Source organism: Candidatus Poribacteria bacterium, assembly GCA_021162805.1.
Taxonomy (GTDB): Bacteria; Poribacteria; WGA-4E; order B28-G17; family B28-G17; genus JAGGXZ01.
The window spans coordinates 1-57,671 of record JAGGXZ010000036.1 but is presented as its reverse complement, the minus strand read 5'-3'; the positions used below and the strand labels follow the sequence as shown (position 1 = coordinate 57,671).

The 57,671-nt window shown below is 53.5% G+C and carries 56 protein-coding genes (1 of these 56 running past the window's edge); 28 read left to right on the top strand and 28 right to left on the bottom strand.

The features are described 5' to 3' along the window. The 3 genes from J7M22_02720 to J7M22_02710 form a co-directional block, all read left to right on the top strand. Positions 1 to 1,015, top strand: the final stretch of a protein-coding gene (locus tag J7M22_02720) for a tandem-95 repeat protein (protein MCD6505518.1). It extends 6,464 nt beyond the left edge of the window; only the last 1,015 of its 7,479 coding nucleotides appear in the window; its start codon lies off the left edge, out of view; its stop codon occupies positions 1,013 to 1,015. Positions 1,016 to 1,130: 115 nt separating this feature from the next. Beyond that, positions 1,131 to 1,865: a hypothetical protein gene (locus J7M22_02715; protein ID MCD6505517.1), complete on the top strand. Its 735-nt coding sequence runs from the start codon at positions 1,131 to 1,133 to the stop codon at positions 1,863 to 1,865. Between the two features lie 20 nt (positions 1,866 to 1,885). Next, positions 1,886 to 2,632, top strand: a complete 747-nt coding sequence (locus tag J7M22_02710) for a sugar phosphate isomerase/epimerase (protein MCD6505516.1) — start codon at positions 1,886 to 1,888, stop codon at positions 2,630 to 2,632. Positions 2,633 to 2,646: 14 nt separating this feature from the next. On the opposite strand, the gene J7M22_02705 is transcribed toward J7M22_02710, so the two are convergent. The 3 genes from J7M22_02705 to J7M22_02695 all read right to left on the bottom strand — a co-directional run bounded on the left by J7M22_02705 (position 2,647) and on the right by J7M22_02695 (position 5,608). After that, a complete protein-coding gene (locus J7M22_02705; protein ID MCD6505515.1) occupies positions 2,647 to 3,171 on the bottom strand; it encodes a methylated-DNA--[protein]-cysteine S-methyltransferase in 525 nt (174 codons plus the stop codon). A 243-nt stretch (positions 3,172 to 3,414) separates the two neighbouring features. Continuing rightward, positions 3,415 to 4,011, bottom strand: a complete 597-nt coding sequence (locus J7M22_02700) for a hypothetical protein (protein MCD6505514.1) — start codon at positions 4,009 to 4,011, stop codon at positions 3,415 to 3,417. Between the two features lie 157 nt (positions 4,012 to 4,168). Beyond that, on the bottom strand, positions 4,169 to 5,608 hold the full coding sequence (locus tag J7M22_02695; GenBank protein MCD6505513.1) for a sulfatase-like hydrolase/transferase: 1,440 nt from the start codon (positions 5,606 to 5,608) through the stop codon (positions 4,169 to 4,171). A gap of 190 nt (positions 5,609 to 5,798) precedes the next feature. Between J7M22_02695 and J7M22_02690 the strand changes: the two genes are divergently transcribed. The 7 genes from J7M22_02690 (at position 5,799) to J7M22_02660 (ending at position 11,918) form a co-directional block, all read left to right on the top strand. Beyond that, on the top strand, positions 5,799 to 6,833 hold the full coding sequence (locus J7M22_02690) for an NAD(P)-dependent alcohol dehydrogenase (GenBank protein ID MCD6505512.1): 1,035 nt from the start codon (positions 5,799 to 5,801) through the stop codon (positions 6,831 to 6,833). Between the two features lie 8 nt (positions 6,834 to 6,841). Then, on the top strand, positions 6,842 to 7,450 hold the full coding sequence (locus tag J7M22_02685) for a DedA family protein (protein MCD6505511.1): 609 nt from the start codon (positions 6,842 to 6,844) through the stop codon (positions 7,448 to 7,450). Then, entirely contained in the window at positions 7,447 to 8,499 is a 1,053-nt protein-coding gene (locus J7M22_02680; GenBank protein MCD6505510.1) for a GHKL domain-containing protein, read from the top strand. Before J7M22_02685 ends, J7M22_02680 begins: the two co-directional genes overlap by 4 nt. Before the next feature lie 38 nt (positions 8,500 to 8,537). Further along, positions 8,538 to 9,917, top strand: a complete 1,380-nt coding sequence (locus J7M22_02675) for a sigma-54-dependent Fis family transcriptional regulator (GenBank protein MCD6505509.1) — start codon at positions 8,538 to 8,540, stop codon at positions 9,915 to 9,917. A 143-nt stretch (positions 9,918 to 10,060) separates the two neighbouring features. Then, positions 10,061 to 10,324, top strand: coding sequence for a gamma-glutamyltransferase (locus J7M22_02670; GenBank protein ID MCD6505508.1), 264 nt, complete (start codon positions 10,061 to 10,063; stop codon positions 10,322 to 10,324). Positions 10,325 to 10,326: 2 nt separating this feature from the next. After that, positions 10,327 to 11,367, top strand: coding sequence for a Gfo/Idh/MocA family oxidoreductase (locus J7M22_02665; GenBank protein ID MCD6505507.1), 1,041 nt, complete (start codon positions 10,327 to 10,329; stop codon positions 11,365 to 11,367). Between the two features lie 2 nt (positions 11,368 to 11,369). Further along, the gene (locus J7M22_02660; protein MCD6505506.1) at positions 11,370 to 11,918 is read left to right on the top strand and encodes a manganese efflux pump; all 549 of its coding nucleotides are present in this window, start codon (positions 11,370 to 11,372) and stop codon (positions 11,916 to 11,918) included. Positions 11,919 to 11,958: 40 nt separating this feature from the next. Here J7M22_02660 and J7M22_02655 read toward each other — a convergent pair whose 3' ends face one another. The 4 genes from J7M22_02655 to J7M22_02640 form a co-directional block, all read right to left on the bottom strand. Continuing rightward, positions 11,959 to 12,810, bottom strand: coding sequence for a hypothetical protein (locus J7M22_02655; GenBank protein ID MCD6505505.1), 852 nt, complete (start codon positions 12,808 to 12,810; stop codon positions 11,959 to 11,961). Beyond that, entirely contained in the window at positions 12,807 to 13,598 is a 792-nt protein-coding gene (locus tag J7M22_02650) for a thiazole biosynthesis protein (GenBank protein ID MCD6505504.1), read from the bottom strand. The genes J7M22_02655 and J7M22_02650 overlap by 4 nt, the downstream gene beginning before the upstream one ends. Before the next feature lie 76 nt (positions 13,599 to 13,674). Continuing rightward, positions 13,675 to 14,898, bottom strand: a complete 1,224-nt coding sequence (locus J7M22_02645) for a tyrosine--tRNA ligase (protein ID MCD6505503.1) — start codon at positions 14,896 to 14,898, stop codon at positions 13,675 to 13,677. Then, entirely contained in the window at positions 14,882 to 15,622 is a 741-nt protein-coding gene (locus J7M22_02640; protein MCD6505502.1) for a 2-phosphosulfolactate phosphatase, read from the bottom strand. The genes J7M22_02645 and J7M22_02640 overlap by 17 nt, the downstream gene beginning before the upstream one ends. Before the next feature lie 194 nt (positions 15,623 to 15,816). Between J7M22_02640 and J7M22_02635 the strand changes: the two genes are divergently transcribed. Then, positions 15,817 to 16,641, top strand: a complete 825-nt coding sequence (locus tag J7M22_02635) for a creatininase family protein (GenBank protein MCD6505501.1) — start codon at positions 15,817 to 15,819, stop codon at positions 16,639 to 16,641. A gap of 33 nt (positions 16,642 to 16,674) precedes the next feature. On the opposite strand, the gene J7M22_02630 is transcribed toward J7M22_02635, so the two are convergent. From J7M22_02630 to J7M22_02610, 5 genes are all read right to left on the bottom strand, one after another. After that, the gene (locus tag J7M22_02630; protein ID MCD6505500.1) at positions 16,675 to 17,187 is read right to left on the bottom strand and encodes a CocE/NonD family hydrolase; all 513 of its coding nucleotides are present in this window, start codon (positions 17,185 to 17,187) and stop codon (positions 16,675 to 16,677) included. A 100-nt stretch (positions 17,188 to 17,287) separates the two neighbouring features. Next, the gene (locus tag J7M22_02625; protein ID MCD6505499.1) at positions 17,288 to 19,696 is read right to left on the bottom strand and encodes a hypothetical protein; all 2,409 of its coding nucleotides are present in this window, start codon (positions 19,694 to 19,696) and stop codon (positions 17,288 to 17,290) included. Between the two features lie 359 nt (positions 19,697 to 20,055). Next, positions 20,056 to 20,613, bottom strand: coding sequence for an Hsp20/alpha crystallin family protein (locus J7M22_02620; GenBank protein MCD6505498.1), 558 nt, complete (start codon positions 20,611 to 20,613; stop codon positions 20,056 to 20,058). A 544-nt stretch (positions 20,614 to 21,157) separates the two neighbouring features. After that, positions 21,158 to 22,117, bottom strand: coding sequence for a hypothetical protein (locus J7M22_02615; GenBank protein MCD6505497.1), 960 nt, complete (start codon positions 22,115 to 22,117; stop codon positions 21,158 to 21,160). Next, complete coding sequence (locus J7M22_02610; GenBank protein ID MCD6505496.1) at positions 22,023 to 23,219, bottom strand: HD domain-containing protein; 1,197 nt, start codon at positions 23,217 to 23,219, stop codon at positions 22,023 to 22,025. The genes J7M22_02615 and J7M22_02610 overlap by 95 nt, the downstream gene beginning before the upstream one ends. 199 nt (positions 23,220 to 23,418) lie before the next feature. Here J7M22_02610 and J7M22_02605 point away from each other — a divergent pair, with 199 nt between their 5' ends. Then, the gene (locus tag J7M22_02605; GenBank protein ID MCD6505495.1) at positions 23,419 to 24,735 is read left to right on the top strand and encodes a TldD/PmbA family protein; all 1,317 of its coding nucleotides are present in this window, start codon (positions 23,419 to 23,421) and stop codon (positions 24,733 to 24,735) included. 232 nt (positions 24,736 to 24,967) lie between these two features. Here J7M22_02605 and J7M22_02600 read toward each other — a convergent pair whose 3' ends face one another. The 3 genes from J7M22_02600 to fusA all read right to left on the bottom strand — a co-directional run bounded on the left by J7M22_02600 (position 24,968) and on the right by fusA (position 28,959). Further along, positions 24,968 to 25,984, bottom strand: coding sequence for a hypothetical protein (locus J7M22_02600; protein ID MCD6505494.1), 1,017 nt, complete (start codon positions 25,982 to 25,984; stop codon positions 24,968 to 24,970). A 20-nt stretch (positions 25,985 to 26,004) separates the two neighbouring features. Continuing rightward, positions 26,005 to 26,628 carry a hypothetical protein gene (locus J7M22_02595; GenBank protein ID MCD6505493.1) on the bottom strand — a complete coding sequence of 208 codons (624 nt, stop codon included), beginning with the start codon at positions 26,626 to 26,628 and terminating at the stop codon, positions 26,005 to 26,007. A 255-nt stretch (positions 26,629 to 26,883) separates the two neighbouring features. Then, complete coding sequence (gene fusA, locus J7M22_02590) at positions 26,884 to 28,959, bottom strand: elongation factor G (GenBank protein ID MCD6505492.1); 2,076 nt, start codon at positions 28,957 to 28,959, stop codon at positions 26,884 to 26,886. A 317-nt stretch (positions 28,960 to 29,276) separates the two neighbouring features. On the opposite strand from fusA, the gene J7M22_02585 reads away from it, so the two are divergent. The 8 genes from J7M22_02585 (at position 29,277) to J7M22_02550 (ending at position 36,678) form a co-directional block, all read left to right on the top strand. Beyond that, positions 29,277 to 30,605: a hypothetical protein gene (locus J7M22_02585; GenBank protein MCD6505491.1), complete on the top strand. Its 1,329-nt coding sequence runs from the start codon at positions 29,277 to 29,279 to the stop codon at positions 30,603 to 30,605. Further along, entirely contained in the window at positions 30,505 to 31,857 is a 1,353-nt protein-coding gene (locus J7M22_02580) for a DUF4159 domain-containing protein (protein ID MCD6505490.1), read from the top strand. The genes J7M22_02585 and J7M22_02580 overlap by 101 nt, the downstream gene beginning before the upstream one ends. 121 nt (positions 31,858 to 31,978) lie before the next feature. Continuing rightward, a complete protein-coding gene (locus tag J7M22_02575) occupies positions 31,979 to 32,095 on the top strand; it encodes a hypothetical protein (protein MCD6505489.1) in 117 nt (38 codons plus the stop codon). Positions 32,096 to 32,105: 10 nt separating this feature from the next. Continuing rightward, complete coding sequence (locus J7M22_02570; protein ID MCD6505488.1) at positions 32,106 to 32,333, top strand: type II toxin-antitoxin system HicB family antitoxin; 228 nt, start codon at positions 32,106 to 32,108, stop codon at positions 32,331 to 32,333. A 10-nt stretch (positions 32,334 to 32,343) separates the two neighbouring features. Then, positions 32,344 to 33,228, top strand: coding sequence for a DUF4159 domain-containing protein (locus J7M22_02565; GenBank protein ID MCD6505487.1), 885 nt, complete (start codon positions 32,344 to 32,346; stop codon positions 33,226 to 33,228). Positions 33,229 to 33,247: 19 nt separating this feature from the next. Then, entirely contained in the window at positions 33,248 to 34,393 is a 1,146-nt protein-coding gene (locus J7M22_02560; GenBank protein MCD6505486.1) for a glycosyltransferase family 4 protein, read from the top strand. Further along, positions 34,333 to 35,079, top strand: coding sequence for a class I SAM-dependent methyltransferase (locus J7M22_02555; protein MCD6505485.1), 747 nt, complete (start codon positions 34,333 to 34,335; stop codon positions 35,077 to 35,079). Before J7M22_02560 ends, J7M22_02555 begins: the two co-directional genes overlap by 61 nt. Positions 35,080 to 35,082: 3 nt before the next feature. Then, a complete protein-coding gene (locus tag J7M22_02550) occupies positions 35,083 to 36,678 on the top strand; it encodes a BamA/TamA family outer membrane protein (GenBank protein MCD6505484.1) in 1,596 nt (531 codons plus the stop codon). 51 nt (positions 36,679 to 36,729) lie between these two features. Here J7M22_02550 and J7M22_02545 read toward each other — a convergent pair whose 3' ends face one another. From J7M22_02545 to J7M22_02535, 3 genes are read right to left on the bottom strand one after another with little or no spacing between them, the layout of a single operon-like run. After that, a complete protein-coding gene (locus J7M22_02545; protein MCD6505483.1) occupies positions 36,730 to 37,794 on the bottom strand; it encodes a hypothetical protein in 1,065 nt (354 codons plus the stop codon). A gap of 4 nt (positions 37,795 to 37,798) precedes the next feature. Beyond that, the gene (locus J7M22_02540; GenBank protein MCD6505482.1) at positions 37,799 to 38,362 is read right to left on the bottom strand and encodes a zf-HC2 domain-containing protein; all 564 of its coding nucleotides are present in this window, start codon (positions 38,360 to 38,362) and stop codon (positions 37,799 to 37,801) included. Further along, positions 38,362 to 38,916: a sigma-70 family RNA polymerase sigma factor gene (locus J7M22_02535; protein ID MCD6505481.1), complete on the bottom strand. Its 555-nt coding sequence runs from the start codon at positions 38,914 to 38,916 to the stop codon at positions 38,362 to 38,364. The genes J7M22_02540 and J7M22_02535 overlap by 1 nt, the downstream gene beginning before the upstream one ends. 313 nt (positions 38,917 to 39,229) lie before the next feature. Between J7M22_02535 and J7M22_02530 the strand changes: the two genes are divergently transcribed. Next, a complete protein-coding gene (locus J7M22_02530) occupies positions 39,230 to 40,552 on the top strand; it encodes a DUF4139 domain-containing protein (GenBank protein MCD6505480.1) in 1,323 nt (440 codons plus the stop codon). After that, positions 40,549 to 41,682: a hypothetical protein gene (locus J7M22_02525; protein ID MCD6505479.1), complete on the top strand. Its 1,134-nt coding sequence runs from the start codon at positions 40,549 to 40,551 to the stop codon at positions 41,680 to 41,682. Before J7M22_02530 ends, J7M22_02525 begins: the two co-directional genes overlap by 4 nt. Here the strand turns inward: J7M22_02525 and J7M22_02520 are convergent. From J7M22_02520 to gap, 10 genes are all read right to left on the bottom strand, one after another. Further along, positions 41,663 to 42,058: an aspartyl protease family protein gene (locus J7M22_02520; GenBank protein ID MCD6505478.1), complete on the bottom strand. Its 396-nt coding sequence runs from the start codon at positions 42,056 to 42,058 to the stop codon at positions 41,663 to 41,665. The genes J7M22_02525 and J7M22_02520 overlap by 20 nt on opposite strands. Before the next feature lie 13 nt (positions 42,059 to 42,071). After that, positions 42,072 to 44,582: a mannose-1-phosphate guanyltransferase gene (locus J7M22_02515; GenBank protein ID MCD6505477.1), complete on the bottom strand. Its 2,511-nt coding sequence runs from the start codon at positions 44,580 to 44,582 to the stop codon at positions 42,072 to 42,074. Positions 44,583 to 44,610: 28 nt separating this feature from the next. Further along, positions 44,611 to 45,729, bottom strand: a complete 1,119-nt coding sequence (locus J7M22_02510; protein MCD6505476.1) for a hypothetical protein — start codon at positions 45,727 to 45,729, stop codon at positions 44,611 to 44,613. Between the two features lie 9 nt (positions 45,730 to 45,738). Beyond that, entirely contained in the window at positions 45,739 to 47,517 is a 1,779-nt protein-coding gene (locus tag J7M22_02505; protein ID MCD6505475.1) for a glutamate mutase L, read from the bottom strand. Position 47,518: 1 nt separating this feature from the next. Beyond that, a complete protein-coding gene (locus tag J7M22_02500) occupies positions 47,519 to 47,908 on the bottom strand; it encodes a hypothetical protein (protein MCD6505474.1) in 390 nt (129 codons plus the stop codon). Beyond that, positions 47,905 to 48,327, bottom strand: coding sequence for a hypothetical protein (locus J7M22_02495; GenBank protein ID MCD6505473.1), 423 nt, complete (start codon positions 48,325 to 48,327; stop codon positions 47,905 to 47,907). Before J7M22_02495 ends, J7M22_02500 begins: the two co-directional genes overlap by 4 nt. A 9-nt stretch (positions 48,328 to 48,336) precedes the next feature. Beyond that, positions 48,337 to 48,741 carry a preprotein translocase subunit SecG gene (gene secG / locus J7M22_02490; protein ID MCD6505472.1) on the bottom strand — a complete coding sequence of 135 codons (405 nt, stop codon included), beginning with the start codon at positions 48,739 to 48,741 and terminating at the stop codon, positions 48,337 to 48,339. A 17-nt stretch (positions 48,742 to 48,758) separates the two neighbouring features. After that, a complete protein-coding gene (locus J7M22_02485) occupies positions 48,759 to 49,517 on the bottom strand; it encodes a triose-phosphate isomerase (GenBank protein MCD6505471.1) in 759 nt (252 codons plus the stop codon). Positions 49,518 to 49,685: 168 nt separating this feature from the next. Continuing rightward, on the bottom strand, positions 49,686 to 50,870 hold the full coding sequence (locus J7M22_02480) for a phosphoglycerate kinase (GenBank protein MCD6505470.1): 1,185 nt from the start codon (positions 50,868 to 50,870) through the stop codon (positions 49,686 to 49,688). A 57-nt stretch (positions 50,871 to 50,927) separates the two neighbouring features. Then, positions 50,928 to 51,932: a type I glyceraldehyde-3-phosphate dehydrogenase gene (gap, locus tag J7M22_02475; protein MCD6505469.1), complete on the bottom strand. Its 1,005-nt coding sequence runs from the start codon at positions 51,930 to 51,932 to the stop codon at positions 50,928 to 50,930. A 330-nt stretch (positions 51,933 to 52,262) separates the two neighbouring features. Between gap and J7M22_02470 the strand changes: the two genes are divergently transcribed. From J7M22_02470 to J7M22_02445, 6 genes are all read left to right on the top strand, one after another. After that, a complete protein-coding gene (locus tag J7M22_02470; protein MCD6505468.1) occupies positions 52,263 to 53,999 on the top strand; it encodes a formate--tetrahydrofolate ligase in 1,737 nt (578 codons plus the stop codon). Positions 54,000 to 54,075: 76 nt separating this feature from the next. After that, entirely contained in the window at positions 54,076 to 54,711 is a 636-nt protein-coding gene (locus J7M22_02465; protein MCD6505467.1) for a cyclodeaminase/cyclohydrolase family protein, read from the top strand. Further along, complete coding sequence (locus J7M22_02460) at positions 54,690 to 55,919, top strand: AGE family epimerase/isomerase (GenBank protein MCD6505466.1); 1,230 nt, start codon at positions 54,690 to 54,692, stop codon at positions 55,917 to 55,919. The genes J7M22_02465 and J7M22_02460 overlap by 22 nt, the downstream gene beginning before the upstream one ends. Before the next feature lies 1 nt (position 55,920). Continuing rightward, positions 55,921 to 56,370 (top strand): cyclic pyranopterin monophosphate synthase MoaC, encoded by a 450-nt coding sequence (moaC, locus tag J7M22_02455; GenBank protein MCD6505465.1) that lies wholly within the window; start codon positions 55,921 to 55,923, stop codon positions 56,368 to 56,370. Beyond that, a complete protein-coding gene (locus tag J7M22_02450; GenBank protein ID MCD6505464.1) occupies positions 56,354 to 56,989 on the top strand; it encodes a cyclase family protein in 636 nt (211 codons plus the stop codon). The genes moaC and J7M22_02450 overlap by 17 nt, the downstream gene beginning before the upstream one ends. Positions 56,990 to 57,030: 41 nt before the next feature. Further along, positions 57,031 to 57,597 carry a peptidylprolyl isomerase gene (locus tag J7M22_02445; GenBank protein MCD6505463.1) on the top strand — a complete coding sequence of 189 codons (567 nt, stop codon included), beginning with the start codon at positions 57,031 to 57,033 and terminating at the stop codon, positions 57,595 to 57,597. Positions 57,598 to 57,671 lie beyond the last annotated feature (74 nt).

Here is a 57,671-nt window from a genome sequence, read left to right as displayed (position 1 = left end):
GCCCGATGGAGCGACTTTGCTTATCTCGGAGGGCGAGCGGATACAGCTTCAGATAGGCGCAACCGAACCTGACGGCGAGGATGTATCGCTTTCAGCAGTGGGATTGCCTCAGGGGGCGACTTTCACCGACGGGATTTTCGACTGGACGCCTTCTTATAACCAGTCCGGAGAGTATACTGTCACATTTGTAGCCACCGACTCTGAGGGAAATTCCTCTCAGAGAAAAATCAATATCTCCGTGGCTGATGTTAACTGCCCCCCTCAGTTCGGCGATATGCCGGAGAAGATGGAGGTGAAGGTAGGAGAGGAAATCAACCTGACGGTGGATGTGAGCGATCCGGATGGAGATGAGGTAAGGGTAAAGGTACATCCGCTTCCCAAAGGAGCTTCATTCGGCAAGGATCATATCTTCAAATGGACTCCAACTGAGGATCAGGTTGGCCTCTACACGATCACCTTTACGGCAATCGATTCGAAAGAGGCCAAAGCCCATGCCTTCTTGAATCTAACCGTCAAGGAAACCGTTGTGAATGCAGATCTGAACGGAGATGGAGAGGTGAACGTATTCGATGTGGTGGTATTGGCGAAGCATTTCGGCGAGAAAGGGGAAAACCTGGATTACGATCTGAACGGAGATGGTGAAATAAACGTATTGGATCTGGTAATTCTGGCCAAACAGATCGGGACGGAAGGAGAACATCAGCCGATGGGAGCGCCAAAGGATATGACAAGGACTAAAAGGTGGGAACTCTATCAGAATTCCCCCAATCCGTTTAACCCCGAGACATGGATACCGTTTCATCTCGCCGAAGATTGCCGGGCGGAAATCAGAATATATGACGTTACAGGCAAGTTGATCAGAAGGCTAAACTTAGGTCCTCTCACCTCCGGTAGACATCAGATACGATGGGATGGCAGGAATGAACTGGGTGAGAGGGTGGCCAGCGGGATCTACTTCTATCAGTTGGTCACGCCGCAATACAGCGCTATCAGACGCATGATAATACAACGCTGAAAGCGCTTTAGATTTTATTCCCCCCTTTTATCCTCAGAGCAATGCTTGACATCGGTTTGGACATCGGATAAATTATATGGCGGACCTCGAAATCGATTAAACGGAGGTGATCGGAATGAGATACCCGATCGTGGCCGCCTCGATCCTGATACTGGCGGCTTCGTTTGCCTGGGGGGCGAAACTCTATCCGGATGATTTCAATGGGGCCAGCATTAACCCCCATTGGCAGTGGGCCAAGGAGCCCAAGACGTGGGACGTCAATAAAACCAAGGCGGGTTGGCTTACCTGGATCGGCGAGTTCAATTCCAACCTCTGGTGCTCAGACCAGACTACGAGGCTCTATCAGACGGTCGAGGAGAAGGAGGATTTCGACGTGGAAACCAGACTTTACTGTGAGTGGGGCAACAATGATTCGGATATAGCTGGACTGGTGGTCAAATTCCCGTCGGAAGACAATTGGATAATGCTGAAGTTGTGGATGCATGGGAACAAAACGGCTCAGCTCCAGTTTCAGAAGAAATGCACCGAAAACGGAGATGGGCTTACCGGCAAGGTGGCGGGATACGCCCCTTCTGGCGGAAAGGCCGACCTCTTTTTGAGGCTCAAAAGGGAAGGGGATAAAGTCACCGGATATTTCAAGGAAAAGGAGGGCGATGACTGGACGAAGATAGGCACCACCACCTGTTTCGATTCGCTTCCGATGGAGATAGGACTGTTTGGAGGCGTTGATAGGGGTAACGGCAAATTGCTGATCCAGTTCGATTACTTCAGGGACAATACCAGTCCCTTCAAAACCCCTGTCGATCCGCGGGGGAAATTGGCCAGCATATGGGCCAGGATAAAGGGGTAAGTCGTTCAAGGAGGTTTGAGATGGCAAGGATACCGATAGCTCTACAGCTTTACTCCGTCAGGGAGGAGTGTGCCAAAGATCTAGTCGGCACGATCAAAGCCGTCGCCGAGATGGGATATGAGGGAGTTGAGTTTGCCGGCTACTATGGCAGGGATGCAAAGGAGCTGAGGAAGATCCTGGACGATTTCGGCTTGAAGGTGGCCGGAACACACATAGGGATCAACACCCTGCTTGGCGATGAGCTCCAGAAGACCGTGGAGTTCAACTCTATCCTGGGCAATAAGTTCCTCATCGTCCCGGGCCTTCCCGAGGAGTACAGGAATTCTAAGGCGGCCTGGCTCAGAACGGCGGAGATAATGAATGAGATATCCGAGAAGGTAAAACCCCATGGGATGCGGGTCGGATATCACAACCATGCCGTGGAGTTTCAGCCGATAGAGGGGGAGATACCCTGGGATATATTCTTCGGTGCGGCCAATAAGGATGTGGTCATGCAGCTCGATATAGGCAACGCCATGCACGGCGGAGCAGATCCTATTCAGTTCCTCAGGAAATACGCCGATCGAGCCGCCACCATCCATCTCAAGGAGTATCCCTTCACCGCCCCTGCGATCGGGGAAGGCGATGTCAAATGGGATAAGATCTTCCAGATCTGCGAGAGCACGGGTAAAACGGAGTGGTATATCGTCGAGTATGAGACGCCCGGTCAACCGCCGCTCGAAAGCGTCAGACGCTGTCTGGAGAACCTGAAAAAGATGGGCAAATAACGCCGTTTCGGGGATCAGACGGTCGGCTTCGGCCGTCTGATCCCCTCATGCTCAAGCAGTTTCATCTTAAGCTTCACCCCACCAGGGGCTGAGAATCCCTTCAACGATCCGTCTGAACCGATCACCCTGTGGCACGGCACGAAAAGGGGTAAAGGGTTTCTCGCCAGCGCCATCCCCACAGCCCTGAACGCCCTGGGAGAGCCCGCCATCCGGGCCACCCAGGCGTATGACCTCGTCTCGCCATAGGGGATCAGCCTCGTCGTTTCCCATACCCTTTGCATAAAAGGCGTTCCAAAGCTCATATCAAGCGGGAAGTTGAAATCGATTCTCTCCCCGCGAAAATAGCGACACACGGAATCCACCACATCATCGAATCCACTTTGAACTCTCTCATCCCCCCGGTGGATGAACCTTATCAGGTTCGACTCGGCCTCCTCGGGGGAGAAAACCGGCAACAGAAAGGCGTATAATCCTCTGCAGGTTCCAACCACGCCGCACCATCCCCAATCCGTCTCAAACGTCCGATAGAACCTCTTCATCTCATCCTCCCGATCGACCGTCCGCGGGTTGACTCCAGCACTGTACGCTCAATAGAAGGTATTCTATACCTCAGCCCCGCCATGCTTGCTACGGCGGGGACGGACCTGGACTATACCCACCGTTTCCTTTTCATCATGCGATGCCTGATCGGTCCAGGAGCTTATTTCTTTCTTGAGATCACCGAACTCGCGATTTAACCCTGCGAACTCCTCCTGAAATCTTACCAAGGTTTCAACATTTGGTTAGACAAAGCCGAATTTGCTGATCAGGGCGTCCACCTCACCTATCAATGATTGAGCGTTACCTCTCAGGAGATCACGATGTTTGATGAGTTTCTGACGGTAATCGTCTATTCTAGTGGCGAACTGGACATTGCCGCTGATTTCCTTCAGATCGCGTGAGAGCTCATCGCGGGTTAACCTCTCCAAATTACGCCTTATCTCTCCTAAATCTCTCATCAAGTCCTCAGATTTGATCTTCACGAAGGTATTAATCGAACTGAGACAATTATCCAATCGTCTATCGGCGGAATCTAGGGATTCCTCATCTCCTTTTTCGATATAAGCTTCAGCCTCCTGAAGCATGACCTGTAGATCGTTTAAGCCGTTTTCGTTCGGAAATAAGTTACATAAACTCGTTAGACCTTCACGGATACCGTAAAGCTTAAGCCTTAGGGTTTCAACATCTAACTTCTGCACCTTCTCGAGGATCATCCCGCTATCCCTTTTGATATACCCCCTTAAATCTAAAAGTTCGATCGCCTCGTCCACTTCACCCTTGGTATACCCCTTCCTACCCTCGATCCTGTAGATCTGATTAACCGTACTAGAATAGATCATCTCTCTAGGGGATATTCCGCTGAGCGTTATTTATTATAAACCTTTTCGAGGCGAAAGTAAAGGGGGATAAGTAGTAGGGGCGAGGCATTCTCCTCGAATGTCTCACCCCTACTACTACCAGGTGCCGGCGGGCTATATTTTCAGTAAGTATCGCTCATTACCATTCTGCCTGTCGTTCAGGTAGGGGGTCCATCGTCCAGGCCATCCGATCGCATAGCCGTTTTAGCATATCTATCTTCACCGGCTGATAGTCCGGATCATCCCAACGGTTATGCGTTTCGTTTGGGTCTTTCCCCAGGTCATAAAGCTCACCCTCATTCGAGCCGTGCACGACCACCAGCTTATAACGCCGCGTACGCACCATCGTGGCGTAGGCCGGCGGGTCCTCACGACTGATCATAGCGTTGTAGTATTCGCAGTATACATCCTCCCTGTGATGGCTTAGATCCGATTTTCCGGTCACCAGGGGCCATAACGATTTCGCCTGCATGCCAGGGGGTATTTCCAACCCTACTGCCTCCAATAACGTCGGCGCTAGGTCCATCAGCTCCACCAGCGCTTCGCTGCGGCGTCCCTCATCGATGACGCCTGGCCATGAGACGATCAGCGGCACGCGAACGGCGGGCTCATAGAAATACGGCCCCTTGAGGTAGATACCGTGATCGCCCAGCATCTCCCCGTGATCGGACGTAAAGATGACGATGGTGTTCTCCAACTGCCCCGTACGTTCCAGGGCCTCCAGCATGCGTCCGACCTGGACATCGATCAGATCTACCATCGCCCAATATGCGGCGCGGATCAGCTTATGGTCTTCCTCGGTCATCTCCTCGTAGGGTCGGGGCCAGCCCTGGGAGTAGGCCCGCCAATGCTCACGATGTTGAAAACGGGGTTTGTTCTCCGTCTCGCCCGGAACGTAGTTCGGCAGCGGTACCTCCTTGAGCCGCTCCAGATATCGCTCCAGATATTCCATCGGCGGATCGAAGGCGTTGTGAGGGTCGAAGAAGTTAATGGAAAACAGCCATGGTCGTTTCACCGAGGCATGTGCTTCGATGAAGTTGATCGCCTTCTGGGCACACCATGTCGTCTGATGATGTTCGGCCGGCATCCCGACGCGAACATACCTCGACCCTTGAAACGGCGGGGTCTCGTAACGCACGCCCCTCTCGCGAATCCAATGGATATATTCGTTGGTCGGCCAGTCGGGAGGAGGATGATGTGACCAGTGGAACTCGGCATAGCCGTCGTTAATGCGGCGTTCCATCGCCGGACAGGCTCGAGGATTACATGGAGAGAGATGTAGTTTGCCCGATAGGCCACAGTTGTAGCCTGCCTCGGCTAAAAGGCGCGTGATGAGCACCTCGTCTTCCGGGATGGCCTGACCGTTCTGGCGGGCCCGTGTCGTGCGCGGATAACGTCCCGTCAGGAAACTGGCCCGGCTCGGCGTACACACGGGGCTTTGGCTGAAACAGAACTCAAAAAGGACACCTCTCTTCGCCAGACGGTCCAGGTTCGGCGTATGCACGAACGGGTTGCCGTAACACCCTAGCGTATCGAACCGTTGTTGATCACTGCAAATCCACAATATGTTCGGTTTCACACTATCACCTCTCTAAGGAACAAAGGTGCCATAGGCTGCCTCAATGCTCATGATACGACAATTGATCGGGGATGTCAACAGAGCTTCTCAGGGATTTAGCGGGACTTCCAATTGACATATTTCCAAAGCCGTTTTATACTATGTGTATGCCCCGTGTTACCTCGTTGATCTTCGATAAGGAGGTTTTTCGATGAAGGCCGCCGTTCTTCACGGCATAAGGGACCTGAGGATAGAGGAGCTTCCCGATCCGAAGATAGAGAGGGAGGACGACGTCCTGGTCAGGATTAAAGCAGTCGGGGTATGCGGCTCGGATGTGCATTTCTACACCCACGGCAGGATAGGCGATTTCGTCGTCGAAAGGCCGCTGATCCTGGGACATGAGAGCGCGGGCGTGGTAGAGGAGGTCGGTAAAGGCGTTAAAAACCTCAAACCCGGCGATAAAGTCGCGCTTGAGCCCGGCATTCCTTGTAGAAAGTGTGAGTTCTGCAAATCCGGAAGATACAACCTCTGTCCCGACGTTCGCTTTTTCGCCGCCCCGCCGGTCGATGGGGTTTTCGCGGAGTATGTCGTCCATCCAGCCGATTTCTGCTATAAGTTGCCCGATAACGTCTCATTGGAGGAGGGAGCGATGCTCGAACCCCTATCGGTGGGGCTCCACGGGGCGATCCTGGGAGGCGTGAGGCCGGGCGATGAGATCGCCATTCTGGGCTCGGGACCTATAGGCCTGATGGCGCTTCAGTCCGCGAGGGCGATGGGCGCCGGAAAGGTGATCTGCGTGGACCTTTATCCTTTCAGGCTGGATTTGGCTCGAAGGCTCGGCGCTTGTGAGACGATAAACGCGGGGGAAAAGGACACGGTTGAGGCGATCATGGAGCTTACGAACGGCCGCGGCGTGGATGTGGTCTTCGAGACGGCGGGCGCCGGGATCACCTCACAACAGGCGGTCGAGATTGCCAGAAGAGGTGGAACGATCGTGCATATCGGTCTCGGATCACAGGAGGCCGTGCCGACAAATATCGTCAAGATCATCTTCAAAGAGCTGAAGCTCCAGGGCGTTCATAGATACGCTAACATCTATCCCCGTGCCCTTGAGCTGATCTCATCGGGCGATGTGGACGTTAGATCGATGATCACATCCAGATATCCACTTGATAGGGTGGAGGAGGCGTTAAGGGAACCGATCGAAAGACCGGATTCGACCGTGAAGGTCATGGTGGAGATCTAATTGAACGAATGGATGGATTTGTGGGGTGGATCTCGCCCCATCTTTCACATTGGGGCTATTGTTTCATCTTTTTGATGACGTTCCTCGAGACATCCATCTTCGTCGGGCTGGTCGTTCCGGGCGAAACGACGGTGATATTGGCAGGTTTCTTCGCCGCAAGCGGTATACTGAGGTTGCCGGATGTCATCTGGTGGGGCAGCCTGGGGGCTTTCATGGGGGATGTCACGGGCTATCTCATCGGCAGATACGGTGGGATAAAGCTTGCGCTCAGGTTCGGTAAGTTCATCTTCCTGCGCGAAAGGGAGATCGAGAAGGTAAAATGGTACTTTCAACGACACGGCGGCAAAACCATCTTCTTCGGCCGGTTCACATCGTTCCTGAGGGCCTTTGCCCCTTTCGTGGCCGGGATGATAAAGATGAAGGTCGCCAAATTTCTGTTTTATGACATGTTGGGCGCTGTTTGCTGGGCCGGATTCTTCGCATCCGCCGGTTTCTTCTTCGAGGAAGGATGGGAAAGGGTTGAAAGATGGGTCGGTCGGACTGGATTTATAGCTCTGGGGTTGGCGGTGATTATTATACTCATACACCGCAAACTTCTCAAAAAGAGGTCACCGTGAAGGAAAGAATACAACCTTGCAAGATATGCGATCTGGTGGGGATCGGGATCGTCATCCTGGACCTCGACCTCAGGATAACATCTTTCAACAGGACTTTCCCCGAGATGATAGGACGCACCGAGGTTCAACAGGGCGAACGGATCGAGAACCTGATATCCATATTCAAAAAGATCGAGGGGGATAAGTGGCTCGAGGAGGCTATAGAGAGGGTTAAAGGAGGCGAAGGACAGATCGATGATGAGGTCTTCTTCAAACCGGCGGGGAAGGAGACGACTCCCAGACAGGCGAAGATCAAGCTGGTGAAACCCGATCCGGATAACATCATCCTCCTGCTGGAGGACATCACCGAGGCCGTTCGGGCGGAGAGAAGGGCCATACAGGCCGAGAAGATGGCCACCATCGGAAGGCTCGCGGCCAATCTGGCCCACGAGCTCAACAGTCCGCTGGACGGGGCGATGAGATATGTGAGGTTCCTGCTTGAGGACATGTATGAGGACGATCCCAGGCGAAAATATGTCTCGCGGATCAAGGACGCCCTGGAGAGAATGGACAGAACGATTAAGGGCCTCCTTTACTTCGCCAGGGGGAAAACTCAAACGCTTAAACCGGCAGATCTCAACGAGATGGTTCGCCAGACCATATCCTTTTTCGAGGACCAAATCCGAAGGAGAGGGATAGAGGTCGTCGAGGAGCTGGACGAGGAAATGCCCAGGATACTCCACCAGGACATAGAACACGTGCTGGTGAACCTGATCAAAAACGCCATTCAGGCCATGCCTGAGGGAGGGGTATTGACCGTAAGGACGAGGTTCGACAAAGATGATCGCTCCATCATCTTTCAGGTGATCGACACGGGCGTCGGTATACCTCCGGAGATATTGCAGAACATATTCCTGCCCTTCTTCACCACCAAGGAGGTCGGGGAGGGAACGGGGTTAGGACTTTCAATCTGCAGGGGAATCGTGGAGAGGTATGGAGGAAGCATCCGAATAGATAGCGAGGTGGGACAGGGAACGACCGTCACGGTTCGAATTCCCCTTCAGACATAAATGACAACAAATGACTACTTTTCACGGGGTGGGCGAAAATGGCAGATGCAAGGATACTCGTGGCGGATGATGAGGAGATCGAAAGGGAAACGCTGGGTGAGATGTTGCGCAGGGAAGGGTACGAGGTGGAGGAGGCCTCCAACGGATTGGAGGCTCTGGAGAAGATCGAGGGTTCCAGATTCCACGTGGTTGTCGCCGATATCAAGATGCCCAAATTGGATGGAATGTCGCTCTTAAGGGAGATCATCCGCCGACAGCTTGACACGAAGGTTATCCTGATAACCGGCTATGCGGATCTACAGGATGCGGTCGAGGCCATGGATATGGGCGCCTTCTACTATCTGTCCAAGCCGGTCGAGGATGAACAGCTTAAACATCTCATCAGACGCGCTGTGGAGCATATCGAGCTTACGAAGGAGAACATAGCTCTTCGACAGAGGCTGGCGACACGGGACAGGTTCTACAGGTTGGTCGGGCAGAACGAGAAGATGCAGGAGATATACAAGCTGATAGAGGCGGTTGCGCCAAGCAGCGCGACGGTTCTCATCCTGGGCGAGAGCGGCACCGGCAAGGAGCTCGTGGCACATGCCATCCACGAGAGTTCCCCGCGCAGCAGCGGCCCCTTCGTCAAAGTCAACTGCGGCGCATTGCCCGAAAACCTGCTCGAAAGCGAGCTATTCGGCCACGTCAAAGGCGCCTTCACAACAGCGCTCAGGGATAGGATCGGCAAGTTCGAGTACGCCGATGGAGGGACGATATTTCTCGATGAGATCGATGCCCTGCCGCCGCACCTGCAGGTCAAGCTGCTGAGGGTCATTCAGGAACAGGAGTTCGAAAGGGTGGGGGATAATAAGACGATCAAGGTAGACGTTAGGATCATCGCCGCCTCAAACCGCGATCTCGAGGAGGCCGTTGAGGATGGGACGTTCAGAGCTGACCTGTTCTACAGGCTCAACGTCATCCAGATCAAACTGCCGCCGCTCCGCGAGCGAAAGGACGATATCCCTCTGCTCGTGGATCACTTCCTCAAAAAATACAGCGAGCTGAACAACAAGGAGATCAAGGGCATCACGGAAGAGGCTATGCGGATGTTAGAGGAGTACGACTGGCCTGGAAACGTGAGGGAGCTGGAGAACGTGATCGAAAGGGCCGTGGTGTTGGAGACGGGGGAGTATATCACCCCTGATTCACTCAGACTTCCCTCCGATAGAGGCACGGAGCCCCTATCCGCCGTTGCCGCCTCAAAGGGGGTCATGAAGCTGAAGGAGGCCGTGGAGATGGCTGAGAAGGAGGCGATCCTTAAGGCCCTCCAGGCGGCCAACTGGCGCAGGATGAAGGCCGCCGAGCTCCTAGGTATCAACCGGATAACCCTCTATAACAAGATGCGACAGTACGGGATAACAGAGGAAAAGGGGTGATGTTCAAGAGGTTTGAGAGCTTCAAAACCCGATCCGCCGTCATATGCCGAAACGGGATGGTGGCGACGAGCCAACCGGTGGCGGCGCTTGTGGGGTTAAAGGTGTTGATGGACGGCGACATGTAGCCTCAGGGCCATCTACAGGTGGTATGCAACCTGGTCGACTTCGATATGAACGTCCAGGACGCCATAGACGCGCCGAGGTTCAGATACATGGGAGGCGGGTCGATCGCATTGGAGGAGGGCATAACCGAGGAGGTCGCCCGTGAGCTTGAAAGGCGCGGACATAAACTTCTTCCCCCCAACACCTTCTTCGGCGGAGGCCAAGCGATCTTCATAGATCCCGAGACGGGATCGCTGCACGGCGGTTCCGATCATAGGAGAGATGGCTGTGCCGTGGGATATTGAAGTTGACTCAAGTCGGAGTGGGATGTATACTATTGCTGTTCAATCCGGCTTTCAAGGAGGGATTTGAGATGCTCGATGTCGTCAAGGTGGGATTTATAGGCGCTGGGGGAAACGCCAGCGGTCACATGAACAGGGTGAGCCAGATCGAAGGCACGCAGATAGTCGCCATATGCGACCTGAACGAGTCCCGTGCCGCTGAGGCCGCCGGGAGATACGGCGCCAAAGCCTATACCGACTACCGCAGGATGATAGATGAGGTCGAGATGGACGCCGTATATGTCAGCGTGCCTCCGTTCGCACATTATGACGCCGAGATCAGAGCCGCCGAGAAGAAGATCCACCTCTTCGTCGAAAAGCCCGTCGCTTTGACCTTGGAGAAGGGGATACAGATATGGGAGGCGATCGAGAGGAACGGTGTGATAAGCTGTGTGGGATATCAGCTCAGATACGGCCCCTATGTCGAGGCCATCAGGGAGTTCCTCCAGGATAAGAACATCGCCATGGCGGTCGCCGAAAGATGGGGGAGCATGATAATCCCTAAAAGGTGGTGGCATATGATGGAACGCTCGGGCGGCCAGTTGGTCGAGCAGACCACCCATCAGGTGGATCTGCTGAGATATTGGGTCGGGGATGTCAGGGAGGTCTATGCCAGATACGCCCTTCAGGTTCACAAACACACGCCTGAGGTGACGATACCCGACCTTCAGATCTTAACCCTCCAATTCGCCAACGGCGCTTTAGGTTACATCGCCTCAAGCTGCACCAACATCCCCGGCAGAGGCGGCTATGATATCTACATTGAGGGCATGAGGATCGAGGTAAGGGGCAGGGAGCCGCGGGTTTATCCCGAGGATGCCGGGGTGACCTTTACCCCCAGAGAGGAGCCGTCCATAGACGAGGCCTTCATAGACGCCGTCAGGAGGGGCGATCCATCGGGCATTAAATCCCCCTACATAGACGCCCTCAAGACCCTGGACGTCACTTTGGCAGCGAACAGATCGGCGAAAGAGAACAGACCGGTACCGACTTACTTCTCCTGGTGAAGATGAGGATCTGGGAGACGCTGGCCCTCGCCGTCGCCCTGGGGATGGATGCCTTCTCGGTGGCCTTGGGGATAGGATCATCGGGAACCAGCTTGCGCGGCTCAATAAGGCTGAGCTTTCACTTCGGACTCTTCCAGTTCACGATGCCTATAATCGGATGGCTGGTGGGCAAAAACCTGGTCGGCGTGATACAGAGATACGATCACTGGGTCGTCTTCCTGCTGCTCGGGGGAATCGGCGCCAAGATGATCTACGAGGCGTTTAAAACTGAAGACGAGGAAAAACCGACACGCGATAGGACGAAGGGCTGGACGTTGATACTCCTTTCGATAGCCACCAGCGTGGACGCGCTGGGCGCGGGGGTGGGGATGGGGATACTCGGGACAAACCTGCTTGTCCCGTGTGCCATCATCGGTCTGGTGGCGGCGACGATGAGCATGGCGGGCGTGAGAATAGGACATCATCTCTCCTCCCTCTTTGGCAGGAGAATGGAGGTGCTGGGAGGAATGGTGCTGATCGGTTTGGGGTTCAAGATGCTTTTCACGGTGTGAAAGATCTTTGAGGGAAAGGAGGTCAGAGCTCAATCTGCTGCTATGAGCTCCGCAGTTTAAAGGCCTTTAAGGAGATCAATATCCTCTCGTGCCTCCGACAGAGCTCCTTCTCCGATCTGAGCTGCGCCCTTATCATCTCCTCCTGCCAGTGTGCGTTGAACAGTTTGCAATCCGGATCGTCGCAGAACGGCTCGCCGAAGAAGTGATAGAAAACGGCCTGCATCGCATATCCCTTCAACACCTCCGTCAGCCTCTCATCGCCGTGATCTATGAACCTATCGGCGAACTTCCCCTTCAGCTCCAGATAAAGCGGATAATCCACCTGACCCCCTGAGAGGGATTGAAGGGCGTGTTTAAGCCTGTAAAACTCCCTCGGCTTGGCGGGCGCCTCCACCACACCCGTCGTGGAGATCAGACAGGGAACGGAAAGGATTATCACCCTGGCGTGATACCTTCCATCCTCCGTGGACCACGTCCCGAGAAGCTGATTGGTGAATATCAGGTGGAAGTTGTCGAATTCCCTCTCATCGGAGGGAATCAATCCGTATAGAATTTTAGCGAGATCGTAACCGTCATAGAGTATCCCGAAAGGTTTTCGGGAGGGGTGCAGGATACCCCTCCTCTCGAACTGCATCTCGCCGTAGAGCGGCTCGAAACCGATCTGGTCGTTCGGCCTCATCAGGTTTCTGATTCTGCACGAGGCGATCCCTCGGGCGAGCTGATCGATCTTCCCTTCCCTCTCCGACCGATCCAGCCTCTCGAGGTGGTATTCGAAGAAATTTCCCCTGCGTTCGATCTCAAATCCCGGGAGTTTCCCGCGGAGATACAGAGCTATCTCGGATAAGTTCAAATTCGTGGTGGCCGGATCGTCATAGAGGAGGATTCTCCTCACCCTTTCATCTCCCTGAGTTTTTCAAGGCAGATCTCGGCCGCCCGTTTGCCCGACACCAGCATCGCCCCGAAGGTTGGCCCCATCCTCGGCAGCCCATAAAGCGCCACCACTGACATACCGGTCACGATCAACCCGGGATGCGCCTCGCCTGTGTGTTCCACCAGCAGATCCTCGGACTGTTCCACCCACATGGCTCCTGTGCCGGCCTTCTTGATCAGCCCGCGCTCCTCCAGCTTTGAGACCACCTCCGCGTCGTGACCCGTGGCGTCCACGACAAGCTTCGACTCTATCGCCACGGGATCGACGCATGTGATCTCACGGGGCAAAGCGGAGATAGGGGTCCAGTTGATGACGACTCCGGCGACCCTTCCGTTTTCCCTCAGAACCACATCATCCACCTTGGTCATGTTGGCGAACTTCACCCCGGCGTCACAGGCTGCCGCTATGAGCTTGGAACAGGCATGTGGGCCATCGGCTACATAGAGGCCGGGGGAGAACCTCTCGTACGGCACACCCAGCTCATCCAATATCTCGTTAGCGGGCTCTCTGACGGTAACCTTGTTCATCAGGTATCCGCCGATCCAGAAACCTCCGCCGAGGTAGTTGTTCCTCTCGACGATCAAGACCTTAACCCCCGCGGCGGCCAGTTCCTTACCCGTCATCAGGCCGCTGGGGCCTGCCCCGACGATTATCACGTCGCTTTCGGCATATTCGTGGAACTGTCTCATGAAGGAATCCACTATGGCCCTGGTAACCTCTTTCTCTCCAACGGGCTTGAAGATCTGCATCCTACACACCTCCTATCGGATTTCAGCCGATTTTAAGCGAATAGTCATTTATAGTCCCGAGCCACTTGCTAAAAAGCTAATCTGCTATTTTAATCCTTGCGAACTTTCTACCTACCTTCAAAATCGAACCGTCCCTGATCGGCACATCGTCCGGGGAGCTGATTCTCTTGCCATCCAACCGCATCGCCCCCTGAAGTATCAAGTTTCTGGCCTCTCGGTTGCTTTTAGCTATACCGGCCATAACGAGCAGCTTGACGGACCAGATCTTACCTTCCTTGAGCTCAGAGGAGGATATCTTGAGTTCAGGCATCTCGCTGGGCATTTCCTTTTGGGCGAAAACCCTCTCGAACTCCTCCTCCGCCTTCCGGGCAGCCTCGGCTGAATGATACATCGTTACGATCTCCCTCGCCAGCCTCTTCTTGGCCTCTTTGGGATGTATCGTTCCCTCCTTCAGTCCCTCCTCTATCCGACGGATCTCCTGCATCGGCACGTCAGTCGTCAACACGAAGTAATCGATCATCAGCTCATCCGGTATGGACATGATCTTGCCGTACATCTCAAACGGCGGCTCCTCTATGCCGACATAGTTCCCAAGCGATTTGCTCATCTTCTCCCTGCCGTCCAGGCCGACGAGAAGGGGCATCAGGAGCACGACCTGCGGTTCCTGGCCGAAAGCCCTCTGTAGATCCCTTCCCATCAGGTTGTTGAACTTCTGATCGGTTCCCCCCATCTCCACGTCCGCCTCCAGCACAACCGAATCGTAGGCCTGGCACAGTGGGTAGAGTATCTCGTGTAGCCCTATCGGCAGCTCGTTCTCAAATCTGCTTTGAAAATCGTCCCTTTCTAGAACTCTGGCGACCGTGGTTTTAGCGGCCAACCTGATCACGTCGGCGAAGTTCATCTTTCCCAACCATTGGCTGTTGAAGACCACCTTGGTCTTTTCGGGATCGAGGATCTTACAATACTGCTCCTCGTATGTCCTGGCGTTCCTCTTGACCTCTTCCTCGGAGAGCTGGGGTCTGGTCTTGGATCGACCGCTGGGGTCGCCTATCATGGCGGTGAAATCGCCGATGACGATGATCGCCTCATGGCCCAGATCCTGGAATTGTCTCAACTTCCTCAACACGACCGCCGAACCGAGGTGGATATCGGGCGCTGTGGGATCGAGCCCCAACTTCACCCTGAGCGGACGTCCCTCCTTCTGCGCCCTTTCAAGTTTCATCCGGAGTTCTTCCTCCGATATTATCTCCACCGCACCACGTTTTATGATTTCGATCTGTTGGTCAACGCTTACCTTCATCGTTTTCCCTCAGACAGTTTTCTTCTACCATGTATTCCGGAACGACGTCAAAGAGATCGATTTTAGCGCAAAAGCGCAGATCCTCCTCAAATCCTATCCTCGCCAAGTATCGCCCATGTTCCGATCTGAGGAACATCCCGACGATATCGCTGAACTCCTCGGCCAAACCTCTGGCAGCGAGGGCTGAATCGGATATCTCCACGCCTCGTGAGAGTCCCTCGAGCTTAAAGACGCAAAACCCGGCGAACACGGCATCCTCAAGGCCGAATCTGCCCTCCTTGCCGGAGCAGAGCATGACGATCTCATCGCCGAGCCTGATCGCCCTTTGACACAACGCCGAGAGGTTGAGGAACGAACCGGCAAATATCCTGGAAGCCCCCTTTGAAGCACACAGTTTCAAGGTTCTGGTTCCGTTGGTTGTGGTGAGCGCCACGATCTTCCCCCGTATTCTTTCGGGTTTGTATTCGAGCGGCGAATTTCCCAGATCGAACCCCTCGACCGCTTTCCCCTCCCTCTCGCCGCATGCCAGAATCCCCCTCGGATCGGATCTCTTGGCCTTGAGGGCTTCTTCGGGCGAAAGGAAAGGGATAACACACCGCGCGCCGTTGGCTACCGCCGTGACGATGGTGCTGGTGGCCCTAAGCACATCCACCACAACTGCCACCTTGCCCCTTAACTTGATCGCTTCCACCTCAGATGGACAAAAGATCACATCCAGTTTCATCCTTGGCCTCATGCCTTAAAATGTGGACTTTTATCTCCTCTTTCGCTCAACTTGATTATAACCTAACATCGGGAGATATATCAAGAGCTAAGAGACATCGGGGTGTATGAGAAATTTGTATCGACTTGTCCGTTAATCTATGGTATAAATATGCTGCTAAGTGATCTCACTCAAGGGAAAAGGAGGTCTTTCAGATGGAGGAAGTGCGTTGGGAAAGGCTGAGACCAAGGGAGATCGAAGCAAGGTTCAAGGAATTCCCAGTGGTGTATACACCCTTTGGCAGTCTGGAATGGCACGGATATCATAATCCTCTGGGCCTGGATGCGGTTAAAGCCTGGGAGCTCTGCATCAGGGCAGCTCAAAAGGGCGGAGGGGTGGTAACGCCGGCCACCTTCTGGCCCATAGGCGGTATGCCTCATCCTTGGACAGTGAGAATGTCGGAAGATCTGATACACGATCTGGCAGTATCGATCTTCGAACAAATGGGGCATGTCGGCTTCAGGGTAATCATAGCCGTTACAGGACATTACGGATTTGAGCAGGTTTACCAGATCAAAAGGGCTGCGCTGGAGGTGATGTATCGAAGTGGGATGTGTATCTATGCCATGCCTGAGTATGAGGCCGCCTGTGACATAGGCTATAGGGGAGATCACGCCGCGAAATGGGAGACATCGATCATGATGTATCTCATTCCGGATCTGGTGGAGATGAAGGAGGCTGAGCCGCCGGGGACACCGATGGACGGCGTCGGTGGTGAGGATCCAAGGGTTCACGCTTCAAGGGAATTGGGCGAGAAGGTATGCGATCTCATCATCGAGAGGCTTTCCTCAGCGGCTAAAACCCTGTTGGAGCTCAGTCCGAGGGAGAGATCACGGTTCATCACAGCCTGCGCCGCACATCTTAGAACATTGGAAACCCATAAACGTGGAGCGATGGCCGATGAAAACTACTGGAAAGGCGTATTGGCCCTGGCTAAGGGGGAGTATCATAAGGCGATAGAGGCGTTTAACATGATATAAGTGTAACCAAGAGCCCGATTTCGGGCTCTTAGCTCATCTTCCATCCTTCCTCTCCAGAGGTACAATCGGCAACAGGATATGTGATGGGTGATTTTTGTCGTGATAGATGGTGTTTTCGGCCACCTTCATCTCGTATCCCTCATGATAATCCTGACCGGTGTTCGGATTGATATCGAAGCGCGGGTAATTGCTACTGGTGATATGGAGTTTGATCCGATGACCTTTGTTGAAGATTATCGCTGTCGACCAGAGATCTATGTCGAACTCATATATGGCCCCGGGTTCAAGCAACTCCTCTCTGCTCAACGATCTTCTGAATCGACCTCTTATGATGCCGTCTGCTATGAGCATCGATCGCCCGTCAGGGTAGACGTCCATCAGCTTCGCCACGAAGTCGGTATCCACACATGATGAGCTGGCCCAAAGTTTAACCGTGATCCTTCCTATCACCTGAACGGGTTCCTCTAAGGATTCCGTCTGGAATACGAGAACGTCCGGCTTCTTTTCAAGCTCACTTTGATCCATCGGACCGGCAGGGATAAGCAAATTCGGCCCTCCTCATCTTCCCTTCCTTTCATCCACGCTCGGAATTCCCTTGAGCGTAGTAATTGATGGGAAAACATCCCAACGTTAATAATGTGAGCGTTTATCTGAGCAGAAGAAGCACTTCAAGTATTTCGACTCGAACCTTATCGGCGACGGAACGGTCCTTCGGCTCCTTCCAGTAGATCATGCTCGACTTTGTCATACATGCGGTGACACGTCTGGCGGCCGTTTCCAGAAGCTTCTCGGCTGAGTTGAGGCTTTTAACCTTCACCCCTTTTCCTTTCAGCTCAGCGATTCTATCTCGTAATATCCTGAGATACTCGTAATCTTCAATTCCCTCACGGATAGCTTCCATATGTTTGCCAGCCGTGACCGAGTCTTCGTCCAGGAACAGAGGGGTGTAGGCGCCGATTCTGGAAAGGTATTCGTTCCATGAGGAGGCACCGTTGGAATCGCCGAAGGCCCAATAACCTGCCCCTTTAGCGCCGTATCTCCAGCAGAACCAGGGTTCCATTCGGTGATAGCTGTAGGGGTCCAGCAGCTTGCCGGGGCCGCTGCAAGCATAGAACCACAGCTCCTTACCCGCTTTCCGCTGTTTTATGTAGAAATCGGCGAATCTTTCACCGCCGTTTATCCACATCACCATATTCGGGCAGAGCACATCGCATAGCTCAAACATCTCCCTCGTCCCCTTCCATGGATCCCTCCATGTGGGATCCTCCCAGATGACCACCTCAGGTTCTGTCCTCTGGATAACACCGGCATATTCGATGATGATCCTATCTTTTTCAGGCGAGCTCGGTTCATCTACCAGCAGCAGACCTAACTGCTTTGGCTTGATATTCCATTCCCTCAGAGTTTTCACCCACCACCTTATCCACTGAGATACGGCGTTTTCAAACTCCGGTGTCCCCATTTCAAACCCGGAAAAACGCCTCCTAACGGAGAGGAACACATAGTAGTTTCGGGCGTTCGGCCATCGTTCGATCCATCTCCGGAAGTTCTCGGTCGAGGGTTCCTCTATCATATCGCCCTTTTTATCGTATTTCCCCCGCGGCATCACACTGCTTGTCGCCCAAGGGGTATCCACGAAGTGGTTTTGGAGATGTTTGATAAAGGCCTTTCGATTCTTCGGCGTCACTTCATAGGAGCGATCCCGATCCGTGTAGTCCCACCCTCCCAGATGCAGCGTGGGCTGATCGGGGAACGTAAACGGATACACCTTCAATCGGATGGGCACGGAGTTTCCCGTCGGTTCAATCGCGATCTTACCTGTGTATTCGCCTGAAGGCATATCCTTAGAAGGATGAAAGGTAAGCCAGATCTGTCGTGTCATACCCTCAGGTATCTCCACATAGAAGTATCGACCCTTTTTCCTTGCCAGGGGCAACGCCGCCGCAACCGGTATGCCGGATTTCGTATCGGTGAACGGCACCTCGTGGACGGTGATATAATCCGGATTTACGCCACCAGGCAGGCCCATAATTGAAAGGCGAAGCTTCGCCTCACCTGGACCCGCGTTGCTGATATTGAAAGCTGCCCCGCGGTATTCGTTCCTCATCATCGCCACTTCAATTTCGGCCCCGCCCTCTCGGGGCGGTTCTGTCGGACTCAGCATATCCCATCGGTTCTTCTTCCAGATGACGATGGAGCGAAATCCCATCTCCCTCCAAATTGCCGCCTGCACGGAGAAAATCCGACGGTGTAGATCGTTGAAAGGCAGGACAGCTTTGAACCCCTCCGCGGAGATTTCCCTCATCGTTTTGATCTCCTTCCCGATCTCATCGAGCTCGCGGGCCAGTTTTCCCTTTTCTGGAAGGCCTTTGAGGGATGAACGAACGGCGGCGAGATCGAGCCGTAGCCTTCTTTTCACAAGCTGCATCATCTCCTGTTCATGAAAAAATCGTTTCAGGTCATCCGTTTTCTTCCCTACCAACGGCTCTTCCAAAAATGAATCCGGCCCGCGATAGACCTCGATCTCGTCGACAAACACATAGGGTCCATTACCGTTTACGATGAAAGCGACGTATCGGCCATGGGTCCTAAGCTTATCCGTCCAAAAGCGATGACGTGCATATCCTTTGACCCCAGGCATTCCGTGCTCAGCCGAAAGCTCAATGAGATCACCCACATAGGTGTAGGTTCTTCCATCATCGCTGACGAGGATAAGTATCGACGGCCAATTCACCCCTGCCGTTCCCGCCGCGGTGCTGTAGGAAACGCCGCTAATAGGCTGAATCGAATCGAGATCGATAACGATGATAACCGGATGGGCTTTCTCCCAACCTACCGTGCTCCTTTGTGTCCAGAAATACCCCTTTGTATAGATTCCGTCGGTGAGTTGGATCTTATCGCCTGGATCGGTACAATACCGATAATTTGGCCTTGGGAAAAGCATATATCTCTTACCCTTAGCGATGTTCTCACCGGGCATTCCTGAAGCTGATGATAACGCTCCAAACATCCATGAAGAGATCAGCAATAACAGCAATAGGTTTAAAGGTTTCATCAAGCACCTCCTTTGGTGGACATCCGTCCTATGTGGAGCCAAAGCCGACATGCTCAACGGCGGATGTGATATCCTCCCTGTCGATTCCGTCTGTATTGGTTTCCCGATCGGATTATATACCCCCTAGGAGGGAACGTCAATCGATTTCCTGACGTCCTTAATCCACGGAAGGAAAATCGGAACATATAAAAAAAGAACTACCCCTCCACGGTTAATCCCCGAGGGGAAATTTCCGACGGTTTACCTAACCCGGCGGAAGAAATCGAGGATCGCTCGAAAAGGAACCCCCTGTGAAGGAGATCCGAAAGATATCAGGTGAAAACTCTCCACGTATCTTCTAGGAGGTTTGTCCCTGGATCCTACTCGAATTCCACCTCCACTTTTCTAGCCGGGGCATCTTTGGGCACGACGATCTCGAGAACGCCGTTTCTATAGATCGCTCGAACTCTATCGGGGTTAACGCCATCTGGCAGGGGGATGTTCTGTGATATCTTGCCTCTGATGATCAGATATCTCCCTGAGGTGAACACCTCTATATCCCCCTGCCTGAGTCCCGGAAGTTCGACCCTCGCTACGACGTCTCTGTCCCTTTCATATATATCCACGGCCGGTGTGCTTTGAGATGGAAGTGCGGGTCTTTCCTCACGCCGCGGAAGTTCCACCTGAGTTTCATAGGAACCTTCCAACTCCTCATATTCCGCCTCATACCCCGGCGGATTAATCGGGACGTTTACTGTCGTGGATGTCCGTTGAAGACTTTGATAGCCCCTGTATTGTGGTGGAACCAGCTCATCCAAAGAGTACCAATTGCTCATAGCCAGCTCCAAAAGGGCCAGCCTTCTATAGAGGTCGCTGAAAAACCTGTTCGTCTCGGCCTGGAACTGTTGAAGTTCGTCGAAGAGCCTCCAATGCCTCATGATCATATCTCATCACCTATCCTTTCGCCTCAGGTGATTACGTTTGAATTTTATCACCTGATCGCTGGTGTGTCAACCTCCTCCTACCGTTTATCTATTTCCCGCTTCATTCTCAAGCTGAGGGCAGATCAGGTTATTTTTCTGAGCTCTGGACAGGAGATCGGACAAAGAGGGATTGGAAATAAAAACACCTCCTTGTTATGCTATATAAAGAACAAATCTAGCTACCTGACACTTTTAAGGGAAGTAAGGGATCAAGCGGATTTTGAGCCTCTCCCCCAGTGCTAACATCCTCTCTTCACTTATCAGCCATACATATAGCAGAGCAACTGCCAAGGTCACCCTTATCCTGCTGTTATCAAGCAGTCTACTTAATCTCCTTACGTTGCTTGTCAGTTTCCCTTCCACGGCAGCTTTGAGGCTATCCTGCGTTAAGATATGGGGAATCTTCAATGGAAGAGGGTGTCTACGATTAATTTCTAGAGAGGCGAGGCGTTTGAGCCGAGAACACCTCGCCCTTATGACTGCGGATACCTCGGAGGGATCAGAACAACCTTACCGCCATCACCGCCGAGCTCAACCCCAGCGGGATCAGCCTTCTCTTCTCCTCGTGTCCCAGCATTTTCACTTCATATTTTACCCCAAGTGCCGTGGCCTGGAGGATTATGTTCTCCAGCATATATCCGATCTCCCAAAGCGCCCGTTTGGTCCGCTCGTTGGTTGAAAGGATAATGCAGTTTGTGCATCCCGGGGAGATCGATTGGATATCGACGTTCCTCAGCCTCTCGATGCGGTGAACAGGGGCATTGCCTCTCCAGTTGATATATTCGTATAGGCCGTTTCCCGAAAGGAGATGGACGGAGGTATAGTTTTGGCCGCCGGCCCATGTAGGAATGGTCATGCCCCATTTCCTGCCCCTGTATTCGTGAGGGGTCCGGCCACGGGCAGCCCAGAGGAGCTGTGAGATCTCCCTCAGACCTGACTTGATGCCTTCCGAAACGGTGCTAGCCCTCTCTATCGCCTCAAAAAACGGCATCTTCCCGCGCAGGTCCGGATCGGAGAGGTTTCCCCCAAGCCACGGCCTCGGCCTTGAGCTCGTCCAATATGATCCGGAATAAGGAGGATGGATCGGCTTAATCACCATACGGGCGGTCGCATGCATGTTGCCGATGAGAGCGCCATCTATACCAACGTTGTGGATACACGTTCCTATCCCCAAAGCGGCACAGGCGAGATAGATGGCCTGTTGTTGCATACCGCTTTCAACGTGCAGCCAATCCTCCTCGATACCCGTTACCCCTGGCTCAACTGCTATCAGGATCGGATCGGAGGAGAAATCCAGGAATAACCTCCTGTTCGTGAATCTAGGTATCTGAGTGGCCTTTTTAACAAGATCGATCTGATGGGAATCAAGCTGTTTTGACTCGTCGAATACCCCCCAATGTCCCCTTCCCGACGAGCATCGGGAGTTTAAGGTCAATTCCACCGTAGTCTGAACTACCATATCTGCCCCCTCGGCTTGAGATCTTCTCCCTGATCGACACCCATTTTTCAATGGGAATCTGAAGAAAGATCCCCACGATATCAGGGTCGAACTGGGTTCCGGAGCAGGCGGCGATCTCCCACAGGGCCTTTTCGACCGGCATGGCTTTTCTGTACGGTCTATCGGAGGTCATGGCGTCGAAGGCATCGGCTATAGCGAAGATCCTGGCGCCTATCGGTATCTCATCCCCTTTCAACCCATCCGGATATCCTTTCCCATCATATCTTTCATGATGGTGGCGCACGATCGGCAGAGCATCGGCCAAAAACTCGATGTGTTTTAACGCCTCATATCCTATGACAGGGTGCTTTTTCATTATCTCCCACTCCTCGGGGGTGAGCTTTTCAGGCTTATACAGGATCCTTTCCTCGATCCCGATCTTACCTATGTCGTGCAATAGGGCTCCCCATTTTATCGGTCTGAGACTCTTGCCGTGAAAGCCCAGCTTTCTGGCGATGAGGAGGGTATATTCAACCACCCTGAGGGAGTGATTTTCAGTCTCGACGTCCCTTCGATCGAGCAGCGCCACAAGAGCTTGGAGGGTCTGCTCGTATGTCCCCTCTATCTTGGCATAAAGGAGGGCGTTTTCAATGGCGATGGCGGCCTGAGCGGCGAAGGCCTCAAGAGCGATCTCGTCATCCTTCGTGAATGTATCCCCCTCCAACTTATTGAGTATCTGAACTACGCCGATGACCTCCCCTTGGAGATTTTTCATGGGAGAGCAGAGGATCGATTTCGTCCTGTAGCCGGTGCGTCTATCGACCTCCCTATTAAACCGCGGGTCGGAATAGGCATCAGGGATATTAACCGTTCGGCCGGTTCTAGCGACATATCCGGCAATGCCCTTATCAACGCTGAACCTTATCTCTTTGACCTCATCTCCCTCCGCGACCAGAGACCACAGTTCCCCCCTATCCTTATCCAGCAGGAACACCGATCCTCTATCCGCCCCTAGCATCTCCCTCACAAGAGGGACGATCTTCCACATGAGTTTCTCCAAGTCGACCTCAGAATTGAGCGACCTGGATATCTCGAGTAACCTCTGCAGCCTTTCAGGTTCCATCATATCAACCTATCACGTCGCTTTCGTATTGTATCCCATTATTTATTATCGGAAGATCCCCATTGATGGTTAAGGGGAAATCGCCGTGCTCCAATGGATCATTATAACACCCCGCTGCCCCACGGGACAACGTTGATTCATCCCATGACTCATGTTATAATCACAACCAGCGAGGAGAGCCTATCCACGGAGGAGTAAGATGCTTGAGAGGGAAGAGGTAGAAGATATAGCCCATAATATCATCGATCTATGCCGGGCAGATGAAGTCCAGGTGTTCATATACGGTGGCGAAAGCTATCTAACCAGATATGCCGAAAACCATATCCATCAAAATACGGGTGTTAGCGACCTCTCAATATCCGTCAGCGCCATCATAGATGGGAGGATGGGCGAAGCATCCACAAACAGGTTGGACGACGAATCGCTTAGGAAGGTGGCCCAAAACGCCGTCGAACTGGCGAGGATCTCACCCGAAGATCCAAATCTACTTCCCCTTCTAGGACCTCAGGAATACGAGGAGATAAATGCTTTTTACGATGAGGAGATAACCCCGATGGACAGAGCAGAAGGGGTGAAACGGGTCATCGATATGTGTCGGAGGAGAAGGTTGACTGCCGCGGGGATCTTCAGCAATTCCAGGGGGTTCCTGGCCATCGTCAACTCAAAAGGGCTATCCGCCTTTCATAAGAGCACATCGGTTACCTTCAGCCTTTCAGTTATGGCTGAGAGAGATGGAGCGGGATGGTGTGAGCGTAGCTCAAGGACGATCAAAGATATCGATCCGGAAGAAATCGGCGAGATAGCCATACGCAAGGCTGAGATGAGCTGTTCGCCGCGGGAGATATCTCCGGGCAGATATACCGTGATTCTGGAGCCAGCGGCGGTGGACAGCTTGATACGCTTCCTCTCCTTTAGCTTCAATGCCATGGCGGTGGATGAGGGAAGGAGCCCACTGAAAGGGAAAGTCGGCCTTAAAGTCTTCGGGGAGAACGTAAACCTCGCCAGCGATGTGTATCATCCGCTCCATAGGGGCGCGCCGTTTGACCCGGAGGGCGTGCCCACCAAGAGGGTTCAGCTTATAGAGAAGGGAGTGGCAACGAACCTCGTATACGATAGGCTTACCGCCCAGAAACATGGGGTCGAGCCGACCGGACATGGACTCGATCTGAGAAACACCCAGGGAGCCTATCCAAGGGCACTCGTCATGGAGGGCGGAGAGAGCACCCTCGAGGAGATGATAAGATCGACCGATAGGGGAATCCTGGTGACCCGTTTCCACTATGAGAACATGGTCGATCCGATGAACCTGATCGTCACCGGAATGACCCGCGATGGGACGTTCTGGATCGAAGACGGCGAGATAAAGTTCCCCATCAAAAATTTCAGGTTCAACGTGAGCCTCTTCGACGTGCTGAGCTCGGTGGAGGCCATGTCCGAGCCGGTTTACTCCAGAGGTGTCGTCGTTCCGGCGATGAAGGTGAACGATTTTAACTTCTCGAGCGGGACCCAGTTTTAGAACAAGGTTATCGCCGGGTGTGTAAATTTTTGCACAGTGATCCGATTTGCACAAAATGTGAAATTTATTTCATATCCCATAGAAGGGGAAACGCATTTGAGAGGGTGGAAACTAAGGCACGGATTTTGCACCACCATTGCAGCGATAGGTGGTTTGCGGTGAAAGCTCCAACGAGCGAGCAATTCCCACAATTCTCTCACCCCATCCCAGAAGACGGGTTGGGGTTATTTTTTTAGAATCGATGTTCCTGATAGATTATCACCCCTGATAGATCATCTTTCATCGTCATCGAAAACCCAAATCTGCTTTTACCTAGGATCATCTCAAAGCCGAGGTTAACCATCCGCCCTGCATCTCCGCCCAAATTCATCCCTGCCGAGATCGTTCCACCGATTCCGCTCCGCGGACCGGTTAGGTAAACCCGGACGAGCGATAATGGTCTCACCCCGAGTAGCTTCTCGGTGCTGAAATGGAACTCGAACCATTCTCTGGGTTCCCAGATGCCGTGAAGAACAAAACCTGCTCGCATCGGCAGAAGGACTTGGGGGAATAAGAGGTTTCTGAAAACCAGAGACATCCTGAGCCCATTGATCCCCCCCGGTCTCATCCCAACGGCGATATCGGCGTTCAACACCGATTTGCCCTCATCCCTCTCCGGCCGATCTACCTTCTCCAGGTCATATTTGAGTCCATTGACGATCGCCGGTATAAGCTGACGGGGATCGTTGGGATTAACGTCTTCTCCATGCGTCGCTGTGAGCCTCATCTCGGATATGATCTCTCCCTTTTTAAGGGTCTGACGATAAAGAGAGAGGCGACATCCGATCTCCGCCCCTCCGATTCTTTTCCCAACCCCGATGAAGATATCATCCTCCCTGATCATACGATAATGGAGGTTAAGATCCGTCCGCGATGTGAATCTCCGCTCGTTGACCATATAATCGGAGGTCGTCTTCAACAGGTCTGCGTTCACCTCACTTTTGATGTTGAACCGGTATCCCACCATGAATCCCTTGCCTCCTTCCCCCCACATCAAGAGGATATCCGGACTCACGCTGAGCGATTGGAAGGTTGAAAGAAGGGTATCCTCCTTCTCGGTCTTTTTGAACTCCAGATCCGACATCGAGAGGTGAAAACCCACCTCCCTCCCATCCTGCTCGGAGAGCAAGGAAGGATCGAGTGGGATCGTGATACTTCTGAATCCATCTGCTCCAGAGACGAAGATCAGATAGATCAAAACGGGGATCATCCAACAGCTCAAACGGATCATTATCTCACTTCCACCGTGATGTCAAAGGCGATGGACTGAATGCCCGATCTCCCGATCAAATGGCGGTATCTCAGGGAGAAATCTCCGAGATCAGCCATAAGTCCAAACCTGAACCCTCCCCTTACACCTTTACCTGAGATCCATCCCGCTTCCATGAGGGCGTTTCGAGTGGGTTTTACCTGGAGACGGAGAAAGGAATTACGGTTCCATATTCCCACCTTTACCTGTCCCGATATCTGCTCGACCGGGATGGTCAATTCGAGGATTATGTTCTCGCTGGGTCTCTCCCAGTAAGATTTCGCCTTCGCCCTTTTAAGGGCGTGTCGGTTATATCTGACTCCGCCTATAAGGCCGATAGCTACAGCCTCAGCGCGAACGGATCGTAGATTTCGTCCGACGCCGATATCGAATGAGAACCCCTTCCCGGCCCCCACCTCCCCGAGATCTCCCTTGGCCGAGCAGGATAGATAGGAGGGAGAGAGGATCAGTTCCAAGCCGTTTAAGGTGAGATATTCGGTATACCGGATGGAGAACTCCCTGTATAATCCCTCACGATCGCCGGACGATCGAACGGATATCCCGTGGGGTCCACTGACCAAATCGAGATATGTATACCCCACCATCTCGTTTAGATCCTCATAACCTATCACGAGACGGGGTGAACCTGTTCCTTCGAATGACATGGGATCTTCAAGCGGCGAGGGCTCAAAAGCCCCCCACCCCATTTGGCAGAGAAAGAAAAGGGCGAAAATCATATTCGCTCAAATTCCCCTTGAGTGTAGCAGTTATCCATGAGGAGGAACGAGGAGAAGGGAAATCCGTTACACGTTCAACGTTTAACGTTGTAACGTTTTCCGCTCCTAGTTCCTCGTTCCTTCTCAATCCTCCTTTTCGGCCTGAGCGGCGGCGATGATCTTCTGGGCGATGTCGTATGGCACCTCCTCGTAGTGCGAGAACTCCATCGTGAACCATCCCCTCGCGCTGGTCATCGATCGCAGATCAAGAGCATATCTAAACATCTCTGCCATAGGCACTTGAGCCTTGATCACCTGATATTTACCCTGTTGATCGACGCCAAGCACTCTGCCGCGGCGGCTGTTGAGGTCAGCCAACACATCGCCCATATGCTCCTCCGGCACGGTGACCTCAACATTCATTATCGGCTCGAGCAGCACCGGATCGGCCTTTTGCATCGCCTCTTTAAAGGCCATGGAGGCGGCTATCTGGAAAGCCAGATCGGAGGAGTCGACCGGATGGAACTTGCCGTCATAGAGGGTTACCTTGATGTCGACGACGGGAAAACCGGCCAGCACTCCGCTCTGCATCGAGTTCCTGATCCCCTTCTCGACCGCCGGGATGAAGTTGCGCGGGATCGCCCCGCCGAAGATCTCATCCACGAACTCGAAATACTCTCCCCGTGGAAGCGGTTCCATCTTTATGACCACATCGGCGAACTGCCCTCTTCCGCCAGTCTGTTTCTTATAGCGGGCGTGTATCCCCTCAACCGATTTGCGTATCGTCTCGCGATAAGGAACCTTAGGTGTCGCTGTGGTCGCCTCGATGTTGTATCTGCGTTTGATCCTCTCCAGGGTGACGTTCAGATGCACGTCGCCCAATCCGGAGACGATCACCTGTCTCATCTCCTGATCGCGTTGAACCTGGAAGGTCGGATCCTCTTCAGCTATTGAGGTGAGGATAGTGCTCAGTTTATCGTCGTCACTCTGGCTTTTGGCTGATATGGCGAGCGAGAGAACGGGTTTGGGGAACTCGATCCCCGGCAGGGTTATCTTGGCGTCCGGCGCGCAGAGGGTATCGCCAGTGGAAGCAGATTGAAGCTTGACAGCTATTCCGAGATCACCGGCTATGATCTTGGGGGTTTCGATCTGGTTTTTCCCGTTGAGGTGGTAGAGCTTCGTAACCCTTTCACCTGCTCCTCTACTTGAGTTGAAGACCTGTGAATCGGCGCTGAGGGTTCCCGAAAAGACCCTGATGTAGCTGATTTTCCCGACGTACGGGTCGGAGGTCGTCTTGAAGACCAAAGCCGCCAACGGGGCATCGGGAGAGGGATCACGGTTTTCCTCGCCATCGACGCTTTCTATCGGTTTCGATTCGACGGGTGAGGGGAGCGATTTGACGATGAAATCCAGGATGAACGGCACAGCGATGTTCTGATACGCCGATGCACACATCACCGGAACGACGATTCCCTGGCGGATAGAGGCCTTCAATCCCCTCATTATCTCATCCGGCGTGAGCTCCTCGCCCTCGAGGTATTTCTCGGTCAGCTCATCCTCGCCCTCCGCTGCCGCTTCTATCAAGGATTCTCGGAGCTCCTCCGCCCTGGAGAACAGTTCCCCCGGTATGTCCTTCTCCTCAAACTTCCCGCTGCCCTCTCCCTCGAACTGATAGGCTTTCATCGAGATGATGTCGACTATGCCGGAGAAGGAGCTCCCCCTGCCTATCGGGATATGTAGCGGCATAAGCCTGGCGCCCAGCTCCTGTTGGATCTGATCGATTACCCCGTCAAAGTCAGCCTGTTCGGCATCGAGCTTGTTTATGACGATCGCCCTCGGCAGTCCGTATTTATCAGCCATCATCCAACTTTTCTCCGTCCCGCCTCCGACGCCTGTAACGGCATCGATCACGACCAAGGCGGAATCGACAACCCTCAAGGCACTGGCCAAATCGCCGTAGAAGTCCTCATAACCCGGCGTATCGAGGATATTCAGTTTGCACTCTCCCCATTCGGCGATACATATCTTCAGACTCAGCGTGGTCTTTCGATTTATCTCCTCAGGATCGTAATCCACAAAGGAGTTACCGGCGTCAACCCGCCCGAGCCTGTCAACTGCTCCGGCGTCGAATAGAAAGGCATCGATCAATGAAGTTTTACCTGAACCGGCATTGCCTATTAAAGCGACATTTCTGATCTGTTCCGTCCTGTATTCTTTCATCTACCCTTCTCCTCCAAAGTAACGGCGGCTGTTATGCTTCGTGTAAATTATAGCATAAAACCTCCGCCCGTGCATAAGATGTTGAGATTCAACCCACCCTTATGGTAAGATTTACTATGATGCCGATCCGGAGGTGATCGAAGATCAAAAGGAAGCTTTTCTTCATCATACCGGTTCTCATAATATCGGTCGCCGCAGCGGGATATATATCATTTAGATATTTTTATAAGCCACGGGCCGAGCTGATCTATATCGTTCCCGGTAGCCCTTTTCTCTGCCTCACATCCTCCAACTTCGCTCAAATCGCCGAAGAAATCATGAAGTCGGATTTCGCCAGAGAGATATCCGAAACCCCCATAGCGAGATACATCAAGGGGAGGGAATGGTGGAGGGAGATGAAATGGCAGCTAAAGATGTGGGAGTTCGGGTTTGGAGTCCCATTTAAAATCGAAGATCTTAGAAAGGTGGCCGGTGACAGGAGCGTCCTGGCCCTCTACCGTAAGGGTAGGACGGAGCTCTTTATGGCATCCTTCGTATCATCCCAGGGGAAGGTTGAGATCACCACCTCACAGGCAACCGCCTCGAAGAACTACTATGGGATAACGAACGAGAGGTATAGAGGATGTAACATCACCACGGTCAACTCCGGATTTCCACGTAGGTTTCATTATACCTTTATCGGGAAGCTCGGCCTTCTCAGCACGGATAAGGGCTTGCTTAAGAGATCGATAGATCTCTATCGGGATGGCGGCGATTGCTTCGCCAGGCGAAGGCCGGAGATCGCCCGATCGCTTGTGAAATCAGATCTCTCCCTCTACGTCGACTTAGACACCTTGAAGGTCGCCGAAGGGGAGTGGATCTCGGTCAATCGAAACCTCGGAGATGAGATAATCTCAGAGAACGAACTGCGAATATCCGGAATTCCACTGCCATCGGCCGAAAAGGGTGATTTCCTGCCGCCCCAACCCCCTGACGCCTTATTGACCCTCTATCTCCGGACCGGACATATCGACGCCCTGTTTCTCTCACCTGGGGGAGGAATGTCACCAAGCGTAACGGTCGTAACGGATGATAAGGGACTGGAATGGCTCAGATCCCTTCTGCTGAGGAAGGGAATGACGATAAAGGAGATGCCCAAGGTGAAAAGAGATGAGATTGAGATCTCACCCCTTCGGATATCCGGCCCGATCCCCGTCCCGATATCGGCAGGATATATCCGTTTAAAGGGCAAGGTTGTCATCGGAACACCTCTGGAATCCGTTGAAAGAGTGGCCTTATTTTTGAGGGATGCCGATTGGAACGTGAAGATCGATCCGGTTGGACATCTCGAAGTCGACCTGCGGAATCTGAGCCGTGAGATAAAGAAGTTCTCTCTGATGTTCTCCTTAGCCGCCCTTGCAAGTAAGGATAGGAGATCCAAGCTGGTGTATGAATCGCTGGGAAGTTTGACCCCACTGGGATATATGGAGAGGCTTTCAGCCGACATAGAAGATGGTAAAGGGGATAAAATCAGATTGAAGATACATATAAAAGAAGGTGAGAGAGATGTTCAAAAGGAGGCCGACCACATCGGCCTTTCTCATAGCCTTGGTCGCGCACCTGATAGGGATAATAATCCTGGGTTTAGCCATAAGGACGACCTATAATGAGGGATCAGGCGCCTGGATCGAACTGGTCGATATGTCCAATTACAGGGTGAGGCCGCCGAGAAGGCCGTTGACCAAGACGATCAAGCCTAAGTTCGACATTGAAAGGGATCTCGAGGATAAAAACGTCCCGAAGTTATCCGTTCAGTCCGATAACGTGATCTCCGAGGTCGTCGCCAAGGCGCCTAACATCATCCCCCGTAGCCTCGACGTCAACGCCGATAAGGAGCTGGGGATGGTCAACAAGCTGGACACCACCGCTAAAATCCCCGCCAAGATCGGGGATATCTCCCTGTCGCCCTCAGGTGGATCGCCTAAAGGATTGAAGATTGGAAAGGGATTCCAGACGGGAAGGGTCAGAGCTCTCGGCATAAACAAACAGCCCGGATTGTCGCTGGTTAATACCTCCGGCGAGGTGGATCTCGGTGGGGAACTGAGCGGTGATATGGCGAAGCTCTACTATATCCCCGAAGGGAAACTCGGCGCCGTTCTGGTCGGGAAGGGGAAGGACGTGATGGGGTTCATCAGAATCGTAAGGCTGAAGCATAGGATGGCGGACTGGTGGCAGGACCCGACGGCGTTGGCCAGCTTCATCGACTGGCTTGAGGAGCACACAAGGCTAAAGGCCGACATGCGCATCGAGGGAGGAGCGCTCGAACTGACCGATCCGAGGATACTGGACGCTCCGCTGGTCATTATGACGGGACATGATGAGGATGTGGTTTTGAACCATCACATGAACAGCGACGGGCAGAAAGGCGCCAAGTTCCAGCTCGCCCAGGAGTTCACCCCCGAGGAGAGGGCCGCCCTACGGAAGTATCTGATCGACAGAAAAGGCACCCTTTTCTTCGATGACTGTGGATTTCACGGGCTGTTCGCCGGAAGGGTCAGAGAGGAGCTCAGGAGGGCACTGCCCGAATATCCGCTCCAGATCATAGATAAAAACGATGAGCTTTACAGCGTCTATTATACCCTGCCCGGTCCACCGACGGGCGGGGATATCTTCTGGGGCTCGGAGAACAATCCACATGCCTCCCAGTTCCCGTATCAATGGGGGGTTAAAATAAACGGAAGATGGGCGGTTATCTACAACCGGAAGGATTACCTCTGCTGCATGGAGACGATGGAGATACCGAGCAGAACGTTGCTGAGACTGCGTCGATCGACCGACGTGCATAAGTTCATGACGAACCTCCTCTTCTACGCCATGAAGTATGGAGGTAACGTGGATAGATCTCAGTATAAGCCGTAAGTGAATGATAAAGATGCAGGGACGTTTATTACGAGGTATAAAAGGATATGAAGCTGTCAGAGCCTTTAAACGAGCGGGGGGGTGAAGTTCGCAAGGGAAAGGCAGTCATGTTAACATCAAAATGCCAAATGGACAATTGATCACTATTCCTGTTACAGGGGAAATTAAAGTTGGTTTGCTCAAGGCAGCTATTCGTAAAGCAGGATTAACTGAGGAAGAATTCATCAATCTACTATGAGGTGGAGTCAATGGATTATACCGTTATCATTCACGATGCTGAAGAGGGAGGATATTGGGTGGAGGTACCGGCGCTGCCGGGATGTTTCTCACAAGGTGAGACGATTGAAGAAGCACTGCAGAACGTGAGGGAGGCTATCACCTTACATCTGGAAGTGTTATCGGAGGAAGGGCAGCAAGTGCCTCAGGACGATATACGCCTTATCGCCCGAGTACCTGTTGCCCTGAAAGCTGAGTAGAGCGGGAAAGATGAAAGGGATCATCATATGCATGGTCGGTTTGTCTATCGCTTTCATGGGGCCTTCTTCATCCTTTGGGGAGACCGATGAGTCCGGTCCGTCGCTTCCGCCGGGTAAACTTGGGGGCGTGTTGATAGGGAGAGGCTTAAACGCCGATGGGTTTATCAGGTTGGTGAGGTTAAAACACAGGATGGCGGACTGGTGGCAGGATCCGACGGCGCTTACCGGTTTGATCGAGTGGCTTCAGACCAGAACCAGGATCAGAGCCGATATGCGGATAGGCGATGGCTCACTCGAGCTGACCGATCCCAGAATACTAGATGCACCGCTGATCATCATGACGGGACACGATGAAGGGGTGGTCTTCCAGCATAACCTCGAAAGGGATGGCAGGAACGGCCCACCCTTCAGGCTCGTCACATCTTTGACCCCACAGGAGAGAAGGATGCTTCGGAAGTATCTCGTCGAGAGGAAGGGCACGCTCTTCTTCGACGACTGTGGTTTCAAGGGCCTTTTCGCTGGTAGGGTGAGGGAGGAACTGAGATTGACCCTACCTGAGTATCAGATAGAACCCATACGGCGGACCGACAGGATTTTCAAGATCTACTACAAGCTCCCCGGACCTCCTACCGGGGGGGATGTCTTCTGGGGGTCAGAGAACATCAAGGCACAATCGCTTTTCCCCTACATACGGGGGATCAAGATCAAGGGGAGATGGGCCGTTATATATAACCGAAAGGATTACATGTGCTGTATGGAAACGGTTGAGGTGCCAAGCCGAACCCTGCTGGCCCGACGAAGGTCGAATGACGTATATAGATTCATGACCAACGTCATCTTCTATGTTCTCAGATATGGAGGTAATGTAGATAGATCGCGGTATAAAAGTCGATGATAGGAAGCTGCGAATACTGATGGTCAATTACGAATTCCCCCCCATAGGTGGTGGAGGCGGGATCGTTACCAGATATCTCGGGAGGGAGTTCGCAAGGCGGGGTCATGATGTCACCTTGGTCACGTCCCATTTCGATCGACTGCCACGGCATGAGATCATCGATGGGGTTAAGGTTTATCGGGTTCCGGTGATCCGGAGAAGCCCGAACGTAGCTAAAGTGCATGAGATGTTCACCTACATCCTGAGTGCCCTTGTCTGGTCGTTCAGATATGTCCCCGTCATCCGTCCGGATATCGTTCAGGTTTTCTTCGGCATCCCATCAGGTCCCGTGGCATACGCGATAGGTAAGACGACGGGATATCCGTACGTCGTGTTCCTGGGCGGCAGGGATGTGCCCAGACCTAACCCCGATCCTCCTTACTATCGTTACCTCTATCCGATCCTCAAACCGGCCATAAGGGCGATATGGCGTTCGGCCGGGGCAGTCATCGCATGTAGCGAAGGATTGAGGAAGCTAGCTCTGCGGACCGATCCGGAGACACGGATAGAGGTCATACCGGATGGCATAGATCTATCTCGATTCCACGCGCCAAAACGCGAGGCCGAGCCGGACGTGGTCAGGGTTCTCTCAATAGGAAGACTCATCCCGCGCAAAGGGTTCCATCATCTGATATCCGCCCTGCCTCACCTGAGGGGGATGACGGGGAGAAAGTTCACAGTGGAGATCGTCGGGGATGGCCCCATGATGGATGAGCTGAAAGAGCTTGCAAAAAAGCTCAAGGTCGATGATCTCGTGGTCTTTTCGGGGACCATCCCGTATGAAAGGCTTCATAAGAGGTATGAATCAGCCGATCTTTTTACGCTCTGTTCCTCGGCCGAAGGAATGCCTCTGGTCGTGCTTGAGGCGATGGCTATGGGATTGCCCGTCGTCGCCACTAAAGTGCAGGGGATCGAGGAGCTGGTTCACGACGGGGTAAACGGATACCTGATCGAGGATCCCTCTGATTCTCAGGCGCTCGCCGATAGGATCTCGCTCCTGATAGAGGACGGCCAGGCCAGAATCAGGATGGGCGCCGAGGCGATCAGATCGGTCGAGAGATACGATTGGGCCAGGATAGCCGAGAGATACCTCGACGTATATCGGAGGGTGTTGAGTCGAGCCTGAAATCCTTCCTCCGCAGAAACAGAATACTCTGGAATCTCTCCGGATGTCCCTACAGGGCACCTAGGTGGGATAAAGCCGTAAGGAGGATCCTCAGGGAGATAGGCGATGAGGGGATCGCCCTTGATCTGGGCTCCGGTAACCGAAGGTGGGCGTCAAGTGTGGTTAACCTGGATATCGAGCCATTTCCGAATGTGGACGTGATAGGCGACGGAGCGATGCTGCCGTTCAAAGATGAATCGTTCGACGCCGTCATAAGCGAGGCAGTGCTGGAACACGTGCCCGATCCGAAAGCTGTGATCTATGAGATCCGGAGAGTTCTAAAACCCGGAGGATACATCTGTGTGGCGGTGCCCTTCATACAAGGGTATCATGCCTCACCGAACGATTATCAGCGATATACGGTGACCGGCCTGGAGAAATTGCTCTCGGATTTCCGGAGGATCGAGTCCGGGCCGTGTGTGGGGCCAGCGAGCGCCCTACATTGGGTGATGCGCGAGTTGGTGGGGATCGCACTTTCCTTCGGTAATTTTTGGATCGGTAAGGCGATCTCGCTCATCTTCGGCTGGATCACCTTCCCAATGGTTATCATTCTCGACCCGATCCTCATCAGACTACCTAACTCCCACCTGATAGCCTCGGCCGTTTACTTCATAGGCAGAAAAGAGGATCAACCGACAGAGGTCTGACCCATGATCATAATCACCCTCACGTTCATCATCGCCGCTGTGAAGGTGGATTCGATCGAGATAACCGGAAATAAGATCATCTCAAGGGCAGATCTGCTTCGAACTCTCCAGCTCACGCCAGGCGGGGAGGTCTCAAAGGAGGAGATTGAACCGGCGATCTCCAAGGTACTTAGGGAATATGTCAGGCGCGGATATCTCTTTGCGTCTATCGATTACTCGTTTCAGCCGAGCGGCAAAGGGGGAATGAAGCTGACCCTGAAGGTGAACGAGGGGAGAAGGGTCAAGATCGGGGATATACGGATCGTTGGAAATTCGATCCTAAGCGAGAAGGAGATCAGGAGAGCGTTGAAACTGGGAGGGGAATTCGACGTTGGAAGAATCAATGAGGGGATCGAGCGGGTTCTCAGGATCTACGCCGAAAAGGGATATCCGCTCGCACGCATGAGCCTAACTGAATTTCGGCTCTCCAAGGATCGATCGAAGCTCAACTTTGATATAATGATCGATGAGGGAGATCCGGTTAGGATAGCTGACGTCAGGGTGACGGGGCTTAAGAAGACCAAGCCCAAGGTGATACTCCGTCAGCTTCCCATCAGAGCGGGCATGCCGTATCGACAGAGCCTTGTCGATGAGTCGATCCGTCTGCTCAGGAACATGCCCTACATATATGATGTGGAGCCGAAGGCGATCGAGAGAAGTGAGAGGCCGGGTGAGGTCATATTCAATCCCCACGTGACGGAGGCCCACAGCGGGAGAATCGAGGGCCTGCTGGGATACGCCCCACCGATCACTCCCGGAGGTAGGGCGAAATTGACAGGGACGATCTTCATCGATGAGACGAACATACTCGGCAGCGGAAGAGCGCTTCATTTCGAGTGGCGTTCGGCTGAGTCGAAACGGATCGAGTTCCGATATCTTGAGCCCTGGATCTTGGGCAGACCGATCGATCTAAGTTTGAGGTATGAACGTCAGGCGGGATTCAAATCCTATGGAATATCGCTTATCAGCAGATTGAACTTCAGATATCTCATCAAGGGAGGGTTCTCATACGAGACGGCCGAGCTGAACGGTATGAGGAACAGGGCGGTTAGATTTGAAGCTGGTTTCAGGCGTGATGTGCGGGATTATGCGCTGAATCCAACATCCGGGGATGTTGAGAGCGTTAATTTGGGGATAACGGCGGGGGATTACCGTTTGGGGAGACTTACCTTTGGAGCGCAAATTTATCTATCCACGCGGCGAAATCAGGTGCTGGCTTTAGGAGCTCACCTTGGCAGGCTTTTCGGGCGGGATATACCGCCGTTTGAGCTCTTCAGCTTAGGAGGAGCCAACACGCTGAGAGGATACACGGAGGGGTGGTTTCAAGGAGGATCGATGGCATATGCGAATCTGGAATACAGGTTTCTGACCGGTTTGGGATCTCATCTGTTCCTCTTCGTCGATTTAGGAACGATGAATCCGCCTCAGCTCCAGATCAGTTATGGCATCGGGGCGAGATTGGAGGCTCAATCGGGGAGGCTAAATCTCTGCTATGGCCTGGCCCGCGGCGATTCCATCCTGAACGGCAAGATCCATGTCAGTCTCGGCACCGCCTTTTGAACTCGCTCATATTATCACGCGATGGATTTATTTGCGCTTCAAAAATGGATTTCACCGTGATTGTGCTATCAGGGATTCGGCGACCTTGGTCATATCCCCCTCACTCAGATCCCCTATCAAGGTGAAGTTAATACCTCCCTTTTCCCACCGCAATATGCGCAACTGACCGTCATAGAACAACTCACATCTCAGGCCCAGTATCTGGATCGGCTTTTCCATCTCCCTCTCCCGGGCTCTATGTCGTCCTTCCGGCCTTCCACCGCTCGTTTCAAACAGCGATAGCAGCACCAGTCCATCGGTATACCGCAGGTGGGCTATCTCCCGCCTTTGATATCTTATCAGTCCGGCGCTTTGAAATTCAAAGCCGTCGGGAAGGAACTCCGGGATAAGTATACGGAATGAGATCTTCCGTCTCAGCTCCTCAAGGTTTAATTCTCCTCCGCCGTATGGTCCTCTAAATTTCCTTTCGCCCTCAACGCCCTCCTTCGGGGGAACAAACAGTTTATCTTCCATCTTTGATGGGAAGGAGATCTCGGTATACACTACGAGGAATCTGAGCTCGCCTTCGGAGTTGTAGTTCTCCACCCTAAGCGGCAGGCCCTTTTCGGCATCCACCCATATCCTCCTGGACGGTCTTCCTTTGTGTTTCGGCTTTATCTCCAGCAGATAGGTCCTCCGTCCGGCGATTCTCCCTCCCGGGCTTATCCCCACCGAGTAGTTATGGAGCATCAGTTCCAATTCCCTCTGTGAGCGGCCGAATTTAGGAGGTGGAGGACCGGGACGATATGGGGGAGGTCCGAACGGTTTTCCCTTTGCCTTCGGAGGTATACGCCATTCCCGTCTCCCCAGCCGGATCAACCCGGAGCCCGCGATCTCAGGCGGGGCTAGCACTTCGATGCGTTGCTTATCCGGTGATTTATTTATCACTTTCTCCTCTCGAACCATGTTATATCGTCCGCCGAAACCTATCACCAGGCGCCTCCCCACGAAATCAGCTCTCCTCTCAGCCTCCACCATCTGCCTCAGTATATCTTGAGGATCGGGTAAATCCCGTCCCCCCCTGGGCTGGAGGGTTATCAACAGCATCAATGTGAGACAAACCCACATCACCTTCATGACCTCACTCTCCTTCGTAATACAAGCTGATATACGTTTGGAGCTCATAACTCGATCCGGTTTTCCTCACCTTGGCGGGAGCTTTCAACTCTCGAACGACCTCCGATTCCAGAAACGGATCGGAAGGCAGTATCTGCCGCGAGTAATATCGGGCATGTTCCTGAACATATAAGCTGAGCAATTGCATCTCCGGGATATCCGAACCCGATCTCGTGAACATCCACCATCCCATTGTGGCAAGTGCCCCGGCGACGATAAACAGGATCAGAGGGGCGAGAACAGGGTGTTGAACCATGGGTTGAACCGTCAACCTCTTCAATCGCTCCCGCCATGTAAATCTCGATCTTCCAGCGCTTTCGAGCTTCATTTTAAGGGCCGGCCACATATCCCCAGGAGGTTCGAGCCTCGGAAGAGCCCGGACGAGCGAGACGGCCTCGACCATCTCATCATACTCCTTGGAACACCCCTCACAGATCGCGAGGTGTCTACGGATCTCCTCCCGCGTTCTCTCATCCAATTCGCCGTCTAAAAACTCGGAGAGTTTCCTGCGCACATTGCGACATCTCATCATAATTCCCCCTTATTCCTCTCCATCCGGCGTTTTAGTTCCATCCTGGCCTCATGCAGTAGCGATTTAACCCTTCCCATTGAACAGCTCATCGCCTCGGCGATCTCCTTATAGGACAACCCCTCTATCTCACGAAGGATTATTATGGCCCTCATTTTACCGGGGAGAGAGCCGATTATCCTCTGTATGGCCTCTCTGCGTTCCCTCAGAATGACATCATCCTCAGGGGTTTTTTCGTATATAAGGGCTTTCTCGTCGATATCCTCCAGACTCTCAGTCGGGTGTGCGTTCCGTTTTCGCAGGTGATCCAGACATAAATTGACGGTTAGGCGATACAACCACGTGGAGAAGGAGGATTTGCCCTTGAACTTATGGATCTTCTGGAAGAGGCGGAGGAATACCTCCTGTGTCATATCCTCCGCCGTCTCGCGATTGCCGGTCATTCTGTAGGCGACGTTGTAAACCCTCTTCTGATATCTGCGGAAGATCTGTTCGAATGCCTTCTCGTCCCCCTGTTTCAACCTCTGAATCAACACGATTTCTTCGCCACTCAAGATTTTCCTCTATAGGTTTCAATCTCACCTTCGATCTCTTAGACGAAATTTCGGCGGAAAATGTTCGAGGATTAACGTGAGAAGCCGACATCACCCGGTAAATTATGGTATAATCTCCTAGGTGGTCGGAGTAGTTCAACACGCTCAAATTTCCCTTGAGTGTAGCGGTTATCGATCCAACAAGGAGATACGTTCATCGCGTAACGCACAACGCAGTAAACGCAATCACGCAGCGAACGTTACAACGCAACGGATCGGATTTCCGTTACACTCAACGATAATATGGGCGAATCCAGCGTATCGGAGGGGATGTATGTTGAGGTTAATCTGGGTCACACTGGGAATGTGGGCCTTTTTAACGCTTTCTTTCAACGCGTGGGGAGAGGTCCAGCTCTCCACAATCCCAGGACGCAAGTCCGTGAAAGTCACGATCTATAAGGGGATAGACATAGCCTATGTCGAGGAGAGCAGGTTGATCACGCTGAGGAAGGGCGAAAACAGGCTTCAATTCGGATGGGCTGACACCAGGATCGATCCATCCTCCATAAGACTGCTTCCCCAGATCCCGGACGTCTCGATCCAGACGGCTATCTCCTCCTTTGAGGAGCCGAACATGATCGTCTGGAAGATCAAAACGGAGGAAGGGGGCAGAAAACCGCTGAAGATCACATACTTCATCGGTGGAATGGACTGGGATGTGGACTACACTGTCATCTCGTCGGAGGATGAGACCAAGCTTTCACTAGAGGGATATGTCGAGATCTCCAACAAGAGCGGCGAGGATTTCAAAGGGGTGTCGCTCAAGCTCGTGGCGGGTGAGATCAACAGGGTGGTAAGGGAGAGATACGCGGCGAAGGCGGAGGAGATGGACAGGATGCGAAAGGAGATGAGGAAAGCGGGCAGAGGAGCGTTGAGAGCACCTGTACCTGTAATCGAAGCGGCCGCTCGGAAATTCGTGACGACGGAGGCGTTGGCTAACATGAGACAGGCCGGTGAGGCCGGGATGGTCTCAGAGCATTATCTGCTCTCGGTCGAAAGACGAACTGATCTCAAAAACGAGTGGGGCAAAAGGTTGATGTGGCTCTCCGCCGAAGAGGTGCCGATAGATGTGGTATATGTCTTCGATCCCTCGAAATACGGCGAATCGGTCGTTAAACAATACAGATTCAAAAACGACAAAGAGCACAACCTCGGCTCCGCTCCCATCCCGCCGGGGAGGGTGATAGTTTACGGGCGGGAGAAAGATCAGATCATACCGATAGGTGAATCGAGGATCGATTTCACGCCGGTCAGCGGCGATGTGAAGCTCACCCTCAACTCCCAGGGCGAGATCACGGTCGAAAGAAAACGGATGAACTTCGCCAAGATCAACTTCAGGTTCGATAAGAACAACCGGGTGGCGGGATATGACACTGAGGAGGAATATCAGATAAAGGTGCGTAATCACAGGGAGATCCCCGCCAAGGTTGAAGTTTACGAGAGGTTCAGGGGCGAGTGGGAGATCACCTCCAAAAGCCACGATTATGAGCGAAAGGACGCTCAGACGATACTTTTCAAGCTTACCCTCCCGCCCGGAGCGGAGGAGATCATCAAATACACGGTCGTTATCAAGCCGGAGGGAGGTGTGAGAAGATGAGGGCTTTGATCGGATTTATAGCGGCAGCTCTCCTGCTGGGATGCATCGCCGAGGTGGGGTTATCGAGGATAGAGCTTATAACCCTCCCGCCCAGGGAAAGGGTGAGGATCAGGTTCATGTCCATCACGTCGGCGAAAGCTTTGATTCAAGAGCAGAGAAACATCACCTTGGAGAAAGGCGAAAACCTGGTCGAGTTCAGTTGGGCCAACCTCGACATAGATCTCCAATCGGTTCATGTCATCCCAACGCCTCAAAAGGGGAGGGTGGAGATCGAGTCGATATCGATCCGGCCGGGATCGACAAATAGCCTGATCTGGCACGTGATGAGCTCTGAGGCTATGGAGGTGCCGGTTTACATCTCATACCTTGCCTCAGGAATCAGACCGGAGTTTAGCTATACCCTCATCCTCGATGAAAACGATGAGAAGGGGAGGTTAATATGCAGGGCAAAGGTGGTGAACACGACGCCTGAGGAGTTTCAGAACGTCCAGGTCGAATTCCCATTTAGACCTCCCATCAAGCTCACGATTAAAGGAAGGGAATCCAGATCCGTGGAGCTGTTTAAGGTTGAGAATGTCTCTGTGGAGAAACTTTACGTCTTCGATCCGAGGAAATCCGCCACAACTTCAGTCTACTATATCTTTAAGAACGATGAGGCCCATGGCCTTGGCGGTTCTATCCTCCCCTCCGGCCAGATTCACGTCTATAAAGCCGAGGGGGATGGATTTGTGTTCCTCAGCGAGGACATCCTACATAGGACGCCTATCAGCGATGAGGTGAGGATCAGACTCGGCGGGACGAAGGAGGTCGAGGTTAAAAAGGAGCTCCTAGATAGGCGAAGGACGAACATCAGGCGGACGGCAGATCAGAGGAGAATAGCGCTCTGCGACATCGAGGAGAAGTTCAGGATCACGGCTCAAAACCATCGTGAGGAGAAGATCAAACTGGAGATATATGTGGGGTTGAACGACGAGTGGGAGATGAAGGAGTGCTCACATAGGTATGAGAAGGAGGATTCCTCCACGATCAAGTTCATTCTTCAGATGGACCCCGGCTCCAAGGAGGTCATCAACTTCAGGGTTTTGGGCAAGAACATCATCGGCGGGCAGATCAGACCAGTGGTGATGTAGGGAACTCGGTGAACTCTCTGCGCCGTAGCCCTTCTAGATCCAGCGATTCCGTTCGAGGGTCCAGCTTGATCTCCCACTGTTCCATCGTTCTAGCTCCGATGATCGCATCCAGTTCCTTACCGTCAGCCCGACCCAGTTCATCCACAGGAACCACCTCGGCGACGAAGGGCAGTCCTTCGATCTTTCCCTTGACCAACCGGAGCTCCCTGATCTCAATAACCCTTCCCCCCAGAACCACGCGCGGGGGGGAGGGGACCTTTATCCCCGGGGCATCCCGGGCCAAGATCGAGCGGACATAGGAGTAGATCGCTCCGGTATCAAACAGGGCTAACGCCGGTTGTCCCTGGATCTCTATCTCCTTGATGATCCTCGCCATTATCCTCCCCCCTTCACCTCTGCCATTCCCTTATCTTATCAGCGAAGGATGCCGCCAGTTCCTCAGCTTTCCCTTTATCCTCCGACTCGGCGGTGATGTGGAATATGGGCCTATCGGGATCGGGGATAATCACGATCCATCCGTCCTCATAGTTCACCTTCACGCCGTCTATCAGCTCCACGTTCTCGCCTTTGGTCTCCTCGATCAGATTGCGCATGATCGTTCCCTTGAGCTCCCACGGACAGGGCACCCTCTCCCTGATCATATGGAACCTCGGTATCTCATCGACCAGATCGCCGAGCTTGACCTCCAGCCTATACATCATCTCCAGGATCTTCACAAGGGCGAGCATGGCGTCGAAGACGGGATAGAATTCGGGGAAGATATAATTTCCACGCCTGGAGCCGACGAAGGCTATATCGGGCAACATCGCCATCTCCATCTGCGAGCGGGGGTTAGTCTTCGTCCGGATCACCTCGACCCCGTGCTGAGAGGCGATCACATCTATCGCCCGAGAGGCTGTCACGGAGACGGCGATCTTCCCTTTAGCGCCCGTCTTCAATATCAGCATGACGACCGCCGCCAGAGCCTCATTGCCCGATAATATCCTCCCCCTTTCATCGACGAGGAAGAGCCTCTCGGCGGCCGGATTGAGCATGAACCCGACGTCGGATTTGAGCGTGACGACGATATCTGAAAGCTGCTTTAAAGCCTCCCCTATCTCGGTTTCAGATCTGGTGAGTTTGCTTTCATCCATGAAGGCGTTGAGGCTGACGGCGTTTATGTTCAGCTCCCCTAGGATGGAGGGTAGAATGGTGACGGCCGTGCTGTGGGCGTAATCCATCACGATCTTAGGGCTTCTCTCACCGAAGACCTCCTGATCGATGTAATTGAGAAAGGCCTCGCGATAATACTCGTAGATCCTGGATGGGAACTCCAGATTGCCTGTCTCAGCGACGGGGACCCTGCGGAAGTCCTCCCTGAAGAAGAGCCTTTCGACCGTTTTCTCATGGGCGACGCGGATGTCCATCCCGTTGGCCTCGAAGAACTTGATATCCAGCACGTCCGGATCGAAGGGGGATCGACGGACGTGGAAACCGCCTGACGATTTCAAGGCGTTGGTTGCGAACCTCGCCACCGGCTCGGGGATCTCCTCCAGGTCGTAGATGTTGACTCCCGTGGACATCAGCCCGGCGATGATGGCACGACCGATCATGCGGGATGCCCTGCAGTTATCACGGCTCGCAACGACATATGAGCCCTTGCGCAGCGATGCGCCATATGAGGCCCCAAGCCTCGCCGCTATCTCAGGGGTCAACTCCGCCCCGGCCACCCCTGTCACGCCGAAGCTGCCGAAGAGGGATTTCGCCCACCTATCGCCCCAAACCAGGCTTGTCGTGAGCGTCGCGCCGTCCTCAACGACCTTATGCGGCCACAGCTTCAGGTTGGCCCTTATCCGGCTTCCGGCCCCCACGACGCAGTTATCGCTTATAACGGCGCGCAGATCGATGAAGGCTTTATGTTTGATGATCGTCCGGCTGCCGATTATGTTCTCACGGAGTTCCGCCATGGAGCCGATGTAGACGTTATCCCATATGACGGAATCCACGATTCTGGCGTCCTCCTCGACGATGCAATTATCGCCGATGACGGAGTTACGGATATAAACCCCATCGTCGATCCTACAGTTACGGCCTATCACCACTGCCCCTTCCAGCTCGGCCTTCCTGCTGACCTTCGTTCCCTCGCCTATCCAGATATCCCTGCCGATGGTCTTCTGCCTCTCGCCGGAGATTTCGATCTCCACCTTCCCCGAAAGCACGTCCTTATGTGCCTGTAAGTATGATTCCAAATCTCCGATATCCCTCCAGTATCCTTCGGCCACGAATCCGAATAGCGGCTCTCCCTTCTCCATGAGGAGCGGGAAGAGGTCGTTGCTGAAATCGAACTCGGTCTCCGGCGGAATGTACTCCATGACCTCAGGCTCAAGAACATATATGCCCGTGTTTATCGTGTCGCTGAAGACCTCACCCCAGGTTGGCTTCTCCAGGAAGCGGGTTATCTTGCCCTCCTCATCGGTGATCACCACGCCGTATGGCCTGGGGTCATCCACTCTGGTCAGCGCCAGCGTGACCTTAGCGCCCTTATCCTTGTGGAACTGAACTATCCCGGTGAGATCGAAATCGGTCAGCAGATCTCCGCTTATGATGATGAAGGTATCGTCGAAGAAATCGGACAGGTGGATGTGGGCGTTACGGACGCTTCCCGCCGTGCCCAGATCCTCCTCCGCACGGATGTAACCCATCCTGACGCCGAAATCCGATCCGTCTCCGAAGTAGTTCTCTATGATCTCCGGCTGATAGTAGAGTATGGAGAGCATCTCCTCAAATCCGTGTTTTTTAAGCAGGGTGACGATATGCTCCATTATGGGTCTGTTAGCGATCGGGACCATCGGTTTGGGGATGTTGTAGGTCAGAGGTCTCATCCGCGTGCCGAAACCGCCTGCCATTATCACTGCCTTCATCGCTTCACCTCCGAAAGAGCTTATTTTTTCATCTCTCCTCGATTATCTCGACGTTCGCCCTTGGCAGGGTGATCCTCGATCCGTCCTCCAATTCAAGCTCTAAAACTCGAACTACGGATTCCGTTTCGATCCTTTTCAATTCCGGGGGAAGTGCTCTCACCACGCCGATCCTGCCGAAATAGGGTTCCCTTATCACCCTGATCTTCGATCCGATCTCCAGTCTCGGCTCAAGTTCTCCTTCTTCCGCCCTTATCTTTTCCAGGGGCACTATCACCTCCGGCCTGAGCACACCTGCTCGGATCTGGGTTGCCCCGTTTATGGAGGCCTTCATCCCATCGAGCTCTTTAAGGAGACCGAAGGCTCTATCTGACATGGCTATCTCCCCGAATCCCTCCGTGATGATGAGCGTCAGATCTATATCCTCCGATCCCGTTATCGCCACGCCGATCTCGTATCCCAGGAAACGGCGCAGATCCTCGTCATTTATGCCTCCGACGATTATTCCAATCACACCGATTTCCTCGGCCTTTCGTATGGCCTCCGCGGTGACGATCGATCCTCCGACGATTATCCTATCGGCACAGCTTCGGTCGATCGATTCAGCCGTGAGCGGTTCAGAGGGGGAATCGACGAGCAGCTTTAAAGGTGCTATCCTTTCACCGCCCACGCCGAATATCCCCTGTATCAATGCTCCCTTACACTCTATGACGGCGCCTTCCCTCGGCATGACCTCGCTCACCACGCCGTCTACATATGCCTTTATCTCCAGCGGCACCGAGGGTTTGCGGATGAGAACCTGTCCGGTGACTTCCGAGATGCTCTCTATGGTTCCCAAGGCTTTGGATCTACATTGTGATTTAAAAAGCCCGAATAGGCCCTTCGTCTGGGCTATGATCTCTCCCTCCTCGACCGGATCACCCTCCGACTTGAGCATATATCTGCGGATGTCCTCAGGCTGAATGCTGAGTGTATTTGCCACGTTGATCATCTCCACATCGCCGGGCAGCTCAGTCCTTGCAACAGGGTCCTCGGCCCTAACCTTCTGCCCTGCCTCGACCAACACCGTCCCTTCAAGGGGCAACCTGCGGATCTTCCTTATAAGCGTCGAATCGGTTATCTTGAGCCCGGGCGTATAGGCATGGGCCATTTTATCCCCCTACATCGGATATGCGTTTAAGGCTTTCATCCATTCGGTGATCCTGTCCACCCTGTTCGGCGTGTTCATGTTCAGATCGAGCGGGCGTCCTCTGGTATCCAGTATAAGGCCGACGACTCCGCCTTCGACCTCGATCTCCATCTCATTTCCCCTCCCCGCTCCGACGTCGAACCTCCTCCGCGGCTTGAGGTATACCCGCGCCTTTTGGCCGACGCCGAGAGGTAGGAGTCTGATCTGACCGAACGGTATCTCCTCCTCTATCTCACCCTCCGGCAGCCATGCTTTTATGGTCAGGCATGGTCTGCCCTCCTCCCCCTGGCCGACGGGGGCGATGCAGGTCCCCAGGTGTATGAGACACTCTCTCTCGAAGACCTGCAGAGCTGCCTCTTCATTCACCTGCGCTAAAACCCCGAGCTGGGGCATCATAAAGATGCTATCCACGGCCAGATGGGTTACGCCCTCCGGCTGAAATGCGTCGATCAGCATCATCGCCGCCTGGCTCCTACGGGGAGCATGTGAGAGCACACCGCCGCTTCCCACGATGAGGTCCAGGCCCATCATATCCACCAACGTCTGGCCCGTCTCGGTCTGTGCGAAGGCGTCGGAGATCGTCCTCTCCTGGTGAACTCCCTTTAGTCCGACGGCGAGTTTCCTATGCTGCTCGAAGGCCAACCTCAGCGCCTCACGGGCGAGGGCATGTTCCACCATCAGCTCCTCCAACGTCTGAGGTATGGTGGTGGGACGGATCATCTTGTTCTTGATCCTGTTTCGGAGATCTCCCTCATCCATCCGGAAAGGCACCCATCGCATCACGTTCTCCACGCCAGCCTCGGCGAGGACGTTGGAGACGCTGTAGCTCATACCGAGGTTCGCGCTGACGGTGCGGTTAAACGTCCCCTGGAAAACCGAGAAAACATCTGTGGTTGCACCTCCGATGTCCACCCCCACAACCTGTATCCCACGGCGACGAGCTATTGTCTGGATGATATATCCCACGGCCGCCGGGGTGGGCATAATGGGGGCGTCCGTCCAGGAGATGAGTTTATCGTAGCCCGGAGCATGAGCCATGACGTGTTCGAGGAAAAGCTCCTGGATCTTAAGCCTTGCCGGCATGAGATTTTCACGCTCCATGGTCGGGCGAATGTTGTCCACGATCTCCAGGGCCACCTTACCGTGGAGGGTCTTTCTGATCTGATCGCGGGCATCCCTGTTCCCCGCGTAGATGAGGGGGAGCTGATATCCTATACCGAGACGAGGTCTGGGATTTGCTGCGGCGATTATTTCAGCAAGCTCCACGACATGTGATACGGTTCCCCCATCAACACCTCCTGAAAGGAGGATCATATCCGGCCTGAGTCTCCTTATTCGATCTATCTTCTCATGCGGTTTTCTTCCATCGTTGGATGCGATCACATCCATGACGATGGCGCCAGCTCCTAAAGCGGCCCTCTCGGCGCTTTCGGCCGTCATGTTTCTTACGACCCCCGCCACCATCATCTGCAGTCCGCCGCCAGCCGAGCTCGTTGAGATGTATATGTCTATACCCTTCTCATCGGTTTGAGGCTTAATCAGCCGGCCATCGCGCAGGAGTTTTCTGCCCGTAAGCTCCTCCACCTCACCGATGGCGTTGATCACGCCCTTGGTGACGTCCTCCACCGGCGCCTCGACCGTGGTGGGTGCTTCACCTCGTACGATCAGCCGATACTCATCACCCCTCTTCTCTATCAGGATCGCCTTTGTAGTTGTGCTCCCGCAATCGGTAGCGAGGATAGATCTCATTTCATCCATCCTTGTTCCCCCTCCCGCTCAGCCGTTCTATGGCCTGCAACAGTCTCTCCACGTTTTCATCGTCCTCCATCAGGATCGAGAACTTTCTATAATCCCCAGAGCTCAATATGGAGCTGACGAAAGGATCAACGGCAACGAGCAATTGACTGCCGAGGAAGTTGATGGGTTTGGCCATCTCGATAAACAGCAGCGCTGGAGCGGTCAGACCCCGCTTGACGATCTCCTGAGCAGCCTTCTCTATTATTCGATCCCTCTCCTCCTCATCGATCTCATCCGGCAATATAATGGTCTCTTCACCCGAACGAAACCCACCGACGGGGCCGGGCAGCTCGGATATCCTCCTCACTAAATTCCTTATGAGAGAGCCGAAAGCGACCTTCATCTCCTTTGAATCTTATCCTCTATGTATCTCAGCGCCTCATCCCTATGGCCGTTAAACATCACATAGATACCGCGAAACCTCTCCAGCCTTGATCTGCCTTCAAACGGGCTGAGCAGAACCCCGTTTTTATCCATATGGAAGCTCTTGAAATAGCTCCAGCTCCTTGAGTATTTCCTGGCGAAGGTGTGCACCTCGATCCTGTCCGGATAAAGCAGGTATTTGGTCGGGAAGAAGTAGGAGGAGAGTGAACCGAAGAGTATACCGATGGAGAGAATCGCCATAAAGAGCCCGTATATGTGATAGACCAGCACACCGAGCAGGAAAAGGAACAGGATAACGACAGCGGGAATCACCCTGCTCCTTGTGAGAGGATGAACGATCCAGAAGAGATCGGGGGAAGCAGCGGAACGATCTCCCATCGGAGGATCCTACTTTCCCGACGATTTGCCAGTTTTCTCCTGATTGTTCTTGTTTTCACTTTGGGTTTTAGCACCAGCACCGGCTTTGGCCTCTGAGCTCTGCTTGGTCTCCCCTTTTTGCTGCGTCTGAACCGATTGAGTTGGAGCTGATTCCGGCTTAACCTTGAGTTTAGGCGTCGAGGATGTCGCCCAGAACCTCGCCAGCAACAGCGCCAGCAACATATATGCGATGGCCAACCCTGTGGTCAGCTTCTGCATGAAGGAGGCGGTCCCTCTTCCGAATATCGGGTTAGATGAGCTCAAGCCGCCTACTATCCCGCCCAGTCCCTCACTCTTGCTGGATTGCAGCAATATAGCGACGGTCAACAATATGCAGACCATAACGAAGATAAAGATCAGCAACCCCAATATCATGTTCTCATCACCTCGGTTTATCTCTCGTAGAATTTAACGATCTTGGCGAACGAATCGGCCTTCAGGCTTGCGCCTCCGACAAGCCCGCCGTCTATATCCGGCTGAGCCATCAGTCCGGCGATGTTCTCGGGCTTGATGCTGCCTCCGTACTGTATTCTGACCTGCTCCGCCACCTCCTTCGAGAAGATCTCCCCGAGCAGTTCCCTTATGAACTGGTGAACCTCCTGAGCCTGCTGTGGGGTGGCCGTTCTGCCGGTCCCGATAGCCCAGACGGGTTCATAGGCGATGACGGTGTTAAGCATCTCTTCCTCGCTCAGCCCTTTAAGCCCGTTGACCACGTGATCCTTGACGACCTCCTTTGTCACGCCCGATTCCCTCTCCTCAAGTTTTTCTCCGACACACATTATCGGTTTGAGCCCGTGCTTATGAGCTGCCTTGACCTTTCTGTTGACCGTTTCGTTTGTCTCTCCGAAATACCCCCTTCTCTCCGAGTGTCCGATTATAACGTATTGGCATCCGACGTCTTTGAGCATCAGAGGAGATATCTCCCCCGTGTAGGCTCCGCTTTCCTCCCAGAACATGTCCTGTGCGGCGAGCTTTATGTTCGTTTCCTCTATCGCCTCTCCCACCGCCTGCAAAGCGGTGAAGGGAGGAGCAACAACGATCTCTACGTCCGTCACATCGGCGACCAGCTCTTTGAGGGAGTTAACCAATTCGAGCGCCTCGCCGATGGTTTTGTTCATCTTCCAGTTTCCGGCTATAATCGGTTTCCTCATCATTCCTCCTCCAGAGCCATTTTCAGCGTATCTCTGAACTCCTGAAGATCCTTACATGTTATGGCAGCGTCGTGCAGGGATACAAGCGTCGCTGCTGGAGACTCTATCATGATATCCCTCCTTTTGGCGAGCAACGACATCATAGCGCATTGGATTCCGTCCTATGGGCTATCCCTTATCCGATAGCGCCGCTATGCCGGGCAGCTCTTTCCCCTCCAGGAACTCCAGCGAAGCGCCCCCGCCGGTGGAGATGTGAGTCATCTTATCCGCCACGCCTGCCTTCTGCACCGCCGCAACGCAATCCCCGCCGCCGATTATGGTTATGGCGTCCGATTCAGCAAGGAGCTTGGCCACGGCGACCGTGCCCTTTGCGAACTTATCGAACTCATAGACCCCCAGGGGACCGTTCCAGATGATCATCTTCGCCCTACCGATCACCTTGCTGAATTCCTCCACCGTTTCAGGCCCGATATCCACACCCAGCCATCCGTCGGGAATTTCGGTGCTTTTAACGACCTTCGAGTTGGCATCGGGCGCAAACCTGTCGGCGATCACCGTGGTGACGGGAAGTTTGAACTCGACGCCTTTCTCCTTCGCCTCGTTCATGATCTGTCGCGCCAGATCGAGTTTATCATCCTCGACGATCGATTTTCCGACGTTATATCCCTGTGCCTTCAGGAAGGTATATGCCATCCCGCCGCCTATGAGTATCGCGTCGGCCCTCTCCAACATGCTGGTCAGCACCCCTATTTTGTCCGAGACCTTCGCACCGCCCAGAATAACCACGAAGGGATGTTCCGGCGACTGGACGGCCTTGCTGAGATACTCTATCTCCTTCTCCATCAGGAAACCCGCGGCTGCCTGAGGGATAAATTTGGTAACTCCTTCAGTCGAGGCATGGGCCCTATGTGCTGCTCCGAAGGCGTCGCTGACATATACATCTCCGAGAGAGGCGAGTTCCCTCGCAAATTCGGGATCGTTCTCCGTCTCGCCCTTGTGGAACCTGAGATTTTCCAGCAGTATCACGTCGCCTTCCTTCATCTCGGCGACCATCCTCCGGACCTCATCCCCTATGCAGTCGGGGGCCATTTTAACCTCTTTACCCAAAAGCTCGCTGAGCCTCTTTGAAACGGGCTTAAGTGAGAGCTTCGGATCGACCCCTTTGGGCCTGCCCAGATGTGACATCAAGATCAGCTTTCCGCCCCGCTCGATGATGTACTTTATGGTGGGTAGGGCCGCTCGAATTCGGGTGTCATCGGTTATGACGCCTTTCTCCAACGGCACGTTGAAGTCCACCCTCATTAAAACCCTCTTGCCTTTCAGATCCAAATCCCTTACGCTGAGCTTGGTCATCTCCCATCCTCCTTGATTTTGAGGGCGAGCGTTGAAGCTCGCCCCTGAAAGCTCACATCACAGCAGCCTTGAGGCCAACTCGACCAGCCTGTTGGAATATCCCCACTCGTTATCGTACCAGCCGAAGACCTTTATCTGTGTGCCGTCGACCACCCTTGTCGAGGGGACATCGAAGATGCAGGAGTATGGATTGTGGTTGTAATCCGCCGACACCAGAGGCACCTCCTCATACGCCAGTATCCCCTTCAACTCGCCCTCGCTTGCCTTTTTGAACGCCTCGTTTACCTCCTCGACCGTGGTGGCCTTTTCGACCTCAACGGTCAGATCGGTGAGCGACACGTTCGGTGTGGGCACGCGAATAGCGACGCCGTCCAGCTTCCCGTTCAGCTCGGGTATGACCTTGCCTATAGCGACGGCCGCCCCGGTCGTTGTGAGGATCATCGAGACAGCGGCGGCCCTCGCGCGCCTCATATCCTTGTGGGGCGAATCCTGAAGCCTCTGATCGTTCGTATAGGAGTGGATCGTGGTCATCAGACCATGTTTGATGGTGAAGTTCTCATGTAACACCTTAACCATAGGTGCCAAACAGTTGGTCGTGCAGGAGGCGTTTGAGATGATAACGTGTTTCTCCTTATCGTATTTATCGTCGTTAACCCCTATGACGATGGTGATGTCCTCCCCTTTGGCCGGAGCGGATATCAGCACTTTCTTGGCCCCGGCGGTCAGGTGCTTGGCGGCCAGATCCCTTTCCCTGAAAAGGCCGGTCGACTCGATGACGAGGTCAACGCCGAGCTCCTTCCACGGCAGATCGGCGGGATCCCGCTCTGAGAGAACCTTTATCTCCTTGCCGTTGACGATGAGTTTATCCTCTTCCGCCACCACCTCTCCGGGGAACCTTCCGTGGACTGAATCATACTTCAACAAATGGGCAAGGGTCTTAGCATCGGTGATATCGTTAACGGCGACGAACTCCAGATTTCTCAGGTCATCCCTCTCCATAGCGGCTCTGAAGGCTAATCTTCCGATTCTCCCGAAACCGTTGATCCCAACTCTGATCGGCATTCCTTACCTCCTCGTCGATGTTTCGGATTCGATGCTTATTTTAACATAACGGCTTGATACAGACAAGTAAGGTGGGGCTTTTCAATGATTTGGTATAATCAGCGTGGGCACGTCCCTGCGCATGCCCACGAATCCGGCAGGCACAAGGAGGAACGGCAAATGGCGAGTAGCGAGTGGTGATTCTCCCCCATTCGCTGCTCGCTGCAATTACAGCGCCGACGAAAAGCGTTGAAAAGCCCTGTGTATACTTCGTCCATTTTGCAATCTCTTAGATAATATGATATACTTTCCTAAATTTCAGATATTTAGTTTTAGGATAGAGGAGGGGAGATGCCGGTAGAAAAAAGATGGCCTGTTCCGAGTGATCTGGAAATCGCCCAGGAAGCTGAGCTAAGGCCCATCGTCGATGTGGCCAGGGACGCCGGACTTCTTGAGGATGAGATTGAGCTTTACGGCAAGTATATAGCTAAGATCGATTACGCCAAGGTTTTAGAGAGGCTGAAAGATAAGCCGAACGCCAAGATGATTTGCGTCACCGCTATCACTCCTACGCCTTTGGGAGAGGGGAAGACGGTAACCGCCTTCGGATTAGGTCAGGGGCTTGCACTTTTAGGTAAGAAGGTGATAAACACCTTTCGGGAGCCATCCAAGGGACCAACCTTCGGCATCAAAGGAGGAGCCACGGGAGGAGGATACTCGCAGGCTTTGCCTATGGAGGCGATTAACCTTCACTTCACGGGAGATATCCACGCCGTGGAGTCAGCTCATAACCTCTGTGCTGCCGCCATAGACGCCAGTATCCTCCACAAGAACAAGCTGAACATAGATCCGCTTAACGTCACATGGACCTACTGTCAGGACCTCAACTCCCGTGCTTTGAGAGAGGTGATCGTCGGGCTCGGCGGAAGGGCCAACGGCTATCCGAGGGTGACCAACTTCGACATCACCGTTGCGACCGAGACTGCAGCCATTCACGCTCTGGCCATAGGGCTTAAGGATCTGAGGGAGAGGATCGGCAGAGCCGTTGTCGCCTATACCTATGACGGTAAACCCGTAACCTGCGAGGATTTGAAAGTGGCCGGCGCCATGACGGCACTCCTTGTAGATGCCCTGAAGCCGAATTTGGTCCAATCCCTGGAAGGGCATCCGATGATCTGCCATGGCTTCCCCTTCGCCAACGTTGCTCATGGTAACAACTCTGTGCTGGCCGATCTGGTGGCCTTGAAGTTGGCCGATTATGTCGTCACCGAGAACGGTTTCGGAGCTGAGTGCGGCTTCTCGAAGTTCGTTGACGTCAAATGTCGTCAAAGTGGGCTGAAGGCCGACTGCGCCGTCATTGTCTGCTCCATAAGGGCTCTCAAGGAACATGGGGGCGCCTTCCATTTCCGCCCTGGTATGTCGTATTCTAAGGTGAAGGAGGCGGCTGAGACTGAGAACCTACCCGCTGTGGAGAAAGGTTGTGAGAATCTCGCACGCAACATAGAGATAGTCAAAATGTATGGTGTTCCAGCGGTCGTGGCCATAAACAGGTTCACCTTCGATACCGACAGGGAGATAGAGTTGGTCAGGAGAAAAGCTCTGGAAGCAGGTGCCGATGGCGTCGCCGTCTCAGAGGCATGGGCTAAAGGCGGAGAAGGTGCAAGAGAGCTGGCCGAAGAGGTGCTCAAGGTGCTTGAGACGAAACCGAGCAATATGAGATTCCTCTTCCCGGATGACGCCTCCATCAAGGAGAAAATAGAGACTATAGCGGTTAAAGTCTTCGGCGCTGATGGCGTGGAATACTCCCCGGAAGCTGAGAGGAAGATAAAGCTCTACACAAAGCTCGGTTTCTCTAACCTGACGATTAACGTGGCCAAGACTCATCTCTCCCTTTCCCATGATCCCAATTGGAAGGGGGTTCCAAAGAATTATAAACTCCCTGTCAGGGATATAAGAGCATCGGTGGGCGCCGGTTTCCTATATCCTATCTGCGGCGAGATGAGAACCATGCCTGGTCTACCCTCAAGGCCTGCCTTCGTCGACGTGGACGTCGATGTGGAGAGCGGCAAGATAAAGGGGCTATTCTAGTTCCGATAAGGCCGGAGGAGAAATCTGCTCTCCTCCGGTGATTTATCCTCCTAAAAATTAATATAGGGAGGTAGGGATGGTTACCCAATGGAGATTGAAGGAGTTCCTGGATAAAACCGCATCGCGTGAGCCGACGCCGGGCGGCGGCAGCATCGCCGCACTGGTCGGGGCCCTTTCGGCAGCCCTCGGCAGCATGGTCTGCCACTATACCGTAGGCAAAAAGAAGTTCAAAAAGGTCGAGCCGAAGGTGAAGGAGTTACTCAGCCAGGCGGAGTCGCTCAGAGCCAAGCTCTTAGATCTCATTCAGGCGGATATAGATGCCTACGAGCAGGTTTCTCAGGCCTATAAGATGCCTAAGGACACGGAGGAGGAGAAAAAAGCCAGACAGATGGCCATACTCCAGGCCCTGAAAAGCGCCATCAACGTGCCGATGGAAGTGGCGAAGTCCTCTTTCGACCTCATAAAGCTCTCATGGGAGCTGGTGAAGGTCGGTAACCCACAGCTTATAGGTGATGTCGGATGTGTCGCAGCTTTAGCGGTCGCCTCCTTCGAATCGGCAAGCCTCCTGATAGAGTACAACCTGAACCTCATAAATGACGATGAGCTGCGAAGGGAGATCTCGCCCATGATAGATAAATTCTCCAAGGAATGCCGCGAGATCTATGGGGAGATCGCCGAGGTGATAAGGAAATGCCTGAGGAGTTCGAGCTAGAGAGGTTCGACTTCAAGAGGCATGCCCTGGATGACGTTATCTCCTTCTGGGTGGAACACTCCATAGACGAGGAGTTCGGCGGTTTCTGGACGCATCTGGGGAGGGACGGAAATAGATTCGGCGACGGGAGAAAATTCCTCGTCATGCAATCCAGGATGATCTACTCCTTCACGCTCGCCTACCGCCTCAGCGGCGATGATGAGTATCTCGATATCGCTGAGAACGGGGTGAACTTCCTCATAGAACACTTCTGGGACAGGAAATACGGAGGATGGTTCTGGTCGGTCGAGAGATCGGGCGAGAAGACCAGATCGATCGATAAAAGGGAGGGGCTGGAGAAACGCTCCTACGGTCATGCCTTCGCCATATACGGCCTTTCGGAGTTCGCAAGGGCATCCGGCAACTCCCAAGCACAGGAGATGGCGCTCGAGACATACGATCTGACCTTCAAGAAGATGTGGGATAAAAATCACGGCGGGCTTTACCATGAGATGGACGAGGACTGGTACCTGAGAAATCCCACCAAAAGGCTAGATACGCATCTCCACATGCTCGAGGCCCTCTGCTCGTTGGCGGCATTGACCCAGGATTCCTGGTTTAGAGGGGAGATCACAAGGATCTGTGATCTGATCTGTGATAGGATGCAGAATGAGAGGTTCGACTGCATGCGCGAGTGGTTCCTGCCGGATTGGCGCGAGAACATCCAGGAGACAAGGGGGCTAGCCAACTACGGACATAACCTCGAAAGCTCATGGTTCCTCTGGGTCATAGGGAAGTCCCTGGAGATAGATCGATACGTCATCCTCGCCGGAAAGCTCCTCGATTTCTCATTGCGGGAGGGTTGGGATGAGCGGAACGGTGGTTTCCTCGACAGAGGAAAACCGGGCGGGAAGGCGATCGGACGTGATAAGATCTGGTGGGTGCAGTGTGAGGGGATAGGTTGTCTCTCCTTTGCCTACAGGATGACGGGCGAGGGGATCTACAGGGAGAGATTGGAGGAGCTAACGCGATTTTGCTACCGCAACCTATTCGATGACAGATACGGCGAGTGGTTCCATGCCCTGGATGAGGACGGTAACGTGAAGGATGACAGGAAGGGCGGGGAGTGGAAGGCGGCGTATCACGTGATGCAGGCCTGCTATCATGCCTACGAAAACCTGAGAAAAATCGGGGAGCCGGTCGGCGATTACCGATCGGGATTGTTGTAAGATGATCATGCAAACCCGAATGGTGGATGTCACACATAAGCCGGAGACCCACCGAACTGCCGTGGCGGCGGGAAGCGTGAGGGTGAGCGAGAGGACCTTGAACCTGATCGAACGAGGTGAGATCGAGAAGGGCGATCCGATCGAGGTGGCGAGGATCGCCGGTATCATAGCCGCGAAAAGAACCCCTCAGCTCATCCCCCTCTGCCATCCGATAGAGATCACCTCCGTGAGATTGGATTTTGAGATCGATCGCGAGTCATGTCGTATCGAGATAAAGGCTACGGTTGAAACGGTCGCGAGAACGGGCGTGGAGATGGAGGCGCTTACGGCCGTCTCGATCGCCGCCCTAACCATATATGATATGTGTAAGCCCATCGATAAGAACATACAGATCACGGATATAAGGCTTATAAAGAAGACAGGGGGTAAAAGCGATGTCGTTCCTCGATAGATATAAACTCGTGGATCTCTCCCCGAAGCTCATCCCGGGCAAGGAGGAGAGAAGGCTCGAGATAAGGCGGTTCATCTTCGAGCTTGATAACACCATCATGCACGATGTGGACACGATGACTCACATCGGCTCGCATATTGAGGCGCCGCTCCACTATAAAGACGGCCTCAAGGATGTGACGGAACTGCCGCTTGAAAGCTTCATCGGCGAGGGGTTAATGTTGTATTTCGACTTCCTCGATCCGGGATCGCCCATAACGCCCGAGGCCGTCAATCGGGCAGCGGAACCTGACTCGGTCGGGGAGGGGGATATCGTCCTCATGCACAGCCCCTACACCGGCGATCGGCGGCCATATATAGCCCGAGAGACGGCAAAATACTTGAAGGAGACGGGGATTAAGATGCTGGGGATCGGAAATACCGTCCAGCTCGAGGAAAAAGGGGAGATGTTCACGCACGACTACCTCCTGGGCAACGACATCCCGATAATCGAAGGCTTGGTGAACATGGACGCCCTGCCGAAGAGGTTTATATTCATAGGGTTCCCGATCAAAATTCAGGGGCTTGACTCCTCCTGGATACGCGCCGTGGCCCTCGTGGAGAAGGAGGCTGAGCGATGAGACGAATTGTGGTGATGATGATCCCCGCTTTTTTCGCCCTTATGGCCCTAATCGCCGGATGTCAGGCCGCTAAAAGCCTTTCACCCTCAGGCGGAGGCGAGGAGGAGGTGGCGGTCTTCCAGACGACGAAGGGAACCTTCGTCATGGAGTTCTACCCCGATAAGGCCCCTAAAACCGTTGAGAACTTCAAGAAGCTGATAAGAAAGGGCTTCTACGACGGATTGACCTTCCATCGGTACGTGCCCGAGTTCGTGATTCAGGGAGGCGATCCGAAGGGAGACGGCACCGGCGGACCGGGGTATACGATACCGGATGAATTCAACGACCTGAAGCACGTCCCGGGGATGGTGGGTATGGCGAATAAAGGCATCCCTCATTCGGCCGGATCGCAGTTCTATATCTGTCTGCCGCCCGATAAGGGACAGTTCAAACATCTCGACGGGAAATATACACTGTTCGCCAGGGTCATCAAGGGGATGGATGTCGTGGAGAAGCTCCGCCAGGGGGATAAGATCATCAAGGTTCAACTTCGCCCGCGTTCCTCAATCCAGGTGGGGAGCCCCTCAGCAGTTGACCGAAAGTGTGTCAAAGAAGGAACGAGGAACTAGGAGCGAGGAACGAGGAAGCACCTTGATTTCGAATTGCGAATTTCGGATTTCGAATTTAAATTCGCATTTCGCAT

Bases quoted from the DNA above. Each gene is read 5' to 3' on its own strand.
- J7M22_02715 (MCD6505517.1), top strand. From the start codon at position 1,131: ATGAGATACCCGATCGTGGCCGCCTCGATCCTGATACTGGCGGCTTCG.
- J7M22_02710 (MCD6505516.1), top strand. From the start codon at position 1,886: ATGGCAAGGATACCGATAGCTCTACAGCTTTACTCCGTCAGGGAGGAG.
- J7M22_02705 (MCD6505515.1), bottom strand. From the start codon at position 3,171: ATGAAGAGGTTCTATCGGACGTTTGAGACGGATTGGGGATGGTGCGGC.
- J7M22_02700 (MCD6505514.1), bottom strand. From the start codon at position 4,011: ATGATCTATTCTAGTACGGTTAATCAGATCTACAGGATCGAGGGTAGG.
- J7M22_02690 (MCD6505512.1), top strand. From the start codon at position 5,799: ATGAAGGCCGCCGTTCTTCACGGCATAAGGGACCTGAGGATAGAGGAG.
- J7M22_02685 (MCD6505511.1), top strand. From the start codon at position 6,842: ATGGATGGATTTGTGGGGTGGATCTCGCCCCATCTTTCACATTGGGGC.
- J7M22_02675 (MCD6505509.1), top strand. From the start codon at position 8,538: ATGGCAGATGCAAGGATACTCGTGGCGGATGATGAGGAGATCGAAAGG.
- J7M22_02660 (MCD6505506.1), top strand. From the start codon at position 11,370: ATGAGGATCTGGGAGACGCTGGCCCTCGCCGTCGCCCTGGGGATGGAT.
- J7M22_02650 (MCD6505504.1), bottom strand. From the start codon at position 13,598: ATGCAGATCTTCAAGCCCGTTGGAGAGAAAGAGGTTACCAGGGCCATA.
- J7M22_02645 (MCD6505503.1), bottom strand. From the start codon at position 14,898: ATGAAGGTAAGCGTTGACCAACAGATCGAAATCATAAAACGTGGTGCG.
- J7M22_02640 (MCD6505502.1), bottom strand. From the start codon at position 15,622: ATGAAACTGGATGTGATCTTTTGTCCATCTGAGGTGGAAGCGATCAAG.
- J7M22_02635 (MCD6505501.1), top strand. From the start codon at position 15,817: ATGGAGGAAGTGCGTTGGGAAAGGCTGAGACCAAGGGAGATCGAAGCA.
- J7M22_02625 (MCD6505499.1), bottom strand. From the start codon at position 19,696: ATGAAACCTTTAAACCTATTGCTGTTATTGCTGATCTCTTCATGGATG.
- J7M22_02620 (MCD6505498.1), bottom strand. From the start codon at position 20,613: ATGAGGCATTGGAGGCTCTTCGACGAACTTCAACAGTTCCAGGCCGAG.
- J7M22_02615 (MCD6505497.1), bottom strand. From the start codon at position 22,117: ATGGTAGTTCAGACTACGGTGGAATTGACCTTAAACTCCCGATGCTCG.
- J7M22_02610 (MCD6505496.1), bottom strand. From the start codon at position 23,219: ATGGAACCTGAAAGGCTGCAGAGGTTACTCGAGATATCCAGGTCGCTC.
- J7M22_02605 (MCD6505495.1), top strand. From the start codon at position 23,419: ATGCTTGAGAGGGAAGAGGTAGAAGATATAGCCCATAATATCATCGAT.
- J7M22_02600 (MCD6505494.1), bottom strand. From the start codon at position 25,984: ATGATCCCCGTTTTGATCTATCTGATCTTCGTCTCTGGAGCAGATGGA.
- J7M22_02595 (MCD6505493.1), bottom strand. From the start codon at position 26,628: ATGGTGGGGTATACATATCTCGATTTGGTCAGTGGACCCCACGGGATA.
- fusA (MCD6505492.1), bottom strand. From the start codon at position 28,959: ATGAAAGAATACAGGACGGAACAGATCAGAAATGTCGCTTTAATAGGC.
- J7M22_02585 (MCD6505491.1), top strand. From the start codon at position 29,277: ATGAAGTCGGATTTCGCCAGAGAGATATCCGAAACCCCCATAGCGAGA.
- J7M22_02580 (MCD6505490.1), top strand. From the start codon at position 30,505: ATGTTCAAAAGGAGGCCGACCACATCGGCCTTTCTCATAGCCTTGGTC.
- J7M22_02575 (MCD6505489.1), top strand. From the start codon at position 31,979: ATGCCAAATGGACAATTGATCACTATTCCTGTTACAGGGGAAATTAAA.
- J7M22_02570 (MCD6505488.1), top strand. From the start codon at position 32,106: ATGGATTATACCGTTATCATTCACGATGCTGAAGAGGGAGGATATTGG.
- J7M22_02565 (MCD6505487.1), top strand. From the start codon at position 32,344: ATGAAAGGGATCATCATATGCATGGTCGGTTTGTCTATCGCTTTCATG.
- J7M22_02560 (MCD6505486.1), top strand. From the start codon at position 33,248: ATGGTCAATTACGAATTCCCCCCCATAGGTGGTGGAGGCGGGATCGTT.
- J7M22_02550 (MCD6505484.1), top strand. From the start codon at position 35,083: ATGATCATAATCACCCTCACGTTCATCATCGCCGCTGTGAAGGTGGAT.
- J7M22_02545 (MCD6505483.1), bottom strand. From the start codon at position 37,794: ATGAAGGTGATGTGGGTTTGTCTCACATTGATGCTGTTGATAACCCTC.
- J7M22_02540 (MCD6505482.1), bottom strand. From the start codon at position 38,362: ATGAGATGTCGCAATGTGCGCAGGAAACTCTCCGAGTTTTTAGACGGC.
- J7M22_02530 (MCD6505480.1), top strand. From the start codon at position 39,230: ATGTTGAGGTTAATCTGGGTCACACTGGGAATGTGGGCCTTTTTAACG.
- J7M22_02525 (MCD6505479.1), top strand. From the start codon at position 40,549: ATGAGGGCTTTGATCGGATTTATAGCGGCAGCTCTCCTGCTGGGATGC.
- J7M22_02520 (MCD6505478.1), bottom strand. From the start codon at position 42,058: ATGGCGAGGATCATCAAGGAGATAGAGATCCAGGGACAACCGGCGTTA.
- J7M22_02515 (MCD6505477.1), bottom strand. From the start codon at position 44,582: ATGAAGGCAGTGATAATGGCAGGCGGTTTCGGCACGCGGATGAGACCT.
- J7M22_02510 (MCD6505476.1), bottom strand. From the start codon at position 45,729: ATGGCCCATGCCTATACGCCCGGGCTCAAGATAACCGATTCGACGCTT.
- J7M22_02505 (MCD6505475.1), bottom strand. From the start codon at position 47,517: ATGAGATCTATCCTCGCTACCGATTGCGGGAGCACAACTACAAAGGCG.
- J7M22_02500 (MCD6505474.1), bottom strand. From the start codon at position 47,908: ATGAAGGTCGCTTTCGGCTCTCTCATAAGGAATTTAGTGAGGAGGATA.
- J7M22_02495 (MCD6505473.1), bottom strand. From the start codon at position 48,327: ATGGGAGATCGTTCCGCTGCTTCCCCCGATCTCTTCTGGATCGTTCAT.
- secG (MCD6505472.1), bottom strand. From the start codon at position 48,741: ATGATATTGGGGTTGCTGATCTTTATCTTCGTTATGGTCTGCATATTG.
- J7M22_02485 (MCD6505471.1), bottom strand. From the start codon at position 49,517: ATGAGGAAACCGATTATAGCCGGAAACTGGAAGATGAACAAAACCATC.
- J7M22_02480 (MCD6505470.1), bottom strand. From the start codon at position 50,870: ATGACCAAGCTCAGCGTAAGGGATTTGGATCTGAAAGGCAAGAGGGTT.
- gap (MCD6505469.1), bottom strand. From the start codon at position 51,932: ATGCCGATCAGAGTTGGGATCAACGGTTTCGGGAGAATCGGAAGATTA.
- J7M22_02470 (MCD6505468.1), top strand. From the start codon at position 52,263: ATGCCGGTAGAAAAAAGATGGCCTGTTCCGAGTGATCTGGAAATCGCC.
- J7M22_02465 (MCD6505467.1), top strand. From the start codon at position 54,076: ATGGTTACCCAATGGAGATTGAAGGAGTTCCTGGATAAAACCGCATCG.
- J7M22_02460 (MCD6505466.1), top strand. From the start codon at position 54,690: ATGCCTGAGGAGTTCGAGCTAGAGAGGTTCGACTTCAAGAGGCATGCC.
- moaC (MCD6505465.1), top strand. From the start codon at position 55,921: ATGATCATGCAAACCCGAATGGTGGATGTCACACATAAGCCGGAGACC.
- J7M22_02450 (MCD6505464.1), top strand. From the start codon at position 56,354: ATGTCGTTCCTCGATAGATATAAACTCGTGGATCTCTCCCCGAAGCTC.
- J7M22_02445 (MCD6505463.1), top strand. From the start codon at position 57,031: ATGGCCCTAATCGCCGGATGTCAGGCCGCTAAAAGCCTTTCACCCTCA.